The organism is Delftia sp. SD018 (assembly GCF_017355445.1).
Classification (GTDB): domain Bacteria; phylum Pseudomonadota; class Gammaproteobacteria; order Burkholderiales; family Burkholderiaceae_C; genus Comamonas; species Comamonas acidovorans.
The window spans coordinates 1-56,229 of the sequence record NZ_JADDRN010000032.1; the positions used below are offsets into that span (position 1 = coordinate 1).

Consider the following 56,229-nt stretch of genomic DNA (forward strand, 5'->3'; position numbering starts at 1 on the left):
TCGCCACCCAGCAGCCCCGTGGTCAACACCAGTCCCAGCAACGCCGCCAGCATGGCCGCCACCTGCCGTGGTGCCACGGCCTCGCGCAGCACCAGGGTGCCGAACAGCATGATCCACACCGGCTGGATGTGGAACACGATGGTGGCCACGCCAATGGAGGTGCGCGGTATGGCGGCAAAGAACAGCGCCCAGTTCATCACCATGAGGACGCCGGTGGCCACCACCACCGGCCAGCTCCTGCCGCGCACGCGCAACTCCCTCATGCGGCCCGTGGCCAGGCCCCAGGCCAGCAGCGCCATCGCGCCGAAGGCGCAGCGAAACAGCACGGTGACCAACGGGTGCTGGCGGGCCTCTTCCACAAATATGCCGACCGTGCCCAGCAGCACGCCGCCCGCAATCATCAGCCACTGGCCGCGTGTCTCCTGCGCTGTGGGAGCGGCTTGTGCGGGCGTGGGAGCGGGCGCGGTGGAGGCTACGGATGCGGCCTGTAAGGAATGGGTTCTGTCTTGCATGGCCGCGATCGTCTCGTGGCAGGAAATTCTCGTAAAGCAAATAGTTTGCAGGTTTAGTATTCGATATTCGAATCCATGGAGCGTGCCGTGAACCACCCCGACCTGCAGATCGACTGGCTGCGCGCCCTGGTGGCCGTGGTGGATGCGGGCTCGCTGTCGGCTGCCGCGCCGCTGCTGCACCGATCGCAGGCCGCCGTGAGCATGCAGATCAAGAAGCTGGAGACCGCCCTGGGCCAACCCGTGCTGCTGCGCGGCCCGCGCCATCTGCAGCTCACGCCCGCAGGCGCGGAGCTGCTGGGCTATGCGCGGCGCATGCTGGAGCTGCAGGCCCAGGCGCAGGCGGCCCTGTTCGGCCCCGACCTGTCCGGGCGCGTGCGGCTGGGCGTGCCGGACGACTACGCATCCACCTATCTGACGCCCGTGCTGCGCAGCTTTGCAGGCCGCTACCAGGGCGTGGAGATCGAGCTGACCTGCGAGCAGTCCACCGCGCTGATCCCGCAGGTGGTGCGCGGCACGCTGGACCTGGCCCTGGTCTCGCGCGACAGGCCCCAGCGCGGGCGCCTGCTGTTCCACGAGCCCCTGGTCTGGGTGGGCGCGCCGCAGCACGAGGTGTGGAGGAAGAACCCCCTGCCGATTGCCGTCTACGAGGCCGCCAGCCTGGCGCGCACGGCGGCGCTGTCCAGCCTGGCGGCCCAGCGGCGCGCGCACCGCGTGGTCTATCACAGCTCCAGCCTTGCCGGCCAGCTGGCCGCTGTGGAAAGCGGCCTGGCCGTGGCCGTGTTCACGCGCTGCAGCGTGCCCCCGCACCTGCAGGTGCTGCAGAACCTGCCGGCCGGCTTCGAGCTGCCGCCGCTGGTGTCCATGCAAGTGTCGGCCCTGCGCAGCAAGGCCTCGCAGGGCTCGGCGGCCGTGGATGCCATGTACGGGCAGTTGATTGCGACGCTGGGCCAGGCACCTCAGGAACTGACCAAGGCCTGACGCCTGGCGAGGTTCGGCAAGCATTCTGCGCACGCATTTCGCTGTATTCTTGAAAACATAATGAAATCATCCACCGGCCATTTACCGCAACCTGATTGGGCGCACCTGCAGGCCCGCGCTGGAGAACCGACTTGACGCAAAAATACATCCCCCATCTGCTGGCCCTGGACCGCGAGCGTGACTGGGCGCGCGCAGCGCAGGCCTGCGGCATCTCCGACAACGCGCTGGCCCAGGCCATACGCTCGGCCGAGGCGGAGTTCGGCCACGCGCTGGTGCGTGCGGGCCGGCCCTTCCAGGGGTTCACGCAGGAAGGCGAACAGGTGCTGGCCTGGGCCCGGCAGTTCGCCCAGGCGGTGGATGCACTCAAGCACTGCTTTGCCGACACGCGCAAGCGGGCGGGCCTGGCGCCCCTGCTGGCGCGGCGCTCCGTCTCGCCCAGGCGGCTGGCCATGCCGGGGCCGGACAGCGGCGACATGGACCTGATGATCGAGGCGGCGCTATGTTCACCAGATCATGGTGCATTGCATCCCTGGCGCATTCTGGAGTTTCCAGTCCATCAGCGTGCAGCATTGGCTGCTCTGTTCGAGCAGGAAAAACTGCGCCGTGACCCGCTGGCCCCGGCCGACGATATCCGCCGTGCGCGCGAGCATGCAACGCGCGCCCCGGCGCTGATCGCCTTCATCATCTCGCCCCAGCCGCGCTCGCGCGTGCCGGTACGTGAGCAATGGCTGGCTGCGGGCGCAGCACTGGGCAACTTCCTCAATGCCGCCCACCATTTGGGCTTTGGTGCCATCGTGCTCAGTGGCGAGCGCTGTTTTGACCCGGCCCTGCATTCAGCGCTGGGTTTGCGCGAGGGCGAGCACCTGGCCGGCTTCATCAGCCTGGGCACCATCACCAGCCAGCCATCCCCGCGCGCAACGGTGGCGCCCTCTTCCATGCGCACGGCATGGCAGGCGGAGCAGGCAGCGGCGGTCACGGCACAGGCCCTTCTCCAGCCAGACGGCAACCACGACAGCCACGGCAGCGATCTTTGAAGCCGCAGCCGGCGCGTGCGGGGTGGCGCATAAGTGGCGCATAAGTGGCGCACAGGTGGCGCGCAGGTGGCGCGCAGGTGGCGCACTGACTGCGCGGGGCGGTTAGAGTTGCGGGGCTGCTGCGCCCTCTTGCATCCTCTTGCTCCCTCTTTTCCATCACGGAACAAGCTTTCATGATCATCCGGCCCCGCCCCCACTGGCTGCGCATGCTCTTCGTGCTGCGCGGCTCGGTGCTGCCCGACATCCTGCCCCAGCTGATGGCCGCCACCTTGTTCGCCGTGCTGGTCACGGCGCTGCACGGCCAGCTGTTTGCGTGGAAGGTGCCGCTGAACTTCGTGCCGTTTTCGCTGATCGGGCTGACGCTGGCCATCTTCCTGGGCTTTCGCAACAGCACCAGCTATGCGCGCTATTGGGAGGCGCGCACGCTGTGGGGCACCCTGCTCAACGAGACGCGCTCCCTGGTGCGCCAGGCCCGGACCTTGACCGATGCACCGCAGCACGCCCCGGCCCTGGCCATGGTGCTGGCGGCCTTCGTGCACGCGCTGCGCCACCAGTTGCGCGGCACCGATGCCGCGGCCGACATGCGCCGCCTGCTGCCCGCCGCCGACTGCGAACGCCTGGCCACGGCGCGCTTCAAGCCTGCCGTGCTGCTGCTCATGGCCGGCGAATGGCTGCAGGCGCGCCGCCAAGACGGCAGCCTGCAACCCGTGCTGGTGCCCGCCATGGAGGCGCCGCTGTGCAAGCTGGGCGAGGCTCTGGGCGGCTGCGAGCGCATTGCGGGCACGCCGATTCCCTTCACCTACGCGGTGATCATCCATCGCACCATCTACCTGTACTGCCTGCTGCTGCCCTTCGGCCTGGTGGATTCCATCGGCTTCATGACGCCGGTGATCGTGGCCTTCATCGCCTACACCTTCTTCGCGCTGGAGGCGCTGGGCGCCGAGCTGGAGGAGCCCTTCGGCACGGCGCCCAACGACCTGGCGCTGGACGCCATGTCGCAGATGATCGAGGCCACGCTGCGCGAGCTGACCGGCGAGGTGCTGCCGCCTGCGCCGCAGCACAAGGATGTGCTGTTTCTGACCTGACCCTGCCTGCCGGCCCGGACAGCGCCAGCGGCACAATCTGCCACCCGCATCACAGAAAAAGGACACGCGCCATGACGGAGACAAGCAAGGTCAAGGGACCGGCCTCGTATTTCCCTTCCATCGAGAAAACCTACGGCCAGCCGATTGCGCACTGGATGGATCTGCTGCAACAGCAGGACACCCGCAAGCACATGGAACTGGTGGGCTGGCTCAAGGCCCAGCACCAGATGGGGCACGGCCATGCGAATGCGCTGGTGGCCGTGTTCCTGGCACAGGCCTGACCTGCACCCAGCAACCCTCAGCCGATGGCCGTGCCGAAAGCCTGGCGCACGGCGGCACCCGCTTCGTCAAACAGGCGGCGTGATGCCGGCGCCAGCCCCAGCATGTGCATGCAGGCGTGCACCATGCCGGGCAGGCGCACTAACTTCACCGCAACACCTGCCTGGGCCAGCCGCTGCGCATAGGCCTCGGCCTCGTCGCGCAGCGGGTCGTATTCGCAGCTGATCACCGTGGCTTGGGGCAGGCCTGCCAGGTGTTCCGCGCGCAGCGGAGAGACAAGTTCTTGCCGCCCCGGTGCCTCATCCCCCAGGTACGCGCCATAGCAGTACTCCATGGCCGCACGTGTGAGGTAGTGGCCCTCGCCGAACTGCTGGAACGACGGCGAATCCATGGCCGCGTCCAGTGCCGGGTACAGCAGCAGCTGGTGGGCGATGGCCGGTGCGCCCGCCGCTCCCCAGCCTTGCTTTTCCTGCGCCAGCAGGCAGGCAGCGGCCGCGAGGTTGCCGCCCGCGCTGTCTCCGGCCACGCCGATGCGCCTGCTGTCCAGGCCCAGCGCATCGGCCTGCTCAAAGGTCCAGGCAATGGCATCGCAGAAGTCATGCAGCGGCCCGGGAAAGCGGTGCTCGGGCGCCAGCCGGTAATCCACCGAGACCACGACGGCGCCCGTTGCCGCGGCCAATGCGCGGCAGGGGTTGTCGTAGACCTCCAGCGAACCCAGGCACCAGCCGCCGCCGTGGGCGAAGACCAGGGCGGGCTGGGGCGTGGGTGTGTCCGAGGCCAGCGGCCGGTAGATGCGCACGCGCAGCGGCGCACCGTCGCGCGCGGGCAGCGTGAAGTCTTCGGTGCGGGCCACGGCCTCGGCCGGGCCGTGCAAGGCGCGCAGCCCGGCGTCGGTGGCCTCGCGCAGCGCCGCCAGCGTGGGCGGGGCCGCGGCCTGGGTTGCCTGCGCCAGCTCGGCGAGATAGCGCGCAATGTCAGCGTCCAGGCCCATGGTCACAGCGTCCTTTGCAGGAAGGGCAGCAGCTCGGCGATGAAGGGCTCGGCGGCTTCCTCCATGATGAAGTGGCCGCAGCCCGGCACGATCACGCCCGACAGGTCATCGGCATGGCCGCGCAGCGTGGCCAGCGGCGCATCGGCCGTGGCATGCTCGGCGCCAATGGCCAGCACGGGCATGGCCAGCGGGCGCAGCGCACGCTCGCGGTTCTGGCGAATGGTTTCGGGAATGGCGCGGTAGTAGGCAAAGCCGCCGCGCAGGCCACCGGGCGCCGCATAGGCATCCACATAGACATCCACGGCCACGCGGTCGCGCCGCAGCGACCAGCGGTTGAACATGAATTCCAGGTAGGCACGCTCGCGCCCCGCGATCAGGGTCTCGGGCAGGTCGGCCAGCTGGTTGAACATGAAGTGCCACAGGAAGATGTTCTGCTCTGGCGGCGCAAAGATGCTGGGCTCGGGCGCCAGGCCAGGGATCACGGCCTCGGTCAGCGCCAGGGACTGCACGGCCTGCGGCTGGTCGCTGGCCAGCGCATAGGCCACCCACATGCCCACGTCGTGGCCGGCGACCTGGTAGCGCTCATGGCCCAGCGCCAGCATGGTGCGGTGCAGGGTCAGCGCGATGGAGCCCGTGTCGTAGCCGGTGTCGGGCCGGTCCGAAAAGCCCGTGCCCGGCGGATCGACGGCAATGGCCTGGAAGCCCTGCGCCGCCAGTGCCTGCATGACATGGCGCCAGGCATACCAGGTCTGGGGCCAACCCGGGATCAGCAGCACGGGCGCGCCCTGCCCGGCCGTGATGCAGTGGATGCGGCGGCCGTCGATGCGCACGTAGTCGTGCGAGAACTCGCAGGCCTGGTCTTCCTGCTTGCGCAGGGCGTTCGATGTGAAAGCGTTCATTGTTTGCTTCTTTTTGAGGTTCTTTGGCTGCGGGCGTGCTCAGGCGATGCCGAGCATCGCGTTGATCTGGCGCTGGTCCACGGGGGCGCCGGCGAAGTCGTCAAAGATCTTGTCGGTCACGCGGATGATGTGGCGGTTGATGAAGTCCACGCCCTCGCGCGCACCGTCTTCCTGGTCCTTGAGGCAGCACTCCCATTCCAGCGAGGCCCAGCCCTGGTAGTCGTACTGGGCGAACTTGGAGAAGATGGCCTTGAAGTCCACCTGCCCGTCGCCCAGCGAACGGAAGCGCCCTGCCCGCTCCAGCCACGAGGAATAGCCGCCGTAGATGCCCTGGCGCCCGCTGGGCAGGAACTCCGCATCCTTCACATGGAACATGCGGATGTGCTCGCGGTAGATGTCGATGTAGTCGAGGTAGTTGAGCTGCTGCAGCACGAAATGGCTGGGATCGAACAGGATCTTGCAGCGCGCGTGCTGGCCCACCAGTTCATGGAAGCGCTCGAAGCTGGTGCCGTCGTGCAGGTCTTCGCTGGGGTGGATTTCGTAGCACAGGTTCACGCCCTGCTCGTCGCACGCGTCGAGGATGGGGCGCCAGCGGCGCGCCAGCTCCTCGAAGGCGGTTTCGATCAGGCCGGCCGGGCGCTGCGGGAACGGGAACAGATAGGGCCAGGCGAACGAGCCCGAGAACGTGCCCATGTCGCTCAGCCCCATGCGGCGCGATGCACTGGCCGACAGCTTGAGCTGCTCCAGCGCCCAGGCCGTGCGTGCGGCCGGATTGCCGCGCAGCGCCTCGGGCGCAAAGCTGTCGCACATGGCGTCGTAGGCCGGGTGCACGGCCACGAGCTGGCCAAAGATGTGCGTGGTCAGCTCGCTGGCCACCAGGCCGTGCGAGGCCAGCATGCCGTTGACATCGTCGCAATAGGTCTGGCTGCTGGCGGCCGTGGCCACGTCGAACAGGCGCTGGTCCCAGGCGGGAATCTGCAGGCCTTTGAAGCCTACGCCGGCCGCCCAGCGTGCGATGTCTTCCAGGGAATTGAACGGTGCCTTGTTGTCGGCGAACTGCGCCAGATGAAGGCTGGGGCCCTTGATGGTCTGCATGTGGTTTCCTTGCGTTGAGCTATTGTTTGTTGATCGACAAAGAATAGTATCACGCCAATGCGGCTGCTTTTGCGAAGCCGATGCAAGACAGCATCACGGCGCCGCTAAGATGCCGCCCTGACTGTTGAGAAGGATGAGGAAGATGGCCGGAAGACCCAGGGAATTTGACCGAGACCAGGCGCTGGAGCGCGCCATGCTGGCGTTCTGGCGGCGCGGCTACGAGGGCACGTCCATGGCCGACCTGGTGCAGGCGCTGGGCATTGCGTCAGCGCGCATCTATGCGGCCTTCGGCAGCAAGCAGGACCTGTTCCGCGAGGCCGTGCAGCGCTACGAGGCCGGTGATGGCGGCTTTGCCGACCGCGCCATGGCCCAGGAGCCGCGCGTGCGCGACGCCCTGGCCCGCGTGCTGCGCGATGCCGTGGCCACCTACACGGACGATGCCCATCCGCTGGGCTGCATGGTGGTCACCGCCGCCACCAACTGCGCCGAGGAAAACGAGGCAGTCGCCGCCTGGCTGGCCGAACACCGCCGCCAGCGCACGCAGTCCCTGATCGACCGCCTTCAGCGCGCGCTGGATGAAGGCGAGCTGCGCGCCGGCACCGACGTGCAGGCGCTGGGGGATTTCTATGCCACGCAACTGCACGGCATCTCCGTGCAGGCCCGCGATGGCGTGCCGCGCCAGCGGCTGCTGGCGGCGATGGAGACCGCCTTGCTGCTGCTGGATACGGCGCTGGAGCCGGCGCTGGAGCCCGCAGCCAAGGCGGGCTGAGCCGTCAGGCGCCGAGCTTTTGCAGTTTTTGCAGCTCGGCGCGCAACTGGATCACGCTGGGCGTGACGATGGGGATGAAGGCCGATTCACGCCAGCGGCGGGCAAAGCCATCGTCCGCATCCAGGCTGTAGGCGCGGCCGCCGGCCGTCTGCAGCTCCAGCTGCATGGCCTGCTGCACGCAGTCGTGCAGGGCCAGGCGCAGCGCGAAAAGCCGCTCGGGCGCCTCCACGAAATCGCCGGCCTCTACACCGGCCTTGAGTGCCGCCACCGCCTGCTCCAGATGGCTGCGGGTATCGTCCAGCGGCTGCTGCAGCACATGCCCGCCCTGCACCATGCGCGAGGCGGCCTGCGCACAGGCCGCGCGCGCCAGGCCGATGGACAGGCCGCATTGCATGCCCAGGAAGGCAGGCCGCACACGCGGCAGGAATCCGCCGGCGCGCTCGGCCAGCAGATCGTCTTCGGTGATGGCCACGTCCTTGAGTTGCAAGGCGGCGGTGTTGGTGCCGCGCAGGGCAATCAACTCCAGATCCGGCGAGCGCTCCAGGCCGGGGCGATCGGACGGCAGGGCCACGATCATGGGCGGCGCGCCGTCGTCACGCGCCACGGCAATGGCGGCCAGAAAGCGCGGCCCGCGCAGGTTGGTGCACCAGGGCACGCTGCCGTTGAGCAGCCAGCCGCCGCCTTCCCGGGCCGTGGCGCGGATGTTGAGAGCCTCCAGCCCGCTGAGGAATTTCATGATGTTGGACAGCCCCGAGGCACCGGCCGCCTCGCCCGCCAGCAGCGCGGGCAGCCAGCGCTCGCGCAGGGCCGCATTGCCGGTGTTCGCCAGCATCTCGATCAGCACGCGCTGGCCCCAGAAGGCAAAGGCGGCGGACATGGAGTGCGCGGCCACCTGGGCAATCGCCTCGATGGCATCGCCGGCGCGGCCGCCCTGCCCGCCCAAGGCATCAGCCAAGCCGTGGCCCAGCAGCCCGGCTTCGGCCAGATAGGGCACGACGGCGGCCGTGGCCTCGCCGTTGCCGGCATCCAGCGCCTGGGCACGTGCATCCAGCCATTGGCGGTCGGCGCCGGTCAGCAGGGGGAAATCGGGTATGTGGCTTGTCATCTTGCGGGTCACCATAAAAAAAGGGACCGCTGTGGGCACAGCGGTCCCTTGCCATCCTAGCGCAGCGCACAGGCTGCGCAGATGACGCAGCGCAGGCTCAGTGCGCCGCCACCTTGCCGGGGCGTGTTTCCTCGCGCAGGGCCTTGACCTTGTCGCTCAGGCCGGCCCAGGGCTGCAGGCCGTACTGGCTGCGCATGGTGTTGAGCAGCGTGGCGATCTGATCGTCGCTGAGGTTGTGGCGGAAGGCAGGCATGGTGCCCAGCTGCGGGCGCGCCGGTTGCGTGATGCCGTTGAGCACCACATGGATGGCGTTGGTCGGCGAGTCGCTGAACAGGTTGGTGTTCAGCGACAGCTGGGGACGCACGCCGAAGCTGCTGCCGGCCAGCACGCCGCTGGGATCGGCGCGGTGGCAGGCCATGCAGGCGCCCTGGTACAGGCGGTAGCCCTGGGCGTCGACCGGCAGCTTGGCAACCTCGGTCTTTTCCTTCACCAGGGCCTGGGCGTCCCCTGCGCCAGCGGCGTCTGCCACGGGCTTGCGGTACGACATCAGGTAGGTGGCCATGGCGTTGATGTCCTCGGCCGACTGGTGGGACAGGCCTTCGATCACGGGCGCCATGGGGCCGGCGGCCACGCCGTGGCGCTCCGAGAAACCGGTCTGCATGTAGCGGACCAGGTCTTCTCGCGTCCAGGGCAGCGGAGCCACGGCCTTGTCGTTGAGCGCGGGCGCATCCCAGCCGTCGATGAAGGCGCCGGCCAGATGGTCGGCCCCCTTTTTCTCGGCGCCGAACTGGTTGCGCGGCGAGTGGCAGGCGGCGCAGTGGCCCAGGCCTTCGACCAGGTAGGCGCCGCGAATCCACTCGCCCGACTGGTTGGCGGGCGCGGGCTGCTCGCCCGGCTCCAGGTACAGCGCATTCCACAGGGCCAGCCCACGGCGCACGTTGAACGGGAAGTTCAGCGCGGTCTTGGGTGCCTCGTTGGAGACAGCCGGCTCGGTCATCAGGAAGGCGTACAGCGCCTTCATGTCCTCATCGGTCACGCGGGTGAACGCGGTGTACGGGAAGGCGGGGTACAGGTAGTTGCCCTCGCGGTCCACGCCATGGCGCATGGCGCGCTCGAAGGCCTCGTACGACCAGCGGCCGATGCCGGTTTCGGCATCGGGCGTGATGTTGGTCGAGTAGATGGTGCCGAAGGGGCTGGGCATGGCCAGGCCGCCTGCGTTGCGCTGGCCGCCTGGTGCCGTGTGGCAGACAGCGCAGTCGCCCATGTGCGCCAGGCGGCGCCCCTGGTCGATCTGCTGCTGGCTGAATTCCTGCACCGGGATCTGCTGCAGGGGCGCGATTTCGCTGCGGCCCGTGGCCAGCCAGAACGCGGCGCCGGCCACGGCGGCCAGGCCGACCACGCCGAGGGTGATTTTCTTGAGTGTGTGCATGTTCCGGTCCTCCGCTCTCAGTTCTGTGCCTTGTCGGCCGGGGCTGCATCGGCAGCCTGTGCCTTGAGTGCGGCCAGCACGCGTGCCGGGGTGAACGGCACTTCGCGCAGGCGCACGCCGGTGGCGTCGAACACGGCGTTGGAGACAGCGGCGGCGCTGGGCACGGAGGCCGATTCGCCCGCGCCCATGGGGTCTTCGCCCGGGCGCTCGACCAGTTGCACGTCGATCTCGGGCAGCTCGTCAAAGCGCAGGATGGGGTAGCCACCCCAGTCCAGCGAGGTCACGCCCTTGCTGTCGAACGTCACGTACTCCTTGAGCACGCGGCTGGTGGACTGGATGATGTTGCCGTGCACCTGGTGGCGAACGCCGGCCGGGTTGACCATCTCGCCGCAGTCATGGGCCACGAAGACCTTGTCCACCTTGATCACGCCGGTCTCGCGGTCCACGGTCACGTCGCAGATCCAGGTGGCCCAGGCCGCGCCGTAGCCAGGGAACTTGCTGTGGTAGTAGCGGGCGTAGGCAAAGCCGCGGCCCTTGACCAGGCGCTGGTCGGCCGGCGCGGGGTTGCGGTGGGCCGGGCCATCCTGCCAGCCGGCCTGCTTGTGCGCAGCGTGCGTCAGCGCCACGGCGCGCGGGTCCTTCAGGTAGCGCAGGCGGTAGGCCAGCGGGTCTTCACCGGCCAGGTAGGCACATTCGTCGATCCAGCACTCATGGGCAAAGACGTTGGGCAGGGCCGAGACGCCGCGCATCCACGACGCGCGCACGATGGGCGCAGCATCCTGCGAGACCACGCGCATCTTGGGGTACTCGTACTGCGGGATGGCCGTACGGTCGCCCATCTGCAGCACCTTGGGCTTGTTGGGCACCTTGCCCGTCAGGATCAGAGCCAGGGCCGCCGCGTCGTTGGACGGGTAGCAGGTCTTGAGTTCGTAGCCCAGCACGGCATGGTTCTCGTCCAGGCCGCCGCGCACGCGGATCAGCTGGCCCGTGCCCTTGGGCTCCCAGGCGGCTTCCTGCTCGCGCATCAGCTGCACGCGCACCGGGCGGCCCACGGCCTGCGACAGCAGCACGGCGTCGGATGCCACGTCGTCCGCGCAATTGCGGCCATAGCAGCCCGAGGCTTCCAGGCGCGTCACATTGATCTGGTCGGCTGCCATGCCGGTCAGCGTGGCGATGTCCTTGCGCACGTCGTGCGGGTTCTGCGATCCGGTCCAGACCTGGATCTGGCTGGCGGACACCTCGGCCACGGCGCAGGACGGGCCGATGGAGGCATGCAGGTGGTAGGGCCAGACGTAGTCGGCCTCGATCACCTTCTTGGCGCCCGAGAAGGACTCGTCAATGCCCGCGTCCTCGCGCAGCATGCGGTCGGTCTTCTCGTGCTTGACCAGGGTGTCGTGCATGGCGTTCAGCGACAGGTCGGGCACGCCGGCCCAGTCCTTCCACTTCACCTCCAGCTGGCGCATGGCGGCAATGGCCTGCTCTTCGCGCTCGGCCACGATGCCCACGAAATCGCCCTGCACCACCACCTTGACGATGCCCGGCAGATGAGCGACCGACTGCTCGTTCACAGAGATCAGGCTGCTGCCCAGCGGAGCCGACGCATCGGCACCGCCATAGGGCGGGCGCACCACGCGGCCGTGCAGCATGCCGGGCACGCGCACATCGTGCACATAGGCCAGCGCGCCCAGCACCTTGGCCGGAATGTCCACGCGCTGCACGGACTTGCCGATGTAGTTGAAGCCGCCGGTGCGCAGCGGCACTTCCTTGTCCAGCGCAATGTTCAGGTCCTGGCCCTGGGCCAGTTCGCCGTAGCCGATGCGTCGCCCGCCCTTGGCCACCACCGCGCCCTTGGACGTGGTCAGTGCGGACACGGGCTGCTGCAGCTTCTCGGCAGCCAGGCCCAGCAGCAGCTGGCGCACCTGCGCGGCGGCCTTGCGCATGGGGATGGCATCCACCTGGATGGTGTTGCTGGCAATGGTCGGGCCCTGGTTGGGCGTGCGGCCCGTGTGGCCCAGCACCATGGTGATGCGCTCGAACTCCACATCGAGCTCATCGGCCACCAGCTGCGCCAGCGAGGTACGGATGCCCGTGCCCAGGTCCACGTGGCCGTGGTAGGCCGTGACACTGCCGTCCGCGCCAATGGCGATGAAGCTGCTCACCCGGTCGATGGGGGGAATGGGGAAGGCGCCGGCCACGGCGGGCGCCGTACCCGTGCTTTCAGCCACCAGGCCAGCGGCCGCCACCGAGCTGACCATGACCATGCCGCCCAGCTTGAGCAGGTTGCGGCGCGTCAGTTGAAGGGGGTTGGATGCACTCATGCTGCACCTCCCTGGGCGATCAGCACGCGGGCGCGAGCAGCCGCACGCATGATTTCCACATGCGTGCCGCAGCGGCACAGGTGGCCGGACAGGGCCTGGGTGACTTCCTCGTCGGTGGCCGTGGGCTTGTGGTCGAACAAGGCCACCAGGGCCATGACCATGCCGTTGGTGCAGTAGCCGCACTGGGCGGCCTGCTCGTCGATGAACGCCTGCTGCACAGGGTGCAGTCGGTAGACGGCCTTGCCCTGTGCATCGGCTGCCGGCTTGCCGGCAGGCATGCCCGGCACGGCGGCCGGATGGGCTGCTTCCCAGTCACGCGCCACGCGGGCGTGCTCGGCCTGGGTCGCGTCCTGGGACAGGCCTTCCAGCGTCGTGACCTTCATGCCCTGGACCACGCTCACGGGAACGGAGCAGGAGCGGGCCACCTTGCCGTCGATCAGCACGGCGCATGCGCCGCATTCGCCCAGGCCGCAGCCGAACTTGGGACCGTTGAGCTGCATGTCGTTGCGCAGCACATAAAGCAGCGGCGTCTCAGGGCTCACGCCCTGGATCTCGACCTCTTGTTGGTTGAGAGTGAATTTCATCGTGTGCAAACCTTGTGGTTGACAACAGGTGCAAACCATAGGTGCGCACTGAAAAATCAGGCGACGGGCTCGCCGTGGCCAAGCCCGAAAAAGAAAGCCCACCGCCAACGGGGTGGGCTGTTTTCACGTGGTTTTTAGAGGCAACTCTGATAGATGACTGCCTGTTGTATGCAAACGATTCTATGCCTCGGACTTGCCCATCACTGCCAGCCAGCGTCCATCCAAGGACCTGCACAGACCCGCAAACTCCGTGGCTTTTTGCTCACATAACTCACCATATAGATCGGAAATATCCACAAAAACACAGCGCTACCAGCCGATCCGGAAACCTGCACCAAGCCCCGAAAGATGTGCACCACCACAATGCACAAAGGGCAGAAATCCTTGCATCACGGCCCCGGCCCAGTCTTGCAGCCATGCACGGCTGGGCATAAAGACAGCAGGCCACCCTGGCAGCCGGCGCATCGGCCCGGCCATCACACCAACCAAGCAAAACACTCGGCTTTTATCTGCATCAAATTCCAGTGAGAACGCTTGAAATTCCCGAGCACGCCATGCACAGCACCCGTAAAACACGCGCCCGCCTGCAGCATCGATGAACACAAGGCGCGGACCAGCGGCCCAGCCGTCAACGGGTGCCCGGCGTGATCTGGATGGTGCCCAGGCCCGAGCCCACGGCCTCACGCCGACGAGGTGCCAGCCAGTGCACCCAAAGCCCCTTGAGCCAGCCCAGCGCAAAGGCGCCTGCCAAGGCCAACATGCCCCACTGCCCGGCCAACAGGGCCACATATATCCAGTAAGGCATGCATCCCAGGCCGAGAAGGCAGGCCCACCGCCGCAGGGCAACGGAACGGGACTGCGACAGCCAGACGGCAAGGACTGCGGGGAGTGCGAAGGCGATCTGATCGATGCTCATGGCCGCATCATACTGTATGAATAAACAGTTTTGTAGGCAAAAACGCGCGTCTTTCGCGAAGGATGTCACGGGACCACCAGCACCCTCATCTTTCGCTTGCAGTCCGCTCGCCACCCTCCCCACAACCCCACGCAAAAAACCGTTGGCAAACAGCGTACAGACTGGGTTTCAAGAATTTCCAATGTGCGGTGCAGTTTGATCACGGCATCGCCTTTCACATCCCCTTCAATAAGCCCAAACTCCTTCGCAGCCGGTCACTCACTCCTGTGAACCACCGCGCTTCAAACCTGAAAGCGAGGGCATACAGGATTTTGAAGGGCTCCGGAACATACAGCGCCCCATAACTACCGGCTCTTTACATGGCCTTTACCTGGCGTTGACCGGTCATTTTGAACACGGTCAGGACGGCCAATGGCAGTCATAGGAGAAAATGATCGAAAGCATGCAAACTTGTTCTTAAAAAACCGTTAATATTCGCGCTTCAATCCATGAAAGGCAAACTACCGTGAACACCACATACAAAGAACTTCTGGCACAGCGCGAGGCACTCGAGGCCCAGATCCAGACAGCACGCAAGCAAGAAGTCAGTGATGTGATCGCCAAGATTCGCGGTCTGGTTCAGGATTACGGCCTGACTGCCGACGACATCTTCACGGCACGCCGCGCCCCCTCCACCGTGGCCCCCAAGTTCCGCAATCCCGAAACCGGTGACACCTGGACCGGCCGTGGCAAGCCCCCTGCCTGGATCAAGGACAAGGATCGCGCCCAGTTCGCCATCTGAAGCCTGGATAAACGCCTCCATGAAAACAGCCTGCAGTTCTCTGCAGGCTTTTTTCATTCTGGCGGCACTTGCTGCCACACCTGAATGCCCGGGCTTGGGCTTCCAAAGCCAGACGCCGCGCAGGTGAAACAAGAATGCTCTATGGACATGTCCTTAAACGTGCACCATGGATAGGTGCCGTGGTCCAATCTTCCAGCCGGATCTGAAGCCTCCAGCGAGTGACTGGCTGCAGATGCCGGCTCCAGATGCTCGGCCACCCATGAAAAAACAGACATCCACCTTGGACAGTGCACCCACACCATACCGTTCTGAAAAGTTCTCGACTGCCGCCGAATCGATAACCACCACAGAAGAGCCCTCCTCCTCCGCTTTGTCATTTTCAGGCGAGCAGGTTTTGTTCATCTCGTCATCCGATGAACTGCACGCCCATCTGCTCCCGCACCTCAAAAGTTGGGGCCTGGCGACCACGGCCTGCCACCATCCCACGGCCATTCGCCAGGATCGCCTCCAGAAGTTCCAGGTTGTTGTGCTTTGCGGACCGAAAACGTCCTGGAATCCCAAGGATGAAAACCGCCTGGTGGCAGGAGCTGCAAGCATCATCGAATGCGAGGCTGATCACCCCCTGCAACCCAAGGTGATCAACGCCCGCATCATCGAGGTCTCCTGGCGTTCGCTGCAGGGCCTCTTTGATGCACTGCAACTGGCCGTTCAGCCCCGGCCTGCCAGCAGCGGCCGCATTTCGTCGACCGATGACGTCGCCCCTTTTCAACAGATCCCGGCCCCCATCAGAACGGCCTTTCTGGAGTCTGCACGTTCGTCGCTGGCGATCATCAAATCCAGCAAGAATCGCAAGGATGTGCAAAGAGAGCTGCACAATCTTTCCGGTTCACTGCGATTTTTTGACCTGACTGAGCTGTCAATACGCTGCGCCGGCCTGGAAAACGGCATCAACCATGATGGGCTGATGCACCATGCGCATTCGCTGCTGGCGCTGGAACTGCAGCTTGACCAGCTCCTGGAAGAAATCCGGACCTTGAACGGCAGATAAAGAACCGGCCGTCATTGAGATCTCGATGAGGTCACCCATCCGCACTCAAGGGCATACTTCATCAGATCAATGTCTCGTTCAATTCCAAGCTTGTGCATGGCCTTGACTTTCTGGGTGCTGATGGTTTTCTTGCTTCTGTTCAGCTTGGCCGCGATCTCGTCGATACGCAAACCGGCCGCATAAAGCCTTACCACCTCCGATTCCTTGGGACTGAGCACCCCCGGTGATTTTCCTTCGCCTCCCATGACACCCGCATTCATTTTTTCCAGTCGCTCGGAAATGGCGGGGGAGAAGTAGGTGCCTCCTGTATAGGCCGCATGAATGGCTGGAACCAGATGCAGCACCGGGTCCGCCTTGCTCACGATGCTGATGTTCGACACCTTGCCCAGCGCCTGAAGAATGGCCGAATTGTCCAGCATGGTCAGAACCACCAAACCCAGGTTCGGGAATCTTCTGGATATATAGCCAAAAAGATTCAAGCCATCTCCGTATTGACCCGTAGGCATGGAGTAATCCGACACAAGCACGTCAAAGCCACCTTCATCCAACTTTTTCACCAGATCGGTTGAATTTGAAACGCTGGCTTTCAACAGAATTTCCAGCTCGGAAGACAGTTCATGCCGGATGCCTGAGATGATTCCAGGATGATCATCTGCCAGCAGTACGGATATATTCAAATCTTTTCTATGATTCATATTGGAAAACATGATTTGGCACCATCAACGGAATAAACACAATCGTTCAGTGCAGCATCATTGCACCATGGCTCATCAGATATCTCTCAGGTTCTCCAGCAGGTCAGCCAGGGCATCATCCACTGCATGGAGGTGCCGCATATTGACAAGAGATGACAATCGGTCCATGTCTTCCACTCTATCCTTCAGCCCAGCCACCGCAAATGACCCTTTCATGGCATGAATTTCACGGTGCACAGCCATCAGATCACCTTGCAGCAAATGCTTTTTCAACGCAGCCAATGAGTTTTCGGTTGCTGAAATCAATACATCACGATAAGGCAATCTGCTGCCCGGAACTTCCGCAGCTTCAGCGACACCCTTGCCAGACTTTCCTATATTTTTTCCAATGAATTCCTTGAGGTTTTTCAAGGAGGCCGGCTTGACAAGAATATCTGCGATGCCAAATTTTGCACATTTGAATTTTTCCTGCTTGCCTGCATGTGCCGTTATTGCTCCCACAGGAACTCCCGGATAACTCTGCTTGATGCGCTGAGCAAGCGCATAACCGCTCATTCCAGGCATTTGCAGGTCCGTAAGAACCAGGTCATAGATATTCTGCGACATCATTCGCAATGCGGATTCCCCGCCTTCTGCAGATTCCGCCTCGAAGCCGAGGATTTTCAGCTGATCCAGAAGCAGCAGCCTGTTGACCGGGTGATCATCGACGATGAGAATCCTTGCGCAATAACCTGCGCTTTCATCGTCTGCAAGCATGACATCGCCATCGTCCCACCCCAAGGAAGCAGGAACAGGCTGGGCGTGACATGCGGGCAAAGTCAATTCGAAAATGCTGCCCTTTCCCGGCACGCTGAAGAACCGGATTTCCCCGCCCATGAGATGTGCCATACGCTGACACAGCGTCAGGCCCAGCCCCGTACCACCAAATTCCGCCGCTATATCCGAGCCTGCCTGCTTGAATGCGTCAAAGATGAAGGGGTGCTGTGAGGGATGGATGCCTATCCCGGTATCTGACACTTTGATCTTGAGCTCACCGGCCCTGTCTGATGCAAATACGTCAATCTTGCCAGCCTTGGTGAATTTCAAGGAGTTGCTGAGAAGATTGTTGAGGATTTGCTTTATTCTCTCGCCATCTCCTATATATCCCTCCCTCAACGAATGGTCAATGATCAGGGAAAATCCTATACCTAATTCCGCAGCCAGCGGTTTGTAAATGGCAGCCACCTGCCGGATTACAGACTTGAGATCAAAGCTGGCCAATTCCACACTCATCTGACCAGACTCGATCTTCGAGAAGTCGAGAACATCATTCAGCAGCGTTAAAAGAGAATGGGATGAAGATGATATGGTGGTTAGCCTGGTTTGCTGCTCTTCTGACATGGAGCTTCTTCCCAGTATTTCCAGATTGCCCAATATTGCATTCAGTGGCGTGCGTATCTCGTGGCTCATGGCAGCAAGAAAAGAAGATTTTTCCTGGTTTGCCTCTTCTGCCGCCTTTTTGGCATCTTCCAGATTTCTTTGCACCTGCTTGTGCGCAGTGATATCGGCAAATCCACACAGCAGGACATGCCGCCCCTGATATTTGGCCTTCACCATGATCACTGAAAGCTCTGCAACCGTTCCGTTGTAAGAGATCACGACTTCGCTGACTACCGGCAAATATTCAGTCTTTTTTCCACTCAGATATTTCTCACCGTAGAATCTGAGAAAATATTCAATCAACCGCTCACCAGCAGACTTATCATCCAACACCATGCTTTCTTTGTACTTGTACATCATGCTGTTTTCCAACAGCATCTTCTTTTCCTTGAAATCAAGAAGACCAAGTCCATAAGGCGCCATGGCAATGATGGTGCGGCTCAGATGTTCCGTGTCGAACACATTCTTGGCTTTCCCATATATTGGAATAAAAACCCTATCATAAAAATATATCAGAAAACACCAGAAAAAAATGATGAATATCAATGAAAACAGCAAATATACAAGAGACTTCCCATTTAAATACACAGCATCTTTCCAGGAAAACACCTGGAGAAGTATCATGTTCGTATTTGATATCCTCGAATAGTAATAAAAATGTCCATTTCTATAGACTGCACCATACTTGCTCAAAATATATCTACTTATCAGACCTCCGTGAAATTTCGACGCCTCGATATCAAAAAAATCCCCTATTGCATCGCCGATCTCCCCCCCACCCAGCGCAACGTTGCCTTGAGAATCAATAATAAACAAGGAGTTCCTGCCTTCACCTTGCTGCATAAGGCTCTCAATATATTGAGTCGGCATGTCGCTCACCACCGTGAGAAATGGCTTTCCATCTTGGAAAGCCGAGACAACAATCTGAAATGACATCTCCCCGGTCAGAATGCTTTTACTCGGAGGCAGCCATATGGGATGACGCAGCTGGACGGACGGAATGATGGTGCCGCTATCCTCAGGCAAAGTCGAAATCTGTTCCCTGAGTTTCAAGAGCATGTCTTTTCGCTCATGCTCGTTTGGCACCTGCGGCACAAGGACGCCTATGAACGATCTGTCCGGACTGAAGACATAGGCAGATATTGCTCTTCCATTTTGAAGAAAGCTGGAATTTGCCAAATATGCCAGCTCTCCCAACATATCTCTGTAGTGCTTGTGTACATTCTTGTTGATCTTATTCTCAAGCAATACTACAGGGCTCACCCCTGCCATCACAGCATCTGTCCCGGCAAAGACACCGGGATGAGATGTGTGCGTCTGCCCCCAAAGCAACTCTGATGCAATGATTCCTCGCATCATAATGACTTGCTTTGTTTCTATTTCCACCAGAACCCGGGTTCTCTTGCTCTGGAATACTGCTCTTCTTTCCTCCATGAAGTCATTGAGCTCGAACAGGGCCGCAAGCATTGCCAAAACAATGATAAGAAGAGAGAAAACCAGGCCACCGCCAAAAAGCAGTGTCTTGTTGTATTTGGTCAGAAGGTGGAGCTCTTCCTTTTCTCCAGCCTCTTTTTTATATATTTCCATCTGGGCATCAAGATACAACCATCGATCAGGCTGTGGATCTCCTCATGTAATAAAAGAAATCTTTGCAAGAAAGCTGCGGATGGCATGGAGCTTGGTCGGATCGTCTGCGGCAATGACGATGCATTTCTGCACCTATTTTCTTACGTCAATCCAGCCCATCTCAATTCCATAGCGAATGAGATCAATGTCCTTGCGTATACCCAGCTTGTTCATGACAGCCACCTTGTGCGTGCTGACCGTCTTGATACTGCGATAGAGCTTTTTTGCTATCTCGGACACCGTCATGCCAGAGATGAAAAGAAGCAGAACCTCTTCCTCCCGCTTTGAGAGTTCTATCGATGTCCGCACCGCACCCAGCCATTCTCCTCCCAGCAGCTTGCTTGCACTGGGAGATATGAATTGACCATCCGTGTATGCAGCGTAGATGGCGGGCAGCAGACTTCCCAAAGAATCCGTTTTATGGACAATTCTGTAGATTCCTTGGTTGGTAAGAGATTTGATTATTCCAATATTCTCGATCATTGTCAGCATGACGATCTTGACACTTGGAAATCTTTTCCGAATGACATTCAGCATCACCAGACCATCACCGTAGGTTCCACCGGGCATGGAGTAATCAGTTACCAGAACATCACATTCGTTTTTCTTCAGAAAACTTATGATTTCAGTGGAGTTTTTCGCTCGACCTACAATCTCTATTTCATGCTTATCCTCCAAAACACTTTCTATGCCTGCCAGAACTGCCGGATGGTCATCGGCAATTAATATCCGCAAGACGAAATTTTTCATGACTCAAAAAATTAAAATAATTCGCACGAAGAACATTCCTATTCTAGGCAGCCGGCTACTAGGATTTAATTGGATTTGTCTGATTTTTCAATCCAAAAATCTAAGATTTGTCTGATTTGCAAGATTTATTGCCGAAAAATCGGGTACCAGTCCTAGGTCCCACTCCTAGAATTCAACAGACAGTTGAATCAATGGTTGAATGGATTCGGGCCAGATGCCGCCGGGACCTGAAGCGCCCGATCTGCGGGAAGGCGCCAGACCTGTGCGCGATGAGAACACTGCGGCGCTTGGCGGGCGGCTGAAGAGATGGCGGAATCCCGGCACAATCGAGGGATGCGAATCCTCCACACCATGCTGCGCGTTGGCAACTTCCAGCGCTCCATCGATTTCTACACACAGGTTCTTGGCATGCAGCTGCTGCGAACCTCCGAGAACCCGGAGTACAAATACTCCCTGGCCTTCCTGGGCTTCGAGGGCGGCAACCCGGCCCAGGCCGAGATCGAGCTGACCTACAACTGGGGCACCGAGGCCTATGACATGGGCTCGGCCTATGGCCACATCGCCATTGGCGTGCCGGACGCGTATGCCGCCTGCGAGAAGATCAAGGCGTCCGGCGGCAACGTGACGCGCGAAGCAGGCCCCGTCAAGGGCGGCACCACGGTGATTGCCTTTGTGACGGATCCGGACGGCTACAAGATCGAACTCATACAAGAGAATTCGCGAGCCCATGCCGGGACCCAGCCTGACGGTGACGCGAAGTTCGACCCGCTGCGCAATTCCTGATCCACGCAGCCGTCAAAAGAAAAGGCCCGGAGCGATTGACGCTCCGGGCCTTTCTTTTTGGCCGTTTACAGCGGCAAGACTGAGGCTCAGTCCACCAGGATCACTTCCACGCGGCGGGCTTCGGCGTTGCTGCCGTCAGCCTGCAGCTGCTCGGGCTTCTTGAGTTCGACCTTTTCCTCAGCCACGCCCAGAGCGGACAGGGCGGCCTGGACTGCCAGGGCGCGCTTCTTGGCCAGTTCGGCGTTGAGTTCGGCGCTGCCCGTGGCGTCGTGGTAGCCCGAGATCACGGCGCGCTTGCCGCCCTTCACACCGGCGACCACGTCGGCCAGCGCTTCATTGGCGCCCGCGGCCAGTTCGGCCTTGGCCGATGCGAAGTAGAACTTGACCACGCCGTTTTCGACAACGACGCGGGCCACATCTTCCTCCAAGACCACCGGCACCATTGCTGCCACAGGGGAAGCGCCGCCTGCCATCTTCGCCGGGCCATGCGCAATGCCGCGCTGGTAGACGACGACGCCAACGACCGTGGAGACGACGAGCGCAATCAGCGCGAACAGGAAACCCAGGGCAAAACGTTGTTGGCTGTCGTCGTCGGAATGACTGAAGGACATGAAGCACTCTCCGTGAATGAGCTGTTGGATGAAAACCAGAAAGACTGCGAAAAACCGGTGGATTGTAGAGGGCCACCGTCGAGGGCCCCGCGCCACGCCCAAACCCCGCGCTGACGGCTGGCAAAAACTGTGGTGCGGCGGAGACAGAAGACCGGCCCTGCAAGGGCAAAGCACGCGCTTGTGCACCGTTTGGGCGTCCAGGCGTTAAAACGTCATTGTTCTTTCATGCTGTCGCGCCCATGTCCGCCCTGCCAGAATTTTCATTCGCCCGCCGAGAGTCACAGCCCATGCTGGACGAGGCGCTGCACCGATGGGGCGGGAGCGATGACCTCTGGATCTTCGGCTACGGCTCGCTGATCTGGCGGCCGGATATCGATTTCTGCGAACGCCGCACGGCGCGTGTCTTTGGCTGGCACCGGGCGCTGAAGATGTGGAGCACCATCAACCGCGGCACGCCCCAGAACCCTGGTCTGGTCTTTGGCATGCTGTCCGGCGGCAGCTGCCAGGGCATGGTGTTCCGCATTCCCCGGCACCACGGCCATGACGTCATGAGAAAGCTGTGGCAGCGCGAGATGGCCAATGCCGTCTATGACCCCCGCTGGCTGCCCTGCCGCACCGGCCAGGGCACGGTGCAGGCGCTGGCGTTCACGCTGTCCCGGCAAAGCCCCAATCACACGGGCGAGCTGGCGCCCGAGGACTATCGCCGCATTTTCAGCGAGGCCAAGGGCATCTACGGCAGCACGCATGACTATGCGCGCGCAACCTTCGATGAGCTCAAGCGCCTGGGCATCCGTGACCGCGCCTTGCAACGCCTGCTCAGCTACGCGGGCCAGCCCGACGCAGGCGCGCGGCAAGGCTCCGTTTGACGCCATCGCCGCGCACGGCCACAGAACGCTGCGCTCTCCGACATGGCCGCCGTATCGCACGCTGCATGATGGCGGCTGCGCGCCATGCGCCCCCGTGACTTTTTCAGTTCCCATTCCAACCAGGAGATTGCCGCCATGCCTTTGAACGCTTCCCAATCCAGCCACGCCGCCACTTCGCAGCCCTCCACCCCGTCCACCGCCGTGAAGCTGTTGATGGCTGCCGGCATGGTGCTGGCCCTGGGCGCCTGTGGCAGCCAGCCCAAGCCTCCTGCCGCAGCCTCCGCATCGACCCCGGCAGCCGTCACGACAGCGCCCGCCTCCCGCAATGTGGCCATGGCCCAGCTGCAGCCCACGCAAGGCAGCAAGGTCAGCGGCAGCCTGCAGTTCACGGCACAGGCCGATGGCAGCGTGCGCGTGCAAGGCTCCGTCCAGGGGCTGGCGCCGAACAGCGAGCACGGCTTTCACGTCCATGAAAAAGGCGATTGTTCCAGCCCTGACGGCCTGAGCGCAGGCGGCCACTTCAACCCGACCGGCCAGGCCCATGGCCGCTTCGATTCTTCGGCCCATCACACGGGCGACCTGCCCAGCCTGCGATCCGATGCGCAAGGCATGGCAAGCATCGACTTCGTGTCGCGCGGCCTCGCATTGGACCAGGGACCCAACAGCGTGGTGGGCCGCGGACTGATCGTGCACAAGGACCCGGACGACTACACCACGCAGCCCACCGGCAATTCGGGGGCGCGCCTGGCCTGTGCGGTGATCACGCGCGGATGATGTGCTCGGCCGGGTCTGCGTTCAGCGCAGGCAGTCGCGCAGCCACGCCGCGCACTGCTCGGCGCGCGCGCCCGGCCATTGGACGCTGACCGTGGTATCGCCACGGCGCAGCTCGACATGAATGGTGTCGGCAGCGCCCGCGCTGCCTTCACCGCTCAAGCTGCCGATTAGCCGCCCCCACCAGCCACGGCCCCGCAGGTCTTGGGCCGTGGAGGAGAGCTCCGAAGCTGGCGCTGGTGCTGGCGAATTCCGGGCTTGCACCACCGTTTCCCTGGCTGGCTCGGAGGCCGGCGCGGGCGCGACAGGTGCAGGCGCCTGCATGGTCGCCTCGCCCGCAGCGGGCTCCCCTCCCCCGCCTTCGAGCCGCGCGGCCAGATTGTTACCGAACTCCTCCCATATTCGGTCGGCCTTGGTCTTCATCACGCTCAGGCCGAAGGCGCCCAGACGGCCCAGCAGGTCCACGTCGATCTTGATGCGCAGTTCGGTGCCTCCATCCGGCATGGCGCTCAGGAAGATTTCACTGCGCTGCTTGAGCGAGCTGGCCACCGAGGTGTCTTCTCCCGTTCCTTCCACGCGCAGATACTCGGGAGCGCGTTGCTCGACGATGCGTGTGCGCAGCTTGAATCTGGCGCTGATGAAGGAGATCTTCTGGTGCATCACCGCCACGTATTCGGTGGGGCTGACCACTTCGATGGACTGCATGCCCGGCACGGCACCTCCCATGACCTGGGGATCGAGCAACAAGGCCCATACCCGCTCTCGCGAGGCCGAAACAGTCAGGGTTTTCTCAATTTCCATGCATTTTCTCCGCGGCCACAAGGACCGATTCCACGATCTGGGTGTAGCCCGTGCAACGGCACAGGTTGCCGTTGAGGCCATGGCGAACTTCGTCCGCGCCGGGAAGGGGGTTACGCCCCAGCAGATCGCAGGCGGCCATGATGAAGCCCGGTGTGCAGTAGCCGCACTGCAGGCCGCCGCATTGCATGAAGCTTTGCTGCAGCGGGTGCAGCCGTTGTGACAGGTCTGCGCCCGCACCCCCAGCAATACGGTCGGCCAGGCCTTCGATGGTGGTGAGCGCGCGGCCCTGGACCTGCACGGCCAGCAGCAGGCAGGACTTCACCACTTCGCCATCCAGCAGCACCGAGCAGGCGCCGCACACGCCCGTCTCGCAGCCGCGCTTGGTGCCCGTCAGGTGCAGGTCATCACGCAGAAAATCCGACAGCAGCCGGCGCGCAGGCACGTCCACGCTGCAGGGCTCGCCGTTGACGGTGCATTCGATGCGATGTCGGCTCATGCCAGCTCTCCTTGTTCCAGTGCCAGGTCCAGGCCAAACAGTTCGGCCACGGTGCGCCGCACGTTGACGCGCACCATTTCTCGGCGGAAATCCGCCGAGCCGCGCAGGTCCGAAACCGGTGTGATGTCGGCCGCGACGATGTCACCCGCCTCGGCCGCCAAGGCCCAGGTGAGGGCACGGCCTTCAAGAAAGCCCTCGGCGCGCCGCTGGCGCACGGGTATGGGCGTAGAGGCGCCCACGACGAGACGCGCGTCGCGGCAGATGCCCCCGGCGGTGTGCGCCACCAGGGCCACGCTGGCCAGCGGCCGGTGTTCGGCCGCTGTGCGCAGAAAGCGCGTGTACACACCGCTGCGCCGGTCGTCTCCTTGCCCCATGGGCGGCACGCGGATCTCGCTGACGATCTCGTCGCCTTCCAGCGCCGTGGCGTAGTAGTCGACCAGGAAGTCCTCGATGTCCAACAGGCGCTCGCCTCTTGCGCTGGCCAGCACGATCTGGGCGCCCAATGCCATCAGGCAGCCGGGCGGGTCGGTGGAGGGGTCGGCATAGCAGAGATTGCCGCCCACCGTGCCCTGATTGCGCACCTGCGGGTTGGCCATGCGCTGCGCCATGCCGGCCAGGACAGGATAGTGATGCGACACCAGCGGCGAGGCCGCCAGTTCGGCATGGCGCACCAGGGCGCCGATACGCAGGCCACGCACCGGGTCGAAGTCCAGGCCGCGCAACGCATCGATGCCAGCCAGCGAGACCAGGTGCGTGGGCGCGAGCATGCGCTGGCGCATGCCCAGCATCAAGGCTGTGCCGCCGGCGATCACGCGGCAGTCCTCGCCCAGTTCGGCCAGCAACCGGCTGGCCTCCGCCACCGAGGTGGGCTCCAGGAAGTCGAAGTCATGCATGACGGCCCTCCTCGGCGCGTGCGCGCAGCGCCGCCAGGATTTTTTCGGGCGTGATCGGCAGATCGCATATGCGCACGCCGATGGCGTCGTACACGGCGTTGGCGATGGCAGGCGCTCCCGGCAGGATGGCGGTTTCGCTGGCCCCTTTGGCGCCATAGGGGCCGTTGGGGTCGTTGGACTCGACAAAGCCGCCGCGCAGCAAGGGCACGGCGTCGGCCGTTGGCATGGTGTAGTCGGCGAAGTTGCCGTTGGCCAGGCGCCCGCCTTCCAGGTGCAGTTGCTCGTAAAGGGCCCAGCCCATGGCCTGGACGGTGGCCCCGTTGGTCTGCCCATGGATGGCGACGGGGTTCAGCGCCTTGCCGCAGTCGTCGGCCACATAGCTGTCAAGCACCCGGACCTGGCCGGTTTCTGTATCGACCTCGACCTCCACTGCCTGGGCCGCGAAGGAATAGGCCGGCGCGATGTTGCCGTGCAGCTGGGCGTCGTGCATCTGCGTCTGGGCATCCCAGGTGTGGCTGACCTGTATGCCCTCGCCGCCATGGCGCCAGATGTGCTGGCGTGCGAGCTCGGCCATGCCTGCCGCACGGTCGGTGCCGCGCACGCGCACCTGACCATCGGCCAGCTCCAGGTCGTCGACCTGCGCCTCCAGCACGACGGCGGCCAGGGCCAGCAGCTTGCTGCGGGCCGCCTGCGCGGCACCTATGGCGGCATTGCCTGCAGCCATGGTCACGCGCGAGGCCAGCGAGCCTATGGCGAAGGGGGTGCTGTCCGTGTCGGGTGCGGCCACGCGGACCTGCGACAACGGCAGCGTGAGTTCATGGGCGACGATCTGGCTGAGCATGGTGGCCGCGCCCTGGCCCATGTCGCACTCGCCACTGAGCACAAGCACCTGGCCATCCTCATGGATGCGCACCACCACGGTGGAGCCGTCCCAGTTGCCCATGGTGCGGTTGCCGCTGACATGCATGGCCGCGGCCATGCCCACGCCCCTGCGGCGGGCGCCAAGGGCCTGGCGGGGGCGGGCGCGCTTGCCGCGCCAGTCGATGGCATCGGTGGCCTGGTCTATGCACTCCTTGAGGCCGGCGCTGCCGATCTTCCAGCCATGCACTGTCACGTCGCCGGCTTCCACTGCATTGAGCTTGTGGACTTCGGCCGGATCCAGCCCCAGCTGCTCGGCCATGATGTGGATGTGGCTGTTGAGCGCGAACAGCATCTGCGTACCGCCAAAGCCGCGGAACGCGCCGTGCGGCGGGTTGTTGGTATAGACCAGGGTGGCGTGCGATCGGACGTTGCCCTGCCTGTGCATGTTGTCGCTGCGCATGGCACTGACGTGCATGACCTCGGCCGACAGACCCGCATAGGCACCGCACTCGGCGACGATGTGCACCTGCTTGGCGAGGATGCGGCCATCACGCGCCATGCCCAGCTTGAGCGTGATGCGCTCGGGGACGCTGGAGCAGCAGGCCAGGAAGTCCTCCAGCCGGTTGTTGACCAGGCGCACGGGCCGCCCGGTGCGCAGGGCCAGCAGGCCCGCCACGAGCTGGTTGTCGTCCTCGACGATCTTGCCGCCAAAGCCGCCGCCCGTGGTGGCCTGCACCACGCGGATGGCGGACACCGGCAGCTCCAGCGCCGCCGCCAGCCGGGCACGCGCCAGGAAAACCGACTGCGTGGAGGTCTGTACCAACAGGCGGCCATCGGCGTCGATGGAGGCCAGGGTTGCCATGGGTTCCAGGTAGCCGGGGTACTGCGCATGCGTGGTGTACGTGGCTTCGTGAACCAGATCAGCTGCGGCGAATCCGGCATCTGCATCGCCGCGCTCGAAGCGGATCTCGTGGGCGGTGTTGCCCCGGCCCGGATGAACGCCGGGCGCTTCTTCATCCAGGGCTTCCTCGGGCGACAGGATGGCGGGCAGTTCTTCGTACTCGACCTCGATCAGGTCCAGCGCATCGCGGGCGATCTCTTCTGTGGCGGCAGCCACGGCTGCCACCTCTTCCCCCGCAAAGCGCACCAGGCCGTCGGCCAGAATGCGCCGCTCCTTGTGGCTCACGCCCCAGGGCGTGCGCGGTGCATCTGCCCCGGTCAGCACGGCTTTCACACCGGGCAGCGCACGCGCTGCAGCAATGTCGATGCGCACGATGCGCGCATGCGGATAGGGGCTGCGCAACAGCTTGGCATGCAGCATGCCCGGCAGCTTGAGGTCGCCCGCGTACTGGGCACGACCTAGTACCTTGGACAGCGCCGTGACCTGGGCCGTCTCGCGGCCCAGCGTGGAATTCGAGGTATTCATGTCATTCAGCGGTGATGCCGAGTTCGCGGATCACCTTGCCCAGGCGCTCGTAGTCGGCAGCGTTGACATCGGCCAGCACCTGCGGCGACCCGCCCACGGGCACGGCACCGAAGGTGGCCATCTTTGCCGCCACCTCCGGCATCCTGAGGATCTCGTTGAGATGGGTGTTCAAGGTCTGCACCACGGCGGCCGGCGTGCCCTTGGGCGCGAAGAAGCCATTCCAGGCACCCGCGGCGATGTCCCTGTAGCCCAGTTCCGCCAGCGAAGGCACATCGGGCAGCAGGGGCGAACGCTTCGGGTCGGTCACGGCCAGCGCGCGCAGCTTGCCCGCCTGGATGTACTGGGCCACCGGCCCCAGCGTGACGTAGGCCAGTCCTACATGGCCCGCTGCCACATCGTTGACGGCCGGTGCCACGCCGCGATAGGGCACATGCTGAATGCTCACTCCGGCAGCGCGGTTCAGCCACTCGGCACCTATGTGCATGGGCGAGCCTGCGCCGGGACTGGCGTAGCTGAGCGTCTTGCCGGCCTTGGCCGCAGCCACCATGTCGGCCACGCTTTTGAATCCCGTGGAGGGATGGGCCACGAGCAGCACGGCCTGGCTGGCGGTCTGCACCACGGGGGTGAAACCTTTCAAGGGGTCATAGGTCGCGGCAGGAGGGAGCCTCATCACCATGGGGGCGATGGTGAAGGGGTTGGGCGTGAACAGCAGCGTGTAGCCATCGGGCACGGCCCGCGCAACCAGGTTGTTGCCCACGGTGCCGCCCGCCCCGGGCCGGTTGTCCACCACCACGGGCTGGCGCAGACGCACCGTGAGCTTTTCGGCGAACAGGCGCGCCATGGCGTCCGTGTCACCACCTGCGGGATAGGCGACCACCACGGTGATCGGCCTGGCGGGGTAGTCCTGTGCAAATGCCGGACCACAGACAGCGGTGGCAAAAGCCAATGCTGCAATGGTCAGGCCTTGCCGACGATGGGGTGTCATCACTGGCTCCTTTGAAAGCGCGGACATGCATCGGTCAGATACGGGCATGGCAGCTGGGGCTGGCTATGGGATGAATTCATACGATTCACCCATGAAACATTGATCCTCAAAAGAATCAATGACGATTTTCTCCAGTAAGTTGATGAATCAACTTACTGAAAACACCGATTGACCTCTATTGATTTATCTAAAGAAATTCCACAAGACAAACGTCAGGCAGCCTGTGAAACAATTGATGGGAACATGTCCATCCCACCTTCTCCTCTCCCTGTGCCCAGCACGCCCGCAGGCAATCCCTGGACCCACCTTGACGAGGCAGGCAGCAGCCTGACCGTCGATGCCTTTCTGACCACGCTGATGAGCCAGGTGGGCAATGCGCTGCGGCGCACCATCACCGTGCCCTATGCCGATACGGCGGGCTTGACGGTTTCGGAGTGGCGGCTGTTGGCCCTTGTCGCGCATGCAGGCGAGTTGCCGTTCAGCGCGCTGGTGGTGCAATCCACTTCGGACAAGGCCCTGGTGAGCCGGGCGCTGCGGCTGCTCGAGGAACGCGGCCTGGTGGCCCTGCTGGCGCAAGGCTCCACTCCACGCAAGAAGATCCTGTGCTCCATCACGCCTGCGGGCCGGCAGTTGCATGACGAGGTAATGCCCGTGGCCCGGCAACACCAGGCCGCTGCTCTGCTGGCGCTGACGCAGGAGGAACGGGAGGTGATGTATCGGGCCTTGCTCAAACTGCGCGGTTATTGCCAAGGCAGCCAAGCCGACCCAGCGACCGAAGGCGGCCCCGCTACGGCAGACGGCGAAGCCTGAATTCAGCCCACTTCAGGCCGGTTCTGCAGCAACACCTCAGCGCGCGCCAGATCGTCCAGCGTATCGATGTCGGTGAGCACACCAGCATCGTCCACATCGACCTGAACCACATGTCCGGCTTCGCGCAGCGCCTTCAGCACAGGCGCCCCGCCCTTCTCTCCGCTCAACGCCATGAGCGCCGCGCCGCATGCGGCGCCGAAACCCACGGGATGTCCACGCTCGCCTTGATGGACAGGCTGGGCGGCTCGGGCCCCCGCATGCAATGCATCGGCCACTTTCAGCAAGGTCTGTGGACTCACCAGCGGCAGGTCGGCCGGCAAGACCAGCCAGCCTGGCGCATCGGCTGTGGCACGCACGGCCGCAGACAGCGAATCGCCCATTCCGGGGTGGCCCGCATCTTCCAGATGCCAGGGCAGGCCGCTGGCGCGGACGGCGGCCAGTGTGTGTTCCAGCACGGTGCTGCCGCCCAGCGGCGCAGCGAGCTTGTGCATGGTGCCGCCCGACGCGCGGAAACGCTCGCCACGGCCCGAGGCGAGGATGATCACGCAGGGGCGGCCTTTGAAGTCTCTGAGCATGCGCAACTCTAGCGCAGCAAATGGCAGGTCGGGCGCAGGCACAATGCTGGCCATGAGCAGCATTTCCACCTCGATCGCCGATCTGCGCAAAAGCTACGAGCGCGCGGAACTGAGCGAATCGGCCTCCCTGGCCGATCCGCTGCAACAGTTTGACCAATGGCTGCAGGAAGCCCTGAGCGCCCAGGTGCCCGAGCCCAATGCCATGACGCTGGCCACCGTGGGCGGCGACCTGCGGCCCAGCACGCGCATCGTGCTCATCAAGGGCTACGACGAGCGCGGCCTGGTCTGGTACACGAACTACGACAGCCGCAAGGGCCAGCAACTGGCGGGCAATCCGTTTGCAGCGCTGCAGTTCCACTGGGTGGAGCTTGAGCGCGTGGTGCGCATCGAGGGCCGCGTGGAAAAGGTCAGCGATGCCGAAAGCGATGCCTACTTCAACAGCCGCCCGCTGGACTCGCGCATCGGTGCCTGGGCCAGTCCGCAAAGCCAGGTCATCAGCGGCCGCAGCGTGCTGGTGGCCAATGCGGCCAAGTACGGCGCGCAATTCCTGCTGAACCCGCCGCGCCCGCCGCACTGGGGCGGATTCAGGCTGGTGCCCGAGCGCTGGGAATTCTGGCAAGGCCGCAAGAGCCGCCTGCATGACCGCCTGTGCTACCAGCTGGAATCTGGAACCTGGCTGCGCCAGCGCCTGGCGCCCTGATCCCCCGGATTGCCGGCGCTGCTCCTGCTGAAACCCGTCAGCCCAGCAGACGCTGGGCCAGCCACAGCATCAGCGGCACGGTAAGCAAGGCCAGCGCCGTGGACACCGCAATGCTGGCGGATACCTCCTCCTGCATCACGCCATAGCGCTGCGTGAACAGGAACACGTTGGCCCCCACGGGCAGTGCAGCCGCCGTGAACATCACGGCCACTGGCAGGCCGCCCAGACCGAAGGCCCAGGCCAGCGCAAGCAGCAGCAGCGGATGCACCAGGTTCTTGACCAGCGCGATGCCCACGGCCTCGCGCAGGTTCTGGCCCACCTTGGTATAGGCCAGGGTCACACCCACCAGCAGCAGCGCCATGGGGCCCAGTGCCTGGCCCAAGACCTGCAGTGAGCGATCCACCACGCCAGGAAGAGCCAGACCGGTCTGTGCGAACAGCAGGCCGGCGAGTATGGGCAGCGGCACAGGATGAACGATGCCGTTGCGCACCGCCTGCAGCACCGTGCGCCACATGGGGCGCGGCGCGCTCTGGCCCGACCGCTGGTGCTCGCGAGCCTCGGCCAGCTCGAACACGATGGTGGCCGCCGTGAGCAGAATCAGCGCGTGCAGCGAAACGAGGGTGAACAGCGTGACCAATCCGTCCTCCCCGTAGACCAGCCCCACCAACGGCACGCCGATCATGACGGTGTTGCTGAACATGTTGGCCAGCCCCCGCGCGGCCGAACGCGTGGAAAAACCGCCCAGGACCATGGACACCCCGAAGATCAGCGCAGTCGCCAGGAAATACAGCGCCACGGGCTGAAAGTCCAGCTCCTGCACGCGCACCGCGCCCATGGTGCGGAACAGCAGCGCCGGCGTGAGCACCAGGAAAACGAGGTTGGACAAATCCTTGATGGCGGCGGCCCGCACCCAGCCCAGACGGGCGGCGAGAAAACCTGCGCCAATGCAAAGAATGACGGGGATGAGGGAAGCAAAGACGGGAGAGTTCACTGAAGCGGGATCGGGAAGCTGCGCCTGCGCAGGTTGGCGGCGCGCGCAGATTATGCGCCGCAGGCCAGGCCCTGCCTCATTCAGGCTTCTTCCAGGGCCTCGAAGGCCTGGGTCAGATGGTCGATGAGCAACCGCACGGCGGGCAATTGCCCGCGCCAGGATGCGTACACCGCATGGATCAGCTCGCGGCGCGGCTCCCAGTCGGGCAGGACGACCAGGCACTGCGCCCTTTCGGCCAGCACACGCAGCATGGTCATTGTTCTTTATTCAGGACGATGAAGGCAAATTTTGCCATCTACCGCATTCATCGTTCAAATCCTAAGATTCTCCCATGTGCAAAAAGTGGCTGGCGCTAACGCTGCGGCAGCCACGATTCCCAAGGAGAAGCAAATGCTCAAGAAGATGCTCGGCGTCTACAGCGCTCCCCGTGCCCATTGGGTGGGCGACGGCTTTCCCGTGCGCTCGCTGTTCAGCTACGGCAACCATGGTGCGGCTCTGAGCCCCTTTCTGCTGCTGGACCACGCAGGCCCCGCCAGCTTCGAGCCGGCTGCCCAGCCTCGCGGCGTGGGCGTGCATCCGCACCGCGGCTTCGAGACCGTGACCATCGTCTATGAGGGCGAAGTCGAGCACCGGGACTCGACCGGCGCTGGCGGGCTGATCGGCCCTGGCGACGTGCAGTGGATGACGGCAGGCGCGGGCATCCTGCATGAGGAATTCCATTCCCATGCGTTCACCGAACGCGGCGGGCGGCTGGAGATGGTGCAGCTGTGGGTGAACCTGCCCGCCAAGGACAAGTCGGTTGCGCCTGGCTACCAGACCCTGGTGGATGGACAGATCCCGTCCGTGGAACTGCCAGGCGGCTCAGGCCGGGTGCGGGTGATTGCCGGAGCCTTTGGCAACAGCCAGGGGCCGGCGCGCACCTTCACGCCCATCAATGTCTGGGACCTGCGCCTGAAAGCCGGCCGCACCACCGAGCTGCGCGCCAAGCCCGGACATACGCTGGCCCTGGTCGTGCTGCATGGCACGGTGCTGGTCAACGACGGCGAGGTTGTTCGCGAAGGGCAGCTGGTGCACTTCGATCGCGAGGCTGATCTGGTGCGCCTGGAGGCCAACAACGACGCCACCGTGCTGTGGCTGGAGGGCGAGCCCATTGCAGAGCCCGTGGTGGGCCACGGCCCGTTCGTGATGAACAGCGAGGCCGAGATCCGCGAAGCCATTGCCGACTTCAACGCTGGCCGATTCGGGCGCATGGCGGCTTGACCGTGGCGGCCCCTGTCCTGAAGGCAGGGGCCGCCTTCTGCCCTCCCCTTGCTTCCCCTGGACCAGCGCTTGCGATCACCAGCGCGCAGATCCAGCGCGGGTGCTTGAAAGTGCCCAATACACGTCTAGAGACGTGCCAAGGACTCGAATCCAGGCCGAACGGCCCTTTTTCTGGCGACTTGTCGCCACTGGTGTTCATCAGTCGATAACAAGGTTGCCACTTGATTTCATGTAAGTTACATTGAACAACTCCATTGGTTGACTCGTTTTGTTCTCAACGCCCATGACTTCATCACCATCTCAGGCACCCGCTGCAGGCAAGCCGCCGTCCACTGTCCCCGACGGGCTGGCCCTGTTCCGGCATTGGCTGGAAACCGAGGGCGCCAAGGGCTGGGATGCCCTGGACACGGCGCCCGACAGCGGCTACGAAAAGGTATGGCGTGCCTGGCTGCGCAGCCTGGGCGATGCCGGCATGTCAGCCAAAGAAGGTCCCCCCTCCCCGGCCACGCCGAAAGGCAAAGTCAAGGCGAAGACCCGCGCCTGGCAACAGGCCAACGCCGTTGATGTCCAGAATTTCCTGCGCCCGCGCGAAGGCCAGTTGTCGGGCCACCAGCCCGGCCGCCGCATCAGCGAGGTCACGCGCAGGCGCTACTGGCGATTGCTGGAACGCATTTACGACCATGCGCTGGACCACGGCTGGGTCAGCGCCAATCCCGCCGCAGGGCTGGCGCCGCAGGAACGCCCACCTGCCGAAGACGGCCAGGGCCATTGCCTTCCCGCGCCGCTGTGGAATGCCCTGCCCCGCCACATACCGATGGCCGACGGCTGTCAGTCGGCGCGCGACCGCGCCATCTTGCTGCTGCTGTACGAACTGGCGCTGGCGCCCGAGGAGGTGCGCGGCCTGTGCTGGCGCGATGTGCAATGTGCCGGACCAGGCGATGGCCTTCCCTGTCAATTGCATATCGATGGCGCACGCGCCGCGCAGCAGCGCACGCTGGATCTATCGGAAACGGTGGTGAAGGCGCTGCAGGACTGGAAAGGCTTCAGCGCCGGCCAGCGCGGGCCGGAGGCCGTTCAACCCGATGCCACGGTCTTTTATTCGCGTGAGGGGCAGCCGCTGTCGGTGCGCGTGCTGTTCCATGTGGCTTCACAGCTGATACAGCGCGCCCATGCCGCGCAGCCTGCCTCGGCGCAGCAGGCGCCGCTGCACCGCGTCGGCCCGCAGGTGCTGCGCAACACGGCCATCGTGCAGTGGCTGCGCGCGGGCCGTGCCGAGACCGAAGTCGTGCAGTGGATAGGCGTTGACAGCGCGCGCGCCCTGCGCCATCTGCAGCATTACCTGTAGCAGACGGCGCTGGAGCGCAGCGGGCAGTTCGCCCTGGAGTGCGTTCTTAGAACGACACCTTCACGCCCACCGTGATGTTGCGCCCCATCAGCGGCGCAGCGTTCTTGATGAACGAGGTGTGGGCGAAGGCCAGGCGGTTGGTCAGGTTGTTGCCCTTGATGAAGAACTGCCAGGGCATGCCACCCGAGGTGCGCAGCGTGTAGCTGGCAGAGACGTTGAGCATGCCGTAGCCGTCCGTCTCGGTCTCATAGGCCGTGACGCGGTTCTGGCGCAGCACCTGCACCCATTCGGCCTGGGCATCCCAGCCCTTGTAGAAGGTGTCCACGCGCAGGCCCACGCGCGCCGCGGGGATGCGCGGCAAGGCGGAGCCGTCTTCCAGCCGCGCACGCACGGCGTCACCGAACAGGGTCACGCCCCACTGGCGCGACAGCTTCTGGCGCACCTGGCCCTCCACGCCGGTGAAGCGCGCATCGGCCTGGGTGTACTGCAGCAGTTGCAGGCCGTCATGCTCGTCCAGCGTGGCGCCATAGATATAGCCCTTGACGCGATGGTGGAAGGCATTGACGCTGAACGTGGTGTCGCCCGCCGTCTTGCGCAGGCCGATGTCCAGCGCCTGCGAGCGTTCGCGCTTGAGGTCGGCATTGCCGCGCTCGTAGGTGGAAGTCGCCATGTGCAGGCCGTTGGCGTACAGCTCCTCGGCCGTGGGCAGGCGGTTGCCCTGCGTCAGCGAAGCCGAGAGGCTGTAGCCCGGGGTGAACTTCCACACCGAGCCCAGCGAGAACGATGTGCCGCTGTGGCTGCGCGAGATGCCGCTTTGCTGGGCGTCCACGGTCTGGCGCTCGTGGCGCAGCGCAGCTTGCCAGCGCCAGTCCTGCCAGCGGTATTCCTCCAGCAGGTAGATGCTGTTGCGGCGGGTTTCGGTGGGTTGCACATAGGCCTCCTCACCCTCGGCACTGAATTTGCGCTGCACGGTCTGCAGGCCGATGACGCCGCGCCAGCCGGCGATGGGCTCCAGGTCTGCCTCCACGCGCAGGTCATGGGCGCGGTTCTTGAACGTGGTCGAGACCTGGCCGCCCTCGATCTCGTCATGGCGATAGTCGGTCCAGCCACCGCGCACGCGCAGCGCCGCGATGCCAGCCGTCGGATTGCGCCATTCGCCGCGCAGATCCCAGCGCTCGCTGTTGAGATCGACCACCGGCACGCTGCCATGGTCGTGATCGTGTTCGTCGCCGCCATGGTCATGCCCGTCCTCGTCGCCGTGGTCATGGCCGCCGCAGTGCAGATGGTCGCCATGGGTGTGGCAGCCCTCGAAGCTGTGGTTGTGGCCTGGCAGGCCATAGCGCGCGGTCTGGCGCGTGTAGGCCAGGCCCAGGTAGCCTTGCGTGCCGATCCAGGACAGGCCCAGGCTGCCCGTGTCCGTGCGGTTGAAGCTGCCGCCCACGCGCCCCTGGGACTGGCCGTTGGGAGCCCAGCCGCTGCCCACGCGGTAGTCGCCGGCATCGCGCGCCATGCCCTCGGCGTGGATGGCCAGCTGGCCGGCGCCGCCCGTCAGCGAAAAAGCGCCCGCCGTCTCGCCCGCGCCCGTGCTGCCGCGCAGCTGGGCCGAGCCCGTGATGCCGTTCTTGGGAATGGACGTGGGGATCTTGTCGTCCAGGATGTTGACCACGCCGCCCATGGCACCGCCGCCGCCGTAGATCAGCGCCGAGGGGCCGCGCAGCACCTCGATCTGCGTGGCCAGCATGGGCTCGCTGGCCACTGCATGGTCAGGGCTGATGGTGGAGGCATCGTGCAGCTCGGAGCCATCGCTGAGGATTTGCACGCGCGGGCCGTCCATGCCGCGGATGATGGGCCGGCTTGCGCCTGCGCCGAAATGGCTGGCATGGATGCCGGGCTCGCCATCCAGCGTCTCGCCCAGCGTGGCCGCCTGCCGCAGCGTGAGCACGTCGCCTTCCAGCACCGTGGCCGGCGTGGACATGTCGGCCGAGGTCAGGCCCAGGCCGCTGGCCTTGACCGTCACCTCATTGAGCACGGGGGCATCACTGCGCGGCGCGCCCGCATCGGCAGCAGCTGCGGCTGCGGGTCCTGATGCGGGCACGGGGTCGGCAGGCTCTGCCGCCATGGCCAGGCCGCCCGTCGCCGGGCCCAGCACGCCTGCCAGCAGCAGTTGCTGCAGCAGCGGGCGCAGTTTCGTCCTCTCCCCCTGCGCCTTGGCGTCCTGGTGGTATTGCTTTGTTGTCACTCTCATCACTGGTCTTCCCGGCAGCGGCCGGCCACGGCCCTGCGGGGCGTGGAAGTCCGGGCGCTGCAAAAAAATGGCGTCGGAAGCGGACGGCCATGGCGCGCCCTGCAGGCGCATGCGGCCATCCGATCGGATATGCATTCAAGGAACTGCCGGACCTGGGCGCGGCGCCTTGCTGCGATCAATGCAGCAAGGCGCGGCCAAACGGCTGTGCAGGACAGGCGCATGCAGCGCCAGTCCCGGAGATTCAAGCCGCCAGGTAGACAGTGATGGGATGCGGGGGACCCCGCGCATCGAAGAAGGCCGCCAGCATGCGGCCATCGCGCACGACGACCGGCTGGACGGGTTCGGCCTGCTCGCCCCAGAAAGGCGGCAGCACCACGGCGGATGGCGGCCCCGCCATGCCTTCGTGCAACTGGTCCAGCAGTTGGCAATCCGCCGGGCCGTGGCCCGAGAACAGCGCATGGACCCAATCGACAGGTGCATTGCAGGAAGTGGCAACCACCTCCACCGGGCCATGGAGCGTGGCTGCAGCCAGGCCACCCGCGTGTACCACGCGGTGCATCTGGCCCAGCAACGGCGCCAGGGCAATGGACCAGACCAGCAGCCAGGCCACGAGCCAGGCCCGACCCGGCACGGCGCCGCGCAACGCAAGCCTTGAGGCCTGCGCTGGCAAGTGACGTTCCGGGGGTTGCAAGGGCATGGAGGGATCAGGGGCTGGATGGGCAGCGCAGAGTGTATGCGCCAATTTGCGGGGCAGGTTTCACCATCCCGTCACAAAGACTGGCGATTGCTCACGGCTCCACACGGCGGGCAGGACCGCACTCAATGCGCATGGCGCATGCCGCAGAACTTGCCCAGCGCCAGGCCCTTGCAATCGGCCTGCAGTTGCTTTTGGCATTGCTCGTGATCGCGGCCGGCGGCCAGGCACTGCGCGGCGGCTTCGTGGGCCTTGGCCATGGCGCGATGGCGTTCCATGTCGGCCCGGGCATGGGCATCGAGCGGCGCCGAGGCGCCCTGTGCCTTGGCGTCCGGCTGGGCTTTCGCGTGGTCGTGGTCGTGGTCATGTGCCTGGGCTGCTGCGGCCAGGAAGACAGCGGCCAGGATCAAGGAAACGGAGCGCAATGGTGCAAGGGTCATGCGAAATCCTGAAGAGCTATGCAAGAGAAGAAAGGGGCTAGGGCGATCGCCTCAGGCAGACGGGGCATTTCGGGAAGGCCCTGCACTGCTGCAGTCCTGGCACAGCCCTGTCACCGCCACCTCAATGGCCCGGCCCTGCAGGCCGCTGGCGGCCAGCGCCTGGCGCAGCTGCAGCAAAGCAGCCTGCAGCGGCTCGCCGCCCCCACCGCCCTCGCCGCCCAGCCGAAAAGCGCTGTGGCAATCCGCGCATTCGAAATGCGCAGCGGCATTGGCCTGCCTGGCCGCGCCCGGCACGGACCGGCCGTAGCGGGCCACGCGGGCAGCATCCACGCTGCGGCGCAACACACCGGCTGCCGCCAGGCGGTCCAGCAGCCGGTAGACGGTGACGCGGTTGACCTGCACGCCCTGGGCGTGCAGGGTCGCTTCCACATCGGCTTCGCTCAGGAGTGCGTCGGCCCGCGACTCCCACATCGCCAGCACGGCCCGCGTGGCACGCGTCGAACGCATGCCGGCAGGTATGGGCAGGGAAGTGGGGATCGTCAAGGACATGGGTGATGAAAGGTCAGGCCGCTGAACACGGCAGGGCAGCCAGGTGGCATTATCGCAACCGGGTTGCATTATGCCTGCGAATCACAACCGCTTACATCACGCGCCGCCACCCGCTCACGGCTTGACCCAGCGCGCAAAGGCGCCCCGGAACTTCTGCACCTTGGGCCCCACGACAAAGGCGCAGTAGCCCTGGTTGGGATGGTTGAGGAAGTAGTCCTGGTGGTAGTCCTCTGCCGGCCAGTAGCTGGCCAGGGGCTGCACCTCGGTGACGATGGGCGCGTCGTAGGCGCCAGCCTGCGTGAGTTCGGAGATCAGCGTGCGCGCCACTTCGGCCTGTTGCTCATTCGTGGTGTAGATGCCGCTGCGGTACTGCGTGCCCACATCATTGCCCTGGCGGTTGAGCGTGGTCGGGTCGTGCGTGCCGAAGAACACGGTGAGCAGGTCGCGCAGCGGGATCACGGCTGGATCGAACTGCACGCGGATGACCTCGGAATGGCCGGTCTCGCCGGTGCAGATGTCTTCGTAGCTGGGATCGTCCAGATCGCCATTGGCGTAGCCGCTTTGCACGTCGCTCACGCCGCGCACGCGGTCGAAAACGGCTTCGGTGCACCAGAAACAGCCGCCGCCCAGATAAATGGTTTCAGTCGCCATATGCGCCTTTTCTGTGAAGAAATCGAAAAAATGACCACACGCAATGCATGCGGGCCGTTGCACCTACAGGTTAGCCCATGCACAAGCCAGGTGACGACGAACGGTTCTGCGGTTACGATAACTAACCCATCAGTCATTAATTTTCCGTGACCGACTCCCCCGCCTCTTCACCCGCCCCCGCCGAGCCTTCCGGAAAGCGCAGCCGCCGCAAGCAGGAGCGTCCCGGCGAGTTGCTGGAAGCGGCACTCGACCTCTTCGTGGAAAAGGGCTACGCCGCCACCCGCGTCGAAGAAGTCGCCGCCCGCGCCGGGGTCTCCAAGGGCACGCTGTTCCTCTATTTCGCGAGCAAGCAGGAGCTTTTCAAGGCCGTGGTGCGCCACAGCATCGCGGGCCGCTTCGGCGAGTGGAGCGAAGAGCTCGACAACTACTGCGCACCTTCAACCGATCTGCTGCGCTACTGCTTCAAGTCCTGGTGGGAACGCATCGGCAGCACCAAGGCGTCGGGCATCACCAAGCTCATGCTCAGCGAGGCGGGCAATTTTCCCGAGCTGTCTCAGTTCTACCACCAGGAAGTGGTTCTTCCAGGCCATGAGCTGATCCGGCGCATCCTGCAACGCGGGGTCGAGCGCGGCGAGTTCCGGCCCATGGATCTGGACCTGTCCGTGCACTGCGTGGTCGCCCCGATGATGTTTCTGATGATCTGGAAGCATTCGCTGGGCGGCTGCCTGCCCCATGGCGACTTCGATCCCGAGCAGTTTCTGGAATCCCAGATCGACTATCTGCTGCATGGCATGTGCCAGCCCCTTGCAGCCACCACACCACCCTCCTCCCCGCCCACACCATGAAGCGTCGCACCGGCTGGCTGATCGGCCTGGCCTTATTGATCGCCATCGGCGCCAGCGTATGGCGCGCCGCATCCACCCGGCACAGCAAGCAAAGCGCCATCGCCGCAGCCACCCAGCCGCGCGAGATGCCGGTGCGCGTGGGTCCGCAGGAAGTGGTGCAGCTGCAGCCGCGCCAGATGCAATTGACCGTGCCCGTCAGCGGCGTGGTCCAGGCCGTGCGCAGCGCCGTGGTCAAGGCCTATGTAGCCGGCGAGCTGCGCGGCCTGCAGGTGCGCGAGGGTGACAGCGTGCGCAAGGGCCAGGAACTGGCCCGCGTGGACGCCACCGAGGTCGAGGCCCGCTGGCGCCAGACCCGCCAGCAGGCCGATGCGGCCCAGGCGCAGCTGCAGCTATCCCAGCGCCAGCACGACAACAACCAGGCTCTGGTCACGCAAGGCTTCATTTCGACCACGGCGCTGGCCACCTCCCAATCCAACCTCGATGCCGCACGCGCCAACCTGGCCGCCGCCCAGGCCGCCGCCGATGTGGCCCGCAAGAGCGTGACCGACAGCGTGCTGCGCAGTCCCATGGACGGCCAGGTCGCGCAGCGCCTGGTGCAGGACGGCGAGCGCGTGGGCGTGGAAACGCGGGTGCTGGAGATCGTCGATCCGTCCGACCTCGAAGTCGTGGCCCAACTGGCGCCCGCCGATTCGGTGCGCGTGCAGGTCGGCCAGCAGGCCCAGTTGCAGGTCCAGGGTGCGGGCGACGATGTGGCCTCCGTGCCCGCGCGCGTGGTGCGAATCAACCCCAGCGCCCAGGCAGGTTCGCGCAGCGTGGCCGTCTATCTGCGTGTGCAGGCTGCACCGGTCAACGCAGGCGCCGCCGGCAGATCCATCCCCATCGTGCGCCCGGGCCTGTACCTGCAGGGCAGCATTGTCACGGGGCAGACCGAACAGCTGGCCGTGCCCTTGACCGCCGTTCGCACCGACCAGCCCCAGCCCTATGTGCAGTTGCTGCAGCCTGCGGGCGAGTCCGAAGCGGACAAGACCCTGCTGCGCGTGCAGCACCGCCCGGTCACGCTGGGCAGCCAGAGCGCGCAGGATGGCGCCACCTGGATCGCCGTGTCCAGCGGCCTGCAGGCCGGTGACAGGGTACTGGCCGGCAGTGTGGGCGGCCTGCGCGCAGGCACGGCCGTGCAGTTGCAACCGTTGCAGCAACCCCAGGCTCCGCCAGCCCCCGGAGCCCGCTGACCATGTGGTTCACGCGCGTCAGCCTGGCCAACCCTGTGTTCGCCACCATGCTCATGCTGGCCCTCATGGTGCTGGGTGTGTTTTCCTACCAGCGCCTCAAGGTGGACCAGTTCCCGAATGTGGACTTCCCCGTGGTCGTGGTCACCGTGGACTATCCGGGCGCCTCGCCCGAGATCGTGGAGTCCGAGGTCACCAAGAAGATCGAGGAAGGCGTCAACTCCATTGCCGGCATCAACGCGCTGACCTCGCGCAGCTATGAAAGCACCAGCGTCGTCATCATCGAATTCCAGTTGCATGTCGATGGCCGCCGCGCTGCCGAGGACGTGCGCGAGAAGGTGGCCTCGGTGCGCCCCACCCTGCGCGACGAGGTCAAGGAGCCGCGCGTGCTGCGCTTCGATCCGGCCAGCTCGCCCATCTGGTCCGTGGCCGTGCTGCCCCAGGCCGATGCCGGCGCCAAGGCGCCCGATGCCGTCGCGCTGACCAGCTGGGCCGACCAGGTCCTCAAGAAGCGGCTGGAGAACGTGCGCGGCGTGGGCGCCGTCAACCTGGTGGGCGCCACCCCGCGCGAGATCAACATCTACCTGCAGCCCGAGGCGCTGGAAGCCTATGCCATCACGCCCGACCAGATCGTGAACGCCGTGCGCAGCGAGAACCAGGACCTGCCGCTGGGCGCCATCCGCTCGCGCGAGCAGGAGCGCGTGGTGCAGATCGACGCACGCATGAAGCGCCCGCAGGACTTCGAGCGCATCATCGTCGCCCAGCGCGGCGGCGCGCCCGTGCGGCTGGGCCAGCTGGCCCGCGTGCAGGACGGCGCGGGCGAGTTGGAGACCGTGGCCCTGTACAACAGCAGCCGCACCCTGCTGCTGTCCGTGCAAAAGGCCCAGGACGAGAACACCATCGAAGTCGTGGACGGCCTGAACGCCACGCTGCGCGAGATCGCCGCCGAAGTGCCGGCCGGCGTGCGGCTGGAGCCGATAGCCGACAGCGCCCGCCCCATCCGCGTGGCCGTCAACAACGTGCGCCAGACGCTGATCGAGGGCGCGGCACTGACGGTGCTCATCGTCTTCCTGTTCCTGAACTCCTGGCGCTCCACGGTGATCACGGGGCTGACGCTGCCCATTGCGCTGATCGGCACCTTTTTGTTCATGTACTGGTTCGGCTTCTCGATCAACATGATCACGCTGATGGCGCTGTCGCTGTGCGTGGGCCTGCTGATCGACGACGCCATCGTGGTGCGCGAGAACATCGTGCGCCATGTGCAGATGGGCAAGGACGCGCATGCGGCCGCGCTCGACGGCACGCAGGAGATCGGCCTGGCCGTGCTGGCCACCACGCTGTCCATCGTGGCGGTGTTCCTGCCCATCGGCTTCATGGGCGGCATCATCGGCAAGTTCTTCCACGAATTCGGCATCACCATCGTGGCGGCCGTGATGATCTCCATGTTCGTGAGCTTCACGCTGGACCCCATGCTCTCCAGCGTCTGGCATGACCCGACCATCCACGCCCACGGCGACAAGCGCGGCAACAGCCTCTACGACCGCACGCTGGGACGGGTCACGGCCTGGTTCGAGCGCGCCACCGACTCGCTGTCCCACTTCTACCAGGACGTGCTGGGCTGGGCGCTGCGCCACAAGATCACCACGCTGGCGGCGGCGCTGGCCATCTTCGTGGCCAGCATCTTCCTGGTGCCGCTGCTGGGCACGGAATTCGTGCCCAAGGCCGATTTCTCGGAAACCACGGTGAGCTTCAACACGCCCGTGGGCTCGTCCATCGAGGCCACGGAGGCCAAGGCCCGCCAGGTCGATGCCATCATCCGCGCCCTGCCCGAGGTCCGCTACACGCTGGCCACCATCAACACCGGCACGGCCCAGGGCAAGATATACGCCAGCATCTACATCCGCTTGCTGGACCGCCACCTGCGCCAGCGCAGCGGCGATGAACTCTCGGGCGTGCTGCGCGAGCAGCTGCAAAGCGTGCCCGGCATCACCGTCACCCATGTGGGCCAGCGCGAACCCGTGGGCGGGCAAAAACAGGTCGAATTCTCGCTGCAGGGCCCGGACCTGGGCGAGCTGGAGCGCCTGAACCGCGTGGTGATGGAACGCCTGCGCGGCATTCCCGGACTGGTGGACCTGGACAGCAGCCTCAAGCCCGACAAGCCCGTGATCGACATCACCGTGCGGCGCGATGCGGCCGCCGACCTGGGCCTGTCGGTAGGCTCCATGGCCGCCGCTCTGCGCACCTGGGTGGCGGGCCAGACCGTAGGCAACTGGCGCGCCAGCGACGACCAGACCTATGACGTCAAGGTGCGCCTGGCGCCCGAGTCGCGCAGCACGCCCCAGGACCTGGAGCGCCTGCCCTTCGCCCTGCCCTCCACCTCGGGCGACGGCGGCATGCGCATCGTGCGGCTGAACCAGGTGGCCACCGTCACGCCCGCCACCGGCCCCAGCCAGATCAACCGCCGCGACATGACGCGCGAGGTCGCCTTCAGCGGCAACGTCTACCTGCGCTCCAGCGGCGAGGTCTCGGCCGACATCCGCAATGCCCTGGCCGACATCGCCCTGCCGCCCGGCTACCGCACGCAGTTCAGCGGCGCCACCAAGAGCATGAACGAATCGTTCGGCTATGCGGTGTCCGCCCTGGCGCTGGCCATCATCTTCATCTACATGATCCTGGCCAGCCAGTTCAAGAGCTTCCTGCAGCCGCTGGCGCTGATGACCTCGCTGCCGCTGACGCTGATCGGCGTGGTGCTGGCGCTGATGATGTTCGGCTCGGCCCTGTCCATGTTCTCCATCATCGGCGTGGTCATGCTCATGGGACTGGTCACCAAGAACGCCATCTTGCTGGTGGACTTCGCCATCCGCGCGCGCGGCCCGCACAGCGACCCGGACACCGGCCAGATCCGCGACGGCCTGCCGCGCGAGCAGGCCCTGCTGCTGGCGGCGCGCGTGCGGCTGCGCCCCATTCTGATGACCACGCTGGCCATGATCTTCGGCATGGTGCCGCTGGCCTTCGCACTCAGCGAAGGCTCCGAGCAGCGCGCGCCCATGGGCCAGTCGGTGATCGGCGGCGTGGTCACCTCGTCGCTGCTGACCCTGGTGGTCGTGCCCGTGGTCTATTGCTACCTTGACGACTTCTCCCAGTGGCTGCGGCGCCTGTGGAACGGCAACCGGCACGACGCGGCACCCGGCCAAGGCGCCGCCAGCGCCCCCACCCCGCCGCGAGACTCGTAGAATCAAAGGTTTGTCCTGACAAGTCTTTCTCCGGAGATACCCCATGAGCCTGCCCCTGAACAGCCTGCCCGAACACCACAGCGCCCAAGCGCACGCGCGCTACAACATGATCGAGCAACAGATCCGCCCCTGGAACGTGCTTGATGAAGAAGTGCTGGCGCTGCTGGGCAAGGTGCACCGCGAGAATTTCGTGCCGCCCGAGCATGCCGGCCTGGCCTTCATGGACCTGGAAATCCCGCTGGTCGCCCCGGCCGAGGAAGCCGCCGCCAAGGGCTGGTGCATGCTGGCCCCGCGCATCGAGTCCCGCATGCTGCAGGACCTGAAGATCAAGCCCACCGACCGCGTGCTGGAAATCGGCGCCGGCTCGGGCTACATGGCCGCCCTGCTGGCCGCCCAGGCCAAGGAAGTCGTGACACTGGAGATCGTGCCCGAGCTGGCCGAGATGGCCCGCGAGAACCTGCTGGGCGCCGGCATCACCAATGCCGAGGTCAAGCTGGCCGATGGCGCCACGGCAGCGGCCGCTCTGGGCCAGTTCGACGCCATCGTGCTCAGCGGCTCGGTCGCCCAGGTGCCGCAGGCCCTGCTGGCCCAGCTCAACGACGGCGGCCGCCTGGCAGCCATCGTCGGCCAACTGCCCATGATGCGTTTCACGCTGGTGCAAAAGAACGGCCACCAGTTCGAAACCAGCCAGCCCTGGGACGTGGTGACCGCACGCCTGGCCAACTTCGAAGAGCCTTCGCGCTTCACGTTCTGAAATCCGCCACGGCGGCCGGGGTCCAGAGGATTTCGGCCGCTGCGGCAACTCCACTTCATTCCGCAAGGATCTTTCCGATGCTTCCCCAAGTGCCTCCCGCGCAACTCAACGATTGGCTGAACCAGCACTCCAGCGGCTCCGATGCCCTGCCCCTGGTGCTGGACGTGCGCGAGCCCTGGGAAGTGGCCCAGGCCAGCGTACGCCCCGAGGGCTTCGAGCTGCGCTGCATCCCCATGGGCGAGATTCCCTCGCGCCTGCAGGAACTCGATCCGGATCACCCCACAGCCTGCCTGTGCCATCACGGCGCACGCAGCATGCATGTCGCTGCCTTCCTGATGAACAACGGCTTCGAGACCGTGGCCAATATCAGCGGAGGCATCGATGCCTGGTCGCGCGAGCGCGACCCAGGCGTGCCGCGCTACTGAGCGGCAACACGCAAAAGAAACCCGGGACACGGCGGTACACCCGCCGTCCCCGGTGCTTCGTGACGACTGTGTTTTGATTCGAGGACCTCTATGCCCCTGCTTCGGCCCCTTGCCCCTGTCGCTTCCGCCCTGACCCGCCCATACGCCTGGCCCCTGCGCCACATGGCCTTGCTGCTGTGCGCGGCCGGCATGGGCTCGGCCCTGGCGCAAGCTCCTGCCCCAGCCGTCCTTGCGCCCGCCCCTGCGGCCCCGCAGTCTGCCCTGCCCTCTCTGACAGCCTCTGCGGCCACGGGCCAGAACCTGTCCGAACTGGTGGCCAAGGCCCGCGGCTACGACGCCCAGTGGCAGGCCCAGCAGGCCGACGCCCAGGCCGCCGCCAGCCGCGCCGAGCAGGCACGCTCGGGCCTGTTGCCCAGCGTGGGCCTGCAGGCCGGTGCCAACACCTCGCATGTGGAAGTCAGCGTGCTGCCGGGGAGCTTTCGCTCGCCCCAGCAGAACCTGCAGCTCAGCGCCCAGCAGCCGCTGTACCGTCCGGCCAACAAGATCGCCTACGACCAGGGCCAGCGCGGCGTGGACGTGGCGCGCGCCCAGTTGGACAGCGGCGAGCAGAACCTGCTGGTTCGCGTGGCCCAGGCCTACTTCGATGTCCTCGGCGCCCAGGACAGCCTGGCCGTGGTCAAGGCACAGAAGGCCGCCATTGCACAGCAGCTGGAATTCGCCAAGCGCAACTTCGAGGTCGGCACGGCCACCATCACCGACTCGCGCGAAGCCCAGGCCCGGTTCGACCTGGCCGGCGCGCAGGAAATCGCCGCCGAGAACGATCTGCGCGTCAAGCGTCTGGTGCTGGACCAGATCGTTGGCGCCGTGGGCACCGTGCCCCGCCCCCTGGCCCAGCCGCTGCAGTTGCCGGCCCTGATGCCCTCCGACGCCCAGGCCTGGGTGGACACCGCACTGCAAGGCCAGCCCCAGCTGCGCCAGGCCCGCCTGGCGCTGGACATTGCCCAGCTGGAAACGAAGAAAGCCGAGGCCGGCCACAAGCCCACCGTGGACCTGCAGGCCGGCTACGTGGTCAACCGCTATCCCAATGGCTCGGTCACACCGCAGATCGGCACCAGCTACCGCACCAATGCCGCCAGCGTGGGCGTGGTCATGAACCTGCCCCTGTTCGCCGGATTTGCCGTGCAAAACCGCATCAAGGAAACCCTGGCGCTGGAAGACAAGGCGCGCGCACAGCTCGACGACGCCCAGCGCAACGTGGAGCAGAGCACGCGCACGGCCTTCTTCGGCGTGCAGTCGGGCCAGGTCCAGGTCAAGGCGCTGGAGGCCGCGCTGGCGTCCAGCCAGAGCGCGCTGGACGCCAACAAGCTCGGCTACGAGGTCGGCGTGCGCATCAACATCGACGTGCTCAACGCGCAAAGCCAGCTCTACCAGACCCAGCGCGACCTGGCCCTGGCGCGCTACCAGGTGCTGCTGGGCCAGCTCAAGCTGCGCCAGGCCGCCGGCACGCTCAGCGACGACGACCTGCGCGCCATCGATGCGCTGTCGCTCCGCGCGCCAGCCCCTTGAATCCCTGAAGCGCCCGCACGGCCGGCATTGCCCCGGGCTGATGCCCGGCCGCCGCGGGCCGCGCGCCTGGCGCAGCAGTCCTGTGCTCTGGCAAAGCCGAGGCACGCAAACCCGCCACGACCAGCATCCAGGCAGCCAGCGCGCACAGCGCCGCCAGACGACTCAGCAAGGAACAGCGGGAGAGTCTTGGCATGCGCGCCTTGCCTTCGTGGGAGTTGTCGAGCGGGCCACTGTGGCAAACCAGCCTGAAGACCTGCCCCGGGTTTCCTGAAGGGATGCTGAAGCGCATCGTCCCCGCCTTGACCGATACTCGCGGCAGCCCTCCCGCAGGCGCCGGTCCGCGGCATGGGAGCGGCACAGGAAACACACGATGAGACTGCTGCTGGTGGAGGACGATCTGGATCTGGGCAATGGCGTGCGCATCGCATTGGGCGATCACGCCATGGACGTGGTCTGGGTGCGCCGCCTGTCCGATGCGCTGCGCACGCTGGAGCAGCAAAGCTTCGAGATGGTGTTGCTGGACCTGGGCCTGCCCGATGGCGACGGCATCAGCCTGCTCACGCGCCTGCGCCGCGAATGGCGCCGCCTGCCCGTGCTGATCCTGAGCGCACGCGACAGCCTGCACGACCGGCTGCACGGCCTGGACAGCGGCGCCGATGACTATCTGGTCAAGCCCTTTGCCCTGGCCGAACTGGTGTCACGCGTGCGCGCCCTGGCACGCCGCAGCTATGGGCAGGGCGACGGAACGCTGCATCTGCGCGGCCTGTCGCTGCACGAGCCCACGCGCCGTGTCAGCGTTGCAGGCCAGAACGTCGAGCTGTCCCGCTGCGAATTCGACCTGCTGGCCCTGCTGCTGCGGCGCATGGACCGCGTGGTCACGCGCAGCGGCATCGAGGAGGAAGTCATCCCGGGTGGCAGCGCCAACGGCAGCAATGCGCTGGAGGTCCATGTCTCCAACCTGCGCCGCAAGATCGGGCCGGGCTTCATACGCACGGTGCGCGGCATTGGCTATGTCATCGACTCGCAGCCGATGGCACCCCTGTCCTGACCATGACATCGCACACCCTGCAGGGGCACCAGGCCAGCCCGAGATGGCGCCGCTGGCTGCGGCCCACACTGGGCCGGCGGATGCTGCTGGCCCAGATGGGCGTGCTCACCGCGATCTGGACCGCGTTGCTGGTGGCAGCCATCTACATGGCCCACTTCCACAATGAATTGCTGGTCAGCAAGCCTGTCTACGAACTTGTCATGGCTGTGGCCGAGGACCTGGCCGACCTTCCGGACCGCCAGCAGCACAGCCTGGCCGCGCTGGACACGGCCCTGCGCCATGAGTACGGCGACGGAGACGACGACATCCGCTTCACGCCCACGCTGCTGGTCTGGCAGCGCGGCCAGCTCCTGTACCGCTCGCCCACGCCGGCACCCACGCTGCGCAACCGCGTGCTGGACACGGTCGAGGACATAGATTTCGAAGGGCAGACCTGGCGCATGAGCACGCTGCGCTCGGCCTCGGGCCAGACCGAAGTCACGCTGATGCTGCCGTCCTTCAAGGAACTGCTGATCACCCTCAACACCCGCAGCTATTACCTGCTGCCGCTGCTGATCAGCCTGCCCTTCCTGGCCTTTCCGGCCTGGTGGTCGGTACGCGCGGCGCTGCGCCCGCTGCGCCGCGTGGGCGACGAGCTGGCCACACGCGGCCCCGACGACCTCAGCGCGCTCACCTATGCGCCGCCACACGCCGAGCTGCGGCCGCTGGTGCAGGACATCAACGCCCTGCTGGCCCGCGTGCGCTCCAGCAGCGAGCGCGAGCGCAACCTGATTGCCGATGCAGCCCACGAACTGCGCACGCCGCTGGCAGCCATGCACGTCAACGTCGAGGCCCTGCTGCGCCTTGGCAGCGAACCGCGCCAGCAGGAACTCATGGACAGCCTGCTGCGCAGCAACCAGCGCGCCAGCCGCATGGTGGCCCAGCTGCTGCAACTCATGCGCAGCGAGACCGAAGCGCCCGGCATGGCCATGCAGCCGCTGCGCCTGGACCTGCTGCTGGAAGACCGGCTCGCCGCACTCGACGCCCTGGCCTGCCGCCGCCCGGTGGAACTGGCCCTGGAAGCCAGCGAGCCACTGAGCGTGATGGGCGAACGCGAAGGCCTGGTCTCGCTGATCGACAACCTCGTGGACAACGCCATCAAATACAGCCCCGCGCACGCCACCATCAGCGTGCGCCTGCAGCGCCAGGGCGACCAGGCCGTACTCCAGGTGCGCGACCGTGGCCCAGGCATCGCCGAGGCCTGGCGCCAGCGCGTCTTCGACCGCTTCTTCCGCGTGCCCGACCAGAGCCAGAGCGGCAGCGGCCTGGGCCTGGCCATCGCCAGGACCGTGACCGAGCGGCACGGCGGCAGCATCGAACTGCTCAGTGCGGAGGATGGCGGGCTGCTGGCGAGTGTGAGCCTGCCCGTTCTGCAGGACGCCGGCTGATTCGGCCTGCGGATACCGCCGCCGAAAACCTAGTGCTCAGCGCAACGGTTGGGACTGCAACAGCCCGGCCACCGCCTGTGCCGTCGCCTGAGCTGCACCGCGGTGCTGGTCCAGGAAGCCGCGCGCCTGGGCCACGGCATGGGCGTGGGACTGGCGGTCCCCGGCCAGGTCCACGGCCAGGCGCAGCCCGTGCTCCATGTCGGGCGCCCGCAGCGCGGCGCCGGCTTCGCAGGCCAGGTCCGAGGCTTCGCTGAAGTTGAAGGTATGCGGCCCCAGCACCACGGGGCAGTCGCAGGCCAGGGCCTCGATGAGGTTCTGGCCGCCCAGCGGCGCAAAGCTGCCGCCCATGAGCGTGGCGTCGGCCAGGCCGTAATACAGGGCCATCTCGCCCAGCGAATCACCCAGCCAGATGTCGATGTCATCCGCCGCAGCCCCGCAGGGCGGGCCACCCACCCACTGGCTGCGGCGCGAGACATGCAAGCCGCCGCCAGCCAGCAGCGCCGCCACTTCGTCAAAGCGCTGCGGATGGCGCGGCACGACCAGCCATTGCACGGCCCGGCCTGCCGGCCCCAGCGTGCGCAAGGCGGACAGCAGCATGGCCTCCTCGCCCTCGCGGCTGCTGGCCAGCAGCACCACAGGGCGGGACAGGCCGGACTTCCATTGCCGGGCGCGCTCCAGCAGCGCGGCGTCCGGACGCGCATCGAATTTCAGGTTGCCGAGCACGCCGCGCACGGGCGCACCCAGCAGGCGCAGGCGCTGCGCATCGGCCTCGGTCTGCGCCCAGGCTGCGGCCAGGGCGGCATAGGTGGGCCGCGCCAGCGGCGCCACGCGCAGCGCCTGGCCCAGCGATTTGTCGCTGAGCCGCGCGTTGGCCAACGCCAGCGGCACGCCCTCTTCGCGGCAGATGGCGACCAGGTTGGGCCACACTTCGGTCTCCATGAGCACGCCGACCGCGGGCCGGAATTGCTGCACGAAGCGGCGCACGGCCGCTGGCGTATCCCAGGGCTGCCAGACCTGCAGGTCCCCGGGCTGCAGCAGCCGGCGGCCTTCGGTGCGGCCTGTGGCCGTGCCATGGGTCAGCAGCAGGCGCATACCGGGCAGGCGCTCGCGCAGCGCGGTCAGCAAGATGGCGGCAGCGCGCGTCTCACCCAGCGATACGGCGTGAATCCAGATCCACCGGCCGCGTCCGTCCTGCCCCAGCGTGGCCGGCTGGTAGCGGCCAAAGCGCTCGGGAATGTGCTCGGCATAGACGGGCTCGGCCTCGGCGCGGCGCAACAGCTTGCGGCGCAGCAGCGGCTGCGCCGCCCAGGTCACGGCGCTGTACAGCGCGCGCGCCCAGGACGTGGGAGAGCGTGAAGTCATCGCCTGGCGCGCAAATCAGTGCGCGGCGCCGCCAACCTGCGCGCCGGGCTTGACGCGCTCCAGCAGCGCCAGCATCTGCGCCTCAATGCGCGACAGCGCCTCCTGGGTCTGGCCCTCGAAGCGCAGCACCAGCACGGGCGTGGTGTTGCTGGCGCGGATCAGGCCGAAGCCGTCGGCCCAGTCCACGCGCAGGCCGTCGATGGTGCTGACCTGGGCCGGTGCGGCAAAGGTCTCGGCGGCCAGGGCCTGCAGTTCGGCGGCCAGGCGATGGGGCTCGCCCTCGGCGCAGGCCACATTCAGTTCAGGGGTGGAGAAGCTGGTGGGCAGCGCGTTGAGCAAGGCGCTGGGGTCGGTCTCGCGGCTGACGATCTCCAGCAGGCGGCAGCCCGCGTAGGTGCCGTCATCGAAGCCATACCAGCGCTCCTTGAAGAAGATGTGGCCGCTCATCTCGCCGCCCAGCGGCGCGTCCAGTTCCTTCATGCGGGCCTTGACCAGGGAGTGCCCGGTCTTGAACATCACGGGCTCGCCCCCTGCCTCGCGGATGGCGGGCGCCAGGCGCTGCGTGCATTTCACGTCGTAGACGATGCTGCCGCCCGGCACGCGCGAGAGCACGTCCTTGGCAAACAGCATCATCTGGCGGTCGGGGAAGATGTTCTGGCCGTCCTTGGTGACGATGCCCAGGCGGTCGCCGTCGCCGTCGAACGCCAGGCCCAGCTCGGCGTCCGAGGTGCGCAGCGCCTCGATCACGTCGCGCAGGTTCTCGGGCTTGCTGGGGTCGGGATGGTGGTTGGGGAATTCACCGTCCACTTCGGAGAACAGCTCGATCACCTCGCAGCCCAGGGCGCGGAAGATGCCGGGCGCCGAAGCCCCGGCCACGCCGTTGCCGCAGTCCACCACGATCTTGATGGGGCGCGCCAGCTTTACATCACCCACGATGCGCGCCTGGTAGTCGGCCTGCACATCGGCGCGGCGCACGCTGCCGGTGCCCGTCAGGGTCCAGTCGTCGCTCTCGACACGGCGGCGCAGCGCCTGGATTTCCTCGCCGTAGATGGCGCGGCCGGCCAGCACCATCTTGAAGCCGTTGTAGTCCTTGGGGTTGTGGCTGCCCGTGACCTGGATGCCCGAGCGCGCCAGTGTGCTGGCCGCGTAGTACAGCATGGGCGTGGTGGCCAGGCCGATGTCGATCACCTCGATGCCGACCTCGGTCAGGCCGGCGATCAGCGCCGCGGACAGCGAGGGTCCCGACAGGCGGCCATCGCGTCCCACGGCCACCACGGTCTCGCCGGCCGCCAGGGCCGCCATGCCGAAGGCGCGGCCCACGCCAAGCGCGACCTCCTCGTTGAGCGTGGACGGCACGATGCCGCGGATGTCATAGGCTTTGAAGATGGAAGATGCGACCTGCACGTCGAAAACGCTTTCTCGTCGGTTGAAAACAGTGCGCCGCAGCCCGGAACCTGGCCCGGCTGCGGCCCAAGCCGCAATTGTAGGCGCGGCAGGCTTGTAGGCGCGGCAGGCAGGGGCGCCGGCGCACATCACCCCGGCTGAAAGCGGTTGCGCCGCGCGCCCTGCCTCACAGCTGCTGCTGCACCTGGGCCAGCGCAGCCGGATCTTCCATGGTGCTGAGGTCGCCCGGGTCGCGCCCCTCGGCCACGGCCTGCATGGCGCGGCGCAGCAGCTTGCCGCTGCGCGTCTTGGGCAGCGCACTGACGAAGACCACGCGCGAGGGCCGGGCCACGGCGCCCAGGCGTGCATCGACCAGCTTCATCACATCGGCCTGCAGCGCCGAGCGCTCGGCCTCGCCCTCCAGCGCCGTCCGGGGCACGGCAAAGGCCAGCGCCACCTGGCCCTTGAGCGTATCGGCCACGCCGACCACGGCGACTTCGGCCACCTGGGGATGGGCGGAGATGCATTCCTCGATCTCGCGCGTGCCCAGGCGGTGGCCGGCCACGTTGATCACGTCATCCGTGCGGCCCAGGATGAAGAAGTAGCCGTCCTCGTCGCGAATGCCCCAATCGAAGGTGCTGTAGACCATGCGGCCCGGAATGCTCTTCCAGTAGGTATTGACGAAGCGCTGATCGTCACGCCAGACGGTCTGCATGCAGCCTGGCGGCAGCGGTCCCTCGATGGCCAGCACGCCCTTTTGCCCGGCGCCGAGCAGTTCCTCACCCGTGGCCTCGTCGATCAGTTTCACGTCATAGCCATAGACGGCCTTGCCGGGACTGCCGAAGCGCGTGGTCTGCTGCTCCACGCCGTTGCACAGCGTGAGGATGGGCCAGCCGGTCTCGGTCTGCCAGTAGTTGTCGATGATGGGCTTGCCCAGGGCCTGGCTGATCCACTGCGCCGTGGGCTCATCCAGCGGCTCGCCGGCCAGCCACAGCGCCTTGAGGCTGGAGATATCGTGGCGGTGCAGGTACTCGGCATCGTGCTTCTTGAGCACACGGATGGCCGTGGGCGCCGAGAACATGTGGGTGACCCGGTACTTCTCCACGATGCTCCACCAGATGCCCGCGTCGGGGCGTATGGGCAGGCCCTCGTAGAGCACGGTGGCCATGCCTGCGATCAGCGGCGCATAGATGATGTAGCTGTGGCCCACGACCCAGCCGATGTCGCTGGTGCAGAAAAAAGTCTGCCCTGCCTCGGCCCCGAAGATCAGCGGCATGCTGGCGGCCAGCGCCACCGTGTAGCCGCCCGTGTCGCGCTGCACGCCCTTGGGGCGCCCCGTGGTGCCGCTGGTGTAGAGCGTGTAGCTGGGGTCGGTGGATTCCACCCAGGTGCAGGCGACCTGGGCGTCGGCGTGCAGCGCACGCAGGCTGGCCCAGTCGTGGTCACGGCCGGCGCGCATGGGCGCAGGCGCCAGGCCCCGGTCCACGATGAGCACGGCCGCTGGCTTGTGGCTGGCCAGCTGCAGCGCCTCGTCCAGCAAGGGCTTGTAGGCCACGACGCGCCCGCCGCGCGAGCCCGCGTCGGCACTGATGATCACCTTGGGCTCGGCATCGTCGATGCGCGAGGCCAGCGCCGCCGAGGCAAAGCCGCCGAACACCACCGAATGGATGGCACCCAGCCGCGCGCAGGCCAGCATGGCAAAGGCCGCCTCGGCAATCATGGGCATGTAGATCTGGACGCGGTCGCCCTTTTGCACGCCCAGCGACTGCAGCACGGCGGCCATGCGCTGCACCTCGGCATGCAGTTCGCGGTAGGTGTAGACCTTTTCCGTGCCGGTCTCGGTGGAGATGGCGATCAGCGCGTTCTGGTCGGCGCGCTCGGCCAGGTGCCGGTCCACGGCGTTGTGGCAAAGATTGGTCTGCCCCCCGACAAACCACCGTGCAAACGGCGGATTGTCGTAGTCGCAGATGCGATGGGGCGGCACATGCCAGTCGATGCGGCGGGCCTGCTCGGCCCAGAAGGCATCGCGCTCCTCGATGGAGCGGCGGTGGAAATCGTCAAAACGCGGGGCCATTGTCTGTCTCCTGTCGTTGTCATGGATTGGCGGCTTCTGAATTCATAATTATTCATAATGCGCTTGCCAAAAGCTGACAACTCCGCGCTGCGCGGGCAGGCCCCCTTCAAACTCAGAAGCTGTAGCGCAGGCCGACCGAGATCTCGCTGGAACTCAGCTTGGCGCGCATCTGCTCATCCTGCAGGCCACGAACATTGGTGAAGTTGTTGGCGCCGCTATGGGTCTTGCCCATGCCCACATAGCGGTAGCCCAGGTCGATGCTGACCTTTTGAATCGGCGAGTAGCTGACGCCAAAGCCCAGCGCATAGGCCAGATTGTTCTGGGAATCGCTGAAGTACTGGCGATTCGGATTGCCTTGCCAGCCGCTGGACTGCAGGTGGGCCAGGCCCAGGCCCGCCGTGCCGTACACGGAGAACTGCGCGTTCAGGGGGAAATCCTTGTACGCATTGATCATCAGGCGCTGAGAACGGATGCTGTGGTGATTGAAGCTCGTGGGAAAGCGCGTGGAGCCGCTGGTGAATTCGTTGCTCCTGGGCAGGGTGTATTCGGCTTCCAGGCGCCAGTCCGACGGGAGCTGATAGCCCAGGGCCAGAGAGCCGCCTGTAGCGCGGCGGCTGTCGTCACCAGGCACGAACTGCCCCAAGCCGGGGCGGGCGCTGGAGTCCATATCGTGGGCCTTGTAGTTGGCGGAGTTGATGCGGACGGCGCCATAGAAATGGTCGGCAGCCAAAGCGCTGCCCGAGGCGGTCAGGATCAGGGCGGTGAAGGTCAGAACGTGCTTCATACAGTCTCTCTTGGGGGAAGGCCGCCACTGTAGAAAAACGCCCTGCCCGCGCCTATTCGGCCGGCTACGCACGCAGCTCCGTAGAACTACGCGGTGCAGCGGCAGCCCGCCTCCCAAGAACAGACAGGTCACCATGAAAAAAGGCGCTCCAAAGAGCGCCCCAAGACGGAGGAACCAGGAACCCGTGCCTTACTTGACCAGGGCGAGCAGGTCCTTGAAGGCCGGATGCTCGCAGCTGCGCAGCCACTCGAAGGCCACCATCTCCGTGGTCACCAGCTCGGCACCCGCGCCGGCCAGGCGGTCGAAGGCGGCATCGCGGTTGCGCTCGGTGCGCGAGCTGCAGGCGTCGGTGACGACCCAGACATCGAACTCATCTTCCAGCAGCTCCAGCGCCGTCTGCAGCAGGCAGACATGGGCTTCACAGCCGGCAATCACCACCATGCTGCGCTCGGGCGCCTGCTGCTGGGGCTTTTGCAGATGCTTGGGCAGGCTGCGTGCATTGCCGCCCTGGGGCCGTGCAGGAGGACGCAGCCACTCGCCCAGACCCTCGGCCACGGCGCTGAAATGCATCTTGGACAGGGTCCGGTCGCACAGCGCGCGCAGTTCGGCGTCGTTGGCGCCCAGGCGCGAGGGGTTCTGCTCGGTGCCGAAGACCGGCACGTCCACCAGCTGCGCCAGGCGCGCCAGCTTCACGGCATTGGCCAGAACTGCCGGTCCCTCGAAGATGGCCGGCATCAGGCGCTCCTGGTAATCGACGAGTACGAGCTGGGAGTCGGTGGCTTCAAGCAGCATGGCGGATCTTTCTTGGGAATATGGGGCGGCGCGGGCCGCCCTTCTTATAGAGGACAAAAGGGAAAGCTTTCCATTGTCGCAGCTTGCGTGCGCTCCCTGCCGCGCAGCCCGGATTCCTGAGGTAACTCAAAAACCCAGGCTTTCGGGGGTCTTATCGAATTTGTCCTACGTTTTTGCGTGGTAATCTCGCGCCCCATGTCCCGATGGCTTATTGCACTCCTGTTTGTCAGCGTCACGGCACACG

Annotated in this window: 53 protein-coding genes and 1 pseudogene (1 of these 54 only partly in view); 23 read left to right on the forward strand and 31 right to left on the reverse strand. The window is 65.4% G+C overall.

Annotation, left to right across the window (positions count from 1 at the left end; all coding sequences use genetic code 11):
- On the reverse strand, window positions 1-512 hold a 512-nt coding region (locus tag INR38_RS24400; RefSeq protein ID WP_207476001.1), incomplete at its 3' end, for a DMT family transporter.
- Between the two features lie 75 nt (window positions 513-587).
- Between INR38_RS24400 and INR38_RS24405 the strand changes: the two genes are divergently transcribed.
- The 4 genes from INR38_RS24405 to INR38_RS24420 all read left to right on the forward strand — a co-directional run bounded on the left by INR38_RS24405 (window position 588) and on the right by INR38_RS24420 (window position 3,890).
- Complete coding sequence (locus INR38_RS24405) at window positions 588-1,490, forward strand: LysR family transcriptional regulator (RefSeq protein ID WP_207443443.1); 903 nt, start codon at window positions 588-590, stop codon at window positions 1,488-1,490.
- A 131-nt stretch (window positions 1,491-1,621) separates the two neighbouring features.
- Window positions 1,622-2,524, forward strand: a complete 903-nt coding sequence (locus INR38_RS24410; RefSeq protein WP_207443444.1) for a nitroreductase family protein — start codon at window positions 1,622-1,624, stop codon at window positions 2,522-2,524.
- Window positions 2,525-2,697: 173 nt separating this feature from the next.
- Window positions 2,698-3,609, forward strand: a complete 912-nt coding sequence (locus INR38_RS24415) for a bestrophin family ion channel (protein WP_017405160.1) — start codon at window positions 2,698-2,700, stop codon at window positions 3,607-3,609.
- A 71-nt stretch (window positions 3,610-3,680) separates the two neighbouring features.
- The gene (locus INR38_RS24420; protein WP_013802290.1) at window positions 3,681-3,890 is read left to right on the forward strand and encodes a DUF4287 domain-containing protein; all 210 of its coding nucleotides are present in this window, start codon (window positions 3,681-3,683) and stop codon (window positions 3,888-3,890) included.
- 17 nt (window positions 3,891-3,907) lie between these two features.
- Here the strand turns inward: INR38_RS24420 and INR38_RS24425 are convergent, their stop codons facing one another.
- From INR38_RS24425 to INR38_RS24435, 3 genes are read right to left on the reverse strand one after another with little or no spacing between them, the layout of a single operon-like run.
- The gene (locus INR38_RS24425; RefSeq protein WP_207443445.1) at window positions 3,908-4,879 is read right to left on the reverse strand and encodes an alpha/beta hydrolase; all 972 of its coding nucleotides are present in this window, start codon (window positions 4,877-4,879) and stop codon (window positions 3,908-3,910) included.
- Window positions 4,880-4,881: 2 nt separating this feature from the next.
- The gene (locus INR38_RS24430; RefSeq protein WP_012205750.1) at window positions 4,882-5,778 is read right to left on the reverse strand and encodes an alpha/beta hydrolase; all 897 of its coding nucleotides are present in this window, start codon (window positions 5,776-5,778) and stop codon (window positions 4,882-4,884) included.
- Between the two features lie 39 nt (window positions 5,779-5,817).
- Entirely contained in the window at window positions 5,818-6,873 is a 1,056-nt protein-coding gene (locus INR38_RS24435; RefSeq protein ID WP_043820442.1) for a sugar phosphate isomerase/epimerase, read from the reverse strand.
- A gap of 142 nt (window positions 6,874-7,015) precedes the next feature.
- Between INR38_RS24435 and INR38_RS24440 the strand changes: the two genes are divergently transcribed.
- A complete protein-coding gene (locus INR38_RS24440) occupies window positions 7,016-7,642 on the forward strand; it encodes a TetR/AcrR family transcriptional regulator (RefSeq protein ID WP_207443446.1) in 627 nt (208 codons plus the stop codon).
- Between the two features lie 4 nt (window positions 7,643-7,646).
- Here INR38_RS24440 and INR38_RS24445 read toward each other — a convergent pair whose 3' ends face one another.
- The 5 genes from INR38_RS24445 to INR38_RS24465 all read right to left on the reverse strand — a co-directional run bounded on the left by INR38_RS24445 (window position 7,647) and on the right by INR38_RS24465 (window position 13,994).
- Window positions 7,647-8,762 (reverse strand): acyl-CoA dehydrogenase family protein, encoded by a 1,116-nt coding sequence (locus tag INR38_RS24445; RefSeq protein WP_207443447.1) that lies wholly within the window; start codon window positions 8,760-8,762, stop codon window positions 7,647-7,649.
- An 82-nt stretch (window positions 8,763-8,844) separates the two neighbouring features.
- A complete protein-coding gene (locus tag INR38_RS24450; protein ID WP_207443448.1) occupies window positions 8,845-10,176 on the reverse strand; it encodes a cytochrome c in 1,332 nt (443 codons plus the stop codon).
- A gap of 17 nt (window positions 10,177-10,193) precedes the next feature.
- A complete protein-coding gene (locus INR38_RS24455) occupies window positions 10,194-12,494 on the reverse strand; it encodes a molybdopterin cofactor-binding domain-containing protein (RefSeq protein WP_207443449.1) in 2,301 nt (766 codons plus the stop codon).
- On the reverse strand, window positions 12,491-13,078 hold the full coding sequence (locus INR38_RS24460; protein WP_013802282.1) for a (2Fe-2S)-binding protein: 588 nt from the start codon (window positions 13,076-13,078) through the stop codon (window positions 12,491-12,493). Before INR38_RS24460 ends, INR38_RS24455 begins: the two co-directional genes overlap by 4 nt.
- A gap of 628 nt (window positions 13,079-13,706) precedes the next feature.
- Complete coding sequence (locus INR38_RS24465) at window positions 13,707-13,994, reverse strand: hypothetical protein (protein WP_043782035.1); 288 nt, start codon at window positions 13,992-13,994, stop codon at window positions 13,707-13,709.
- Between the two features lie 505 nt (window positions 13,995-14,499).
- On the opposite strand from INR38_RS24465, the gene INR38_RS24470 reads away from it, so the two are divergent.
- Both INR38_RS24470 and INR38_RS24475 read left to right on the forward strand, forming a co-directional pair.
- Window positions 14,500-14,775, forward strand: a complete 276-nt coding sequence (locus tag INR38_RS24470; RefSeq protein ID WP_013802280.1) for an H-NS histone family protein — start codon at window positions 14,500-14,502, stop codon at window positions 14,773-14,775.
- A gap of 259 nt (window positions 14,776-15,034) precedes the next feature.
- Window positions 15,035-15,823 carry an Hpt domain-containing protein gene (locus INR38_RS24475; RefSeq protein ID WP_242699178.1) on the forward strand — a complete coding sequence of 263 codons (789 nt, stop codon included), beginning with the start codon at window positions 15,035-15,037 and terminating at the stop codon, window positions 15,821-15,823.
- Window positions 15,824-15,834: 11 nt separating this feature from the next.
- On the opposite strand, the gene INR38_RS24480 is transcribed toward INR38_RS24475, so the two are convergent.
- From INR38_RS24480 to INR38_RS24490, 3 genes are all read right to left on the reverse strand, one after another.
- A complete protein-coding gene (locus INR38_RS24480) occupies window positions 15,835-16,530 on the reverse strand; it encodes a response regulator (protein WP_081816131.1) in 696 nt (231 codons plus the stop codon).
- A gap of 63 nt (window positions 16,531-16,593) precedes the next feature.
- Window positions 16,594-19,542 (reverse strand): ATP-binding protein, encoded by a 2,949-nt coding sequence (locus INR38_RS24485; protein WP_242699179.1) that lies wholly within the window; start codon window positions 19,540-19,542, stop codon window positions 16,594-16,596.
- A gap of 114 nt (window positions 19,543-19,656) precedes the next feature.
- Window positions 19,657-20,313, reverse strand: coding sequence for a response regulator transcription factor (locus INR38_RS24490; RefSeq protein WP_013802276.1), 657 nt, complete (start codon window positions 20,311-20,313; stop codon window positions 19,657-19,659).
- A gap of 333 nt (window positions 20,314-20,646) precedes the next feature.
- On the opposite strand from INR38_RS24490, the gene gloA reads away from it, so the two are divergent.
- Entirely contained in the window at window positions 20,647-21,096 is a 450-nt protein-coding gene (gene gloA / locus INR38_RS24495) for a lactoylglutathione lyase (protein WP_043796127.1), read from the forward strand.
- An 86-nt stretch (window positions 21,097-21,182) separates the two neighbouring features.
- Here gloA and INR38_RS24500 read toward each other — a convergent pair whose 3' ends face one another.
- A complete protein-coding gene (locus INR38_RS24500; protein WP_063325997.1) occupies window positions 21,183-21,707 on the reverse strand; it encodes an OmpA family protein in 525 nt (174 codons plus the stop codon).
- A 239-nt stretch (window positions 21,708-21,946) separates the two neighbouring features.
- Here INR38_RS24500 and INR38_RS24505 point away from each other — a divergent pair, with 239 nt between their 5' ends.
- Together INR38_RS24505 and INR38_RS24510 are read left to right on the forward strand one after the other, a co-directional pair.
- Complete coding sequence (locus INR38_RS24505) at window positions 21,947-22,573, forward strand: gamma-glutamylcyclotransferase (RefSeq protein WP_207443450.1); 627 nt, start codon at window positions 21,947-21,949, stop codon at window positions 22,571-22,573.
- Between the two features lie 135 nt (window positions 22,574-22,708).
- Window positions 22,709-23,347, forward strand: a complete 639-nt coding sequence (locus INR38_RS24510) for a superoxide dismutase family protein (RefSeq protein ID WP_207443451.1) — start codon at window positions 22,709-22,711, stop codon at window positions 23,345-23,347.
- Between the two features lie 21 nt (window positions 23,348-23,368).
- Here the strand turns inward: INR38_RS24510 and INR38_RS24515 are convergent, their stop codons facing one another.
- From INR38_RS24515 to INR38_RS24535, 5 genes are read right to left on the reverse strand one after another with little or no spacing between them, the layout of a single operon-like run.
- Entirely contained in the window at window positions 23,369-24,145 is a 777-nt protein-coding gene (locus INR38_RS24515; RefSeq protein WP_207443452.1) for an SRPBCC family protein, read from the reverse strand.
- Complete coding sequence (locus tag INR38_RS24520; protein WP_207443453.1) at window positions 24,135-24,641, reverse strand: (2Fe-2S)-binding protein; 507 nt, start codon at window positions 24,639-24,641, stop codon at window positions 24,135-24,137. The genes INR38_RS24515 and INR38_RS24520 overlap by 11 nt, the downstream gene beginning before the upstream one ends.
- Entirely contained in the window at window positions 24,638-25,534 is an 897-nt protein-coding gene (locus INR38_RS24525; RefSeq protein WP_016447072.1) for a xanthine dehydrogenase family protein subunit M, read from the reverse strand. The genes INR38_RS24520 and INR38_RS24525 overlap by 4 nt, the downstream gene beginning before the upstream one ends.
- Entirely contained in the window at window positions 25,527-27,821 is a 2,295-nt protein-coding gene (locus INR38_RS24530; protein ID WP_207443454.1) for a xanthine dehydrogenase family protein molybdopterin-binding subunit, read from the reverse strand. The genes INR38_RS24525 and INR38_RS24530 overlap by 8 nt, the downstream gene beginning before the upstream one ends.
- 1 nt (window position 27,822) lies before the next feature.
- Complete coding sequence (locus INR38_RS24535; RefSeq protein ID WP_016451723.1) at window positions 27,823-28,806, reverse strand: tripartite tricarboxylate transporter substrate binding protein; 984 nt, start codon at window positions 28,804-28,806, stop codon at window positions 27,823-27,825.
- A gap of 243 nt (window positions 28,807-29,049) precedes the next feature.
- Here INR38_RS24535 and INR38_RS24540 point away from each other — a divergent pair, with 243 nt between their 5' ends.
- Complete coding sequence (locus INR38_RS24540; RefSeq protein WP_013802266.1) at window positions 29,050-29,616, forward strand: MarR family winged helix-turn-helix transcriptional regulator; 567 nt, start codon at window positions 29,050-29,052, stop codon at window positions 29,614-29,616.
- 2 nt (window positions 29,617-29,618) lie between these two features.
- Here the strand turns inward: INR38_RS24540 and INR38_RS24545 are convergent, their stop codons facing one another.
- The gene (locus tag INR38_RS24545) at window positions 29,619-30,191 is read right to left on the reverse strand and encodes a nucleotidyltransferase family protein (protein WP_063325992.1); all 573 of its coding nucleotides are present in this window, start codon (window positions 30,189-30,191) and stop codon (window positions 29,619-29,621) included.
- Between the two features lie 52 nt (window positions 30,192-30,243).
- Here INR38_RS24545 and pdxH point away from each other — a divergent pair, with 52 nt between their 5' ends.
- Entirely contained in the window at window positions 30,244-30,891 is a 648-nt protein-coding gene (gene pdxH, locus INR38_RS24550; RefSeq protein WP_043796748.1) for a pyridoxamine 5'-phosphate oxidase, read from the forward strand.
- 37 nt (window positions 30,892-30,928) lie between these two features.
- Here pdxH and INR38_RS24555 read toward each other — a convergent pair whose 3' ends face one another.
- The gene (locus tag INR38_RS24555) at window positions 30,929-31,882 is read right to left on the reverse strand and encodes an AEC family transporter (protein ID WP_063325991.1); all 954 of its coding nucleotides are present in this window, start codon (window positions 31,880-31,882) and stop codon (window positions 30,929-30,931) included.
- Window positions 31,883-31,962: 80 nt separating this feature from the next.
- A pseudogene (locus INR38_RS24560) lies at window positions 31,963-32,112 on the reverse strand (LysR family transcriptional regulator); the annotation flags it as partial.
- A 160-nt stretch (window positions 32,113-32,272) separates the two neighbouring features.
- On the opposite strand from INR38_RS24560, the gene INR38_RS24565 reads away from it, so the two are divergent.
- Together INR38_RS24565 and INR38_RS24570 are read left to right on the forward strand one after the other, a co-directional pair.
- Window positions 32,273-33,142 (forward strand): pirin family protein, encoded by an 870-nt coding sequence (locus INR38_RS24565; protein WP_207443455.1) that lies wholly within the window; start codon window positions 32,273-32,275, stop codon window positions 33,140-33,142.
- 283 nt (window positions 33,143-33,425) lie between these two features.
- Window positions 33,426-34,487 carry a tyrosine-type recombinase/integrase gene (locus tag INR38_RS24570; protein WP_207443456.1) on the forward strand — a complete coding sequence of 354 codons (1,062 nt, stop codon included), beginning with the start codon at window positions 33,426-33,428 and terminating at the stop codon, window positions 34,485-34,487.
- A gap of 46 nt (window positions 34,488-34,533) precedes the next feature.
- Here the strand turns inward: INR38_RS24570 and INR38_RS24575 are convergent, their stop codons facing one another.
- From INR38_RS24575 to msrA, 5 genes are all read right to left on the reverse strand, one after another.
- A complete protein-coding gene (locus tag INR38_RS24575; RefSeq protein ID WP_207443457.1) occupies window positions 34,534-36,732 on the reverse strand; it encodes a TonB-dependent receptor in 2,199 nt (732 codons plus the stop codon).
- Window positions 36,733-36,973: 241 nt separating this feature from the next.
- Window positions 36,974-37,429 (reverse strand): hypothetical protein, encoded by a 456-nt coding sequence (locus INR38_RS24580; RefSeq protein ID WP_063325987.1) that lies wholly within the window; start codon window positions 37,427-37,429, stop codon window positions 36,974-36,976.
- A gap of 122 nt (window positions 37,430-37,551) precedes the next feature.
- The gene (locus tag INR38_RS24585; RefSeq protein ID WP_065346574.1) at window positions 37,552-37,866 is read right to left on the reverse strand and encodes a hypothetical protein; all 315 of its coding nucleotides are present in this window, start codon (window positions 37,864-37,866) and stop codon (window positions 37,552-37,554) included.
- Window positions 37,867-37,917: 51 nt separating this feature from the next.
- Entirely contained in the window at window positions 37,918-38,415 is a 498-nt protein-coding gene (locus INR38_RS24590; RefSeq protein ID WP_242699180.1) for a transcriptional repressor, read from the reverse strand.
- A gap of 114 nt (window positions 38,416-38,529) precedes the next feature.
- Window positions 38,530-39,066, reverse strand: coding sequence for a peptide-methionine (S)-S-oxide reductase MsrA (gene msrA / locus INR38_RS24595; RefSeq protein ID WP_034394147.1), 537 nt, complete (start codon window positions 39,064-39,066; stop codon window positions 38,530-38,532).
- A 146-nt stretch (window positions 39,067-39,212) separates the two neighbouring features.
- On the opposite strand from msrA, the gene INR38_RS24600 reads away from it, so the two are divergent.
- The 8 genes from INR38_RS24600 (at window position 39,213) to INR38_RS24635 (ending at window position 49,590) form a co-directional block, all read left to right on the forward strand.
- The gene (locus INR38_RS24600) at window positions 39,213-39,911 is read left to right on the forward strand and encodes a TetR/AcrR family transcriptional regulator (RefSeq protein ID WP_013802244.1); all 699 of its coding nucleotides are present in this window, start codon (window positions 39,213-39,215) and stop codon (window positions 39,909-39,911) included.
- Window positions 39,908-41,140, forward strand: coding sequence for an efflux RND transporter periplasmic adaptor subunit (locus INR38_RS24605; protein WP_207443458.1), 1,233 nt, complete (start codon window positions 39,908-39,910; stop codon window positions 41,138-41,140). The genes INR38_RS24600 and INR38_RS24605 overlap by 4 nt, the downstream gene beginning before the upstream one ends.
- Before the next feature lie 2 nt (window positions 41,141-41,142).
- On the forward strand, window positions 41,143-44,370 hold the full coding sequence (locus INR38_RS24610; protein WP_123693539.1) for an efflux RND transporter permease subunit: 3,228 nt from the start codon (window positions 41,143-41,145) through the stop codon (window positions 44,368-44,370).
- A gap of 43 nt (window positions 44,371-44,413) precedes the next feature.
- Window positions 44,414-45,124, forward strand: a complete 711-nt coding sequence (locus tag INR38_RS24615; RefSeq protein ID WP_012205781.1) for a protein-L-isoaspartate O-methyltransferase — start codon at window positions 44,414-44,416, stop codon at window positions 45,122-45,124.
- A 77-nt stretch (window positions 45,125-45,201) separates the two neighbouring features.
- Window positions 45,202-45,549, forward strand: coding sequence for a rhodanese-like domain-containing protein (locus INR38_RS24620; protein ID WP_012205782.1), 348 nt, complete (start codon window positions 45,202-45,204; stop codon window positions 45,547-45,549).
- Between the two features lie 90 nt (window positions 45,550-45,639).
- Window positions 45,640-47,115 (forward strand): TolC family outer membrane protein, encoded by a 1,476-nt coding sequence (locus INR38_RS24625; protein ID WP_207443459.1) that lies wholly within the window; start codon window positions 45,640-45,642, stop codon window positions 47,113-47,115.
- 370 nt (window positions 47,116-47,485) lie between these two features.
- Window positions 47,486-48,163: a response regulator gene (locus tag INR38_RS24630; protein ID WP_013802240.1), complete on the forward strand. Its 678-nt coding sequence runs from the start codon at window positions 47,486-47,488 to the stop codon at window positions 48,161-48,163.
- A 2-nt stretch (window positions 48,164-48,165) separates the two neighbouring features.
- Entirely contained in the window at window positions 48,166-49,590 is a 1,425-nt protein-coding gene (locus INR38_RS24635) for an ATP-binding protein (protein WP_096916421.1), read from the forward strand.
- A 36-nt stretch (window positions 49,591-49,626) separates the two neighbouring features.
- Here the strand turns inward: INR38_RS24635 and INR38_RS24640 are convergent, their stop codons facing one another.
- The 5 genes from INR38_RS24640 to INR38_RS24660 all read right to left on the reverse strand — a co-directional run bounded on the left by INR38_RS24640 (window position 49,627) and on the right by INR38_RS24660 (window position 55,985).
- Window positions 49,627-50,952, reverse strand: a complete 1,326-nt coding sequence (locus tag INR38_RS24640) for a 3-deoxy-D-manno-octulosonic acid transferase (protein WP_207443460.1) — start codon at window positions 50,950-50,952, stop codon at window positions 49,627-49,629.
- A 15-nt stretch (window positions 50,953-50,967) separates the two neighbouring features.
- Window positions 50,968-52,356, reverse strand: coding sequence for a phosphomannomutase/phosphoglucomutase (locus INR38_RS24645; RefSeq protein WP_207443461.1), 1,389 nt, complete (start codon window positions 52,354-52,356; stop codon window positions 50,968-50,970).
- 166 nt (window positions 52,357-52,522) lie between these two features.
- On the reverse strand, window positions 52,523-54,409 hold the full coding sequence (locus INR38_RS24650; RefSeq protein WP_207443462.1) for a propionate--CoA ligase: 1,887 nt from the start codon (window positions 54,407-54,409) through the stop codon (window positions 52,523-52,525).
- 112 nt (window positions 54,410-54,521) lie between these two features.
- Complete coding sequence (locus INR38_RS24655; protein ID WP_099733507.1) at window positions 54,522-55,193, reverse strand: outer membrane protein; 672 nt, start codon at window positions 55,191-55,193, stop codon at window positions 54,522-54,524.
- A gap of 189 nt (window positions 55,194-55,382) precedes the next feature.
- Entirely contained in the window at window positions 55,383-55,985 is a 603-nt protein-coding gene (locus INR38_RS24660) for an isochorismatase family protein (protein WP_012205792.1), read from the reverse strand.
- 195 nt (window positions 55,986-56,180) lie between these two features.
- Here INR38_RS24660 and INR38_RS24665 point away from each other — a divergent pair, with 195 nt between their 5' ends.
- Window positions 56,181-56,229: the 5' portion of a C40 family peptidase gene (locus tag INR38_RS24665; RefSeq protein ID WP_012205793.1), read on the forward strand. The gene runs 587 nt beyond the window's last position; the window shows 49 of its 636 coding nt (coding positions 1-49); it begins with the start codon at window positions 56,181-56,183; its stop codon lies off the right edge, out of view.

Coding starts and splice junctions, on each gene's coding strand:
- INR38_RS24405 (WP_207443443.1), top strand. CDS start 588: ATGGAGCGTGCCGTGAACCACCCCGACCTGCAGATCGACTGGCTGCGC.
- INR38_RS24415 (WP_017405160.1), top strand. CDS start 2,698: ATGATCATCCGGCCCCGCCCCCACTGGCTGCGCATGCTCTTCGTGCTG.
- INR38_RS24420 (WP_013802290.1), top strand. CDS start 3,681: ATGACGGAGACAAGCAAGGTCAAGGGACCGGCCTCGTATTTCCCTTCC.
- INR38_RS24425 (WP_207443445.1), bottom strand. CDS start 4,879: ATGGGCCTGGACGCTGACATTGCGCGCTATCTCGCCGAGCTGGCGCAG.
- INR38_RS24430 (WP_012205750.1), bottom strand. CDS start 5,778: ATGAACGCTTTCACATCGAACGCCCTGCGCAAGCAGGAAGACCAGGCC.
- INR38_RS24435 (WP_043820442.1), bottom strand. CDS start 6,873: ATGCAGACCATCAAGGGCCCCAGCCTTCATCTGGCGCAGTTCGCCGAC.
- INR38_RS24440 (WP_207443446.1), top strand. CDS start 7,016: ATGGCCGGAAGACCCAGGGAATTTGACCGAGACCAGGCGCTGGAGCGC.
- INR38_RS24445 (WP_207443447.1), bottom strand. CDS start 8,762: ATGGTGACCCGCAAGATGACAAGCCACATACCCGATTTCCCCCTGCTG.
- INR38_RS24450 (WP_207443448.1), bottom strand. CDS start 10,176: ATGCACACACTCAAGAAAATCACCCTCGGCGTGGTCGGCCTGGCCGCC.
- INR38_RS24455 (WP_207443449.1), bottom strand. CDS start 12,494: ATGAGTGCATCCAACCCCCTTCAACTGACGCGCCGCAACCTGCTCAAG.
- INR38_RS24460 (WP_013802282.1), bottom strand. CDS start 13,078: ATGAAATTCACTCTCAACCAACAAGAGGTCGAGATCCAGGGCGTGAGC.
- INR38_RS24465 (WP_043782035.1), bottom strand. CDS start 13,994: ATGAGCATCGATCAGATCGCCTTCGCACTCCCCGCAGTCCTTGCCGTC.
- INR38_RS24475 (WP_242699178.1), top strand. CDS start 15,035: ATGAAAAAACAGACATCCACCTTGGACAGTGCACCCACACCATACCGT.
- INR38_RS24480 (WP_081816131.1), bottom strand. CDS start 16,530: ATGTTTTCCAATATGAATCATAGAAAAGATTTGAATATATCCGTACTG.
- INR38_RS24490 (WP_013802276.1), bottom strand. CDS start 20,313: ATGAAAAATTTCGTCTTGCGGATATTAATTGCCGATGACCATCCGGCA.
- gloA (WP_043796127.1), top strand. CDS start 20,647: ATGCGAATCCTCCACACCATGCTGCGCGTTGGCAACTTCCAGCGCTCC.
- INR38_RS24500 (WP_063325997.1), bottom strand. CDS start 21,707: ATGTCCTTCAGTCATTCCGACGACGACAGCCAACAACGTTTTGCCCTG.
- INR38_RS24505 (WP_207443450.1), top strand. CDS start 21,947: ATGTCCGCCCTGCCAGAATTTTCATTCGCCCGCCGAGAGTCACAGCCC.
- INR38_RS24510 (WP_207443451.1), top strand. CDS start 22,709: ATGCCTTTGAACGCTTCCCAATCCAGCCACGCCGCCACTTCGCAGCCC.
- INR38_RS24515 (WP_207443452.1), bottom strand. CDS start 24,145: ATGGAAATTGAGAAAACCCTGACTGTTTCGGCCTCGCGAGAGCGGGTA.
- INR38_RS24520 (WP_207443453.1), bottom strand. CDS start 24,641: ATGAGCCGACATCGCATCGAATGCACCGTCAACGGCGAGCCCTGCAGC.
- INR38_RS24525 (WP_016447072.1), bottom strand. CDS start 25,534: ATGCATGACTTCGACTTCCTGGAGCCCACCTCGGTGGCGGAGGCCAGC.
- INR38_RS24530 (WP_207443454.1), bottom strand. CDS start 27,821: ATGAATACCTCGAATTCCACGCTGGGCCGCGAGACGGCCCAGGTCACG.
- INR38_RS24535 (WP_016451723.1), bottom strand. CDS start 28,806: ATGACACCCCATCGTCGGCAAGGCCTGACCATTGCAGCATTGGCTTTT.
- INR38_RS24540 (WP_013802266.1), top strand. CDS start 29,050: ATGTCCATCCCACCTTCTCCTCTCCCTGTGCCCAGCACGCCCGCAGGC.
- INR38_RS24545 (WP_063325992.1), bottom strand. CDS start 30,191: ATGCTCAGAGACTTCAAAGGCCGCCCCTGCGTGATCATCCTCGCCTCG.
- pdxH (WP_043796748.1), top strand. CDS start 30,244: ATGAGCAGCATTTCCACCTCGATCGCCGATCTGCGCAAAAGCTACGAG.
- INR38_RS24565 (WP_207443455.1), top strand. CDS start 32,273: ATGCTCAAGAAGATGCTCGGCGTCTACAGCGCTCCCCGTGCCCATTGG.
- INR38_RS24570 (WP_207443456.1), top strand. CDS start 33,426: ATGACTTCATCACCATCTCAGGCACCCGCTGCAGGCAAGCCGCCGTCC.
- INR38_RS24575 (WP_207443457.1), bottom strand. CDS start 36,732: ATGAGAGTGACAACAAAGCAATACCACCAGGACGCCAAGGCGCAGGGG.
- INR38_RS24580 (WP_063325987.1), bottom strand. CDS start 37,429: ATGCCCTTGCAACCCCCGGAACGTCACTTGCCAGCGCAGGCCTCAAGG.
- INR38_RS24585 (WP_065346574.1), bottom strand. CDS start 37,866: ATGACCCTTGCACCATTGCGCTCCGTTTCCTTGATCCTGGCCGCTGTC.
- INR38_RS24590 (WP_242699180.1), bottom strand. CDS start 38,415: ATGTCCTTGACGATCCCCACTTCCCTGCCCATACCTGCCGGCATGCGT.
- msrA (WP_034394147.1), bottom strand. CDS start 39,066: ATGGCGACTGAAACCATTTATCTGGGCGGCGGCTGTTTCTGGTGCACC.
- INR38_RS24605 (WP_207443458.1), top strand. CDS start 39,908: ATGAAGCGTCGCACCGGCTGGCTGATCGGCCTGGCCTTATTGATCGCC.
- INR38_RS24610 (WP_123693539.1), top strand. CDS start 41,143: ATGTGGTTCACGCGCGTCAGCCTGGCCAACCCTGTGTTCGCCACCATG.
- INR38_RS24615 (WP_012205781.1), top strand. CDS start 44,414: ATGAGCCTGCCCCTGAACAGCCTGCCCGAACACCACAGCGCCCAAGCG.
- INR38_RS24620 (WP_012205782.1), top strand. CDS start 45,202: ATGCTTCCCCAAGTGCCTCCCGCGCAACTCAACGATTGGCTGAACCAG.
- INR38_RS24625 (WP_207443459.1), top strand. CDS start 45,640: ATGCCCCTGCTTCGGCCCCTTGCCCCTGTCGCTTCCGCCCTGACCCGC.
- INR38_RS24630 (WP_013802240.1), top strand. CDS start 47,486: ATGAGACTGCTGCTGGTGGAGGACGATCTGGATCTGGGCAATGGCGTG.
- INR38_RS24635 (WP_096916421.1), top strand. CDS start 48,166: ATGACATCGCACACCCTGCAGGGGCACCAGGCCAGCCCGAGATGGCGC.
- INR38_RS24640 (WP_207443460.1), bottom strand. CDS start 50,952: ATGACTTCACGCTCTCCCACGTCCTGGGCGCGCGCGCTGTACAGCGCC.
- INR38_RS24650 (WP_207443462.1), bottom strand. CDS start 54,409: ATGGCCCCGCGTTTTGACGATTTCCACCGCCGCTCCATCGAGGAGCGC.
- INR38_RS24655 (WP_099733507.1), bottom strand. CDS start 55,193: ATGAAGCACGTTCTGACCTTCACCGCCCTGATCCTGACCGCCTCGGGC.
- INR38_RS24660 (WP_012205792.1), bottom strand. CDS start 55,985: ATGCTGCTTGAAGCCACCGACTCCCAGCTCGTACTCGTCGATTACCAG.